The sequence below is a fragment of the Solilutibacter silvestris genome (assembly GCF_050574925.1).
Classification (GTDB): Bacteria; Pseudomonadota; Gammaproteobacteria; order Xanthomonadales; family Xanthomonadaceae; genus Solilutibacter; species Solilutibacter silvestris_A.
Genome location: NZ_JBCMOO010000005.1, coordinates 1 through 57,097, shown reverse-complemented (window position 1 = coordinate 57,097; position 57,097 = coordinate 1). Strand labels below are relative to the sequence as shown.

49 protein-coding genes (1 of these 49 cut by a window edge) are annotated in these 57,097 nt (G+C 63.3%); 13 read left to right on the top strand and 36 right to left on the bottom strand.

What is annotated here, in order from left to right; translation table 11 throughout:
* The 3 genes in view from tatB to ABE093_RS10445 are tightly spaced (each overlapping or abutting the next) and all read left to right on the top strand, a layout consistent with a single transcriptional unit that may run on beyond the window.
* Positions 1-81 carry the final stretch of a Sec-independent protein translocase protein TatB gene (gene tatB / locus ABE093_RS10455; RefSeq protein WP_430760836.1) on the top strand. 228 nt of this gene lie to the left of the window's left edge, so 81 of the gene's 309 nt are visible here — the last part of the coding sequence; its start codon lies beyond the left edge, outside the window; it ends in the stop codon at positions 79-81.
* Positions 78-824, top strand: a complete 747-nt coding sequence (tatC, locus tag ABE093_RS10450) for a twin-arginine translocase subunit TatC (RefSeq protein WP_430760835.1) — start codon at positions 78-80, stop codon at positions 822-824. The genes tatB and tatC overlap by 4 nt, the downstream gene beginning before the upstream one ends.
* Complete coding sequence (locus tag ABE093_RS10445; protein ID WP_430760834.1) at positions 821-1,501, top strand: RDD family protein; 681 nt, start codon at positions 821-823, stop codon at positions 1,499-1,501. The genes tatC and ABE093_RS10445 overlap by 4 nt, the downstream gene beginning before the upstream one ends.
* Positions 1,502-1,504: 3 nt before the next feature.
* On the opposite strand, the gene ABE093_RS10440 is transcribed toward ABE093_RS10445, so the two are convergent.
* Together ABE093_RS10440 and ABE093_RS10435 are read right to left on the bottom strand one after the other, a co-directional pair.
* Positions 1,505-1,873, bottom strand: a complete 369-nt coding sequence (locus ABE093_RS10440; protein WP_430760833.1) for a DUF1428 domain-containing protein — start codon at positions 1,871-1,873, stop codon at positions 1,505-1,507.
* Between the two features lie 35 nt (positions 1,874-1,908).
* Positions 1,909-2,289, bottom strand: coding sequence for a VOC family protein (locus tag ABE093_RS10435; protein ID WP_430760832.1), 381 nt, complete (start codon positions 2,287-2,289; stop codon positions 1,909-1,911).
* Between the two features lie 82 nt (positions 2,290-2,371).
* Here ABE093_RS10435 and ABE093_RS10430 point away from each other — a divergent pair, with 82 nt between their 5' ends.
* Entirely contained in the window at positions 2,372-2,998 is a 627-nt protein-coding gene (locus tag ABE093_RS10430; protein WP_430760831.1) for a TetR/AcrR family transcriptional regulator, read from the top strand.
* 43 nt (positions 2,999-3,041) lie between these two features.
* Here ABE093_RS10430 and ABE093_RS10425 read toward each other — a convergent pair whose 3' ends face one another.
* From ABE093_RS10425 to arfB, 3 genes are all read right to left on the bottom strand, one after another.
* Positions 3,042-4,358, bottom strand: a complete 1,317-nt coding sequence (locus ABE093_RS10425; protein WP_430760830.1) for a DUF3472 domain-containing protein — start codon at positions 4,356-4,358, stop codon at positions 3,042-3,044.
* A gap of 334 nt (positions 4,359-4,692) precedes the next feature.
* Complete coding sequence (locus ABE093_RS10420) at positions 4,693-5,325, bottom strand: lysophospholipid acyltransferase family protein (protein ID WP_430760829.1); 633 nt, start codon at positions 5,323-5,325, stop codon at positions 4,693-4,695.
* Positions 5,326-5,329: 4 nt separating this feature from the next.
* Positions 5,330-5,737 carry an alternative ribosome rescue aminoacyl-tRNA hydrolase ArfB gene (gene arfB / locus ABE093_RS10415; RefSeq protein WP_430760828.1) on the bottom strand — a complete coding sequence of 136 codons (408 nt, stop codon included), beginning with the start codon at positions 5,735-5,737 and terminating at the stop codon, positions 5,330-5,332.
* Positions 5,738-5,883: 146 nt separating this feature from the next.
* Here arfB and ABE093_RS10410 point away from each other — a divergent pair, with 146 nt between their 5' ends.
* A complete protein-coding gene (locus ABE093_RS10410) occupies positions 5,884-6,309 on the top strand; it encodes a hypothetical protein (RefSeq protein ID WP_430760827.1) in 426 nt (141 codons plus the stop codon).
* A gap of 2 nt (positions 6,310-6,311) precedes the next feature.
* Here the strand turns inward: ABE093_RS10410 and ABE093_RS10405 are convergent, their stop codons facing one another.
* Genes ABE093_RS10405 through oleD form a run of 4 tightly spaced genes read right to left on the bottom strand, consistent with a single transcriptional unit; the run spans position 6,312 to position 10,336 of the window.
* Positions 6,312-7,019, bottom strand: coding sequence for a pseudouridine synthase (locus tag ABE093_RS10405; protein ID WP_430760826.1), 708 nt, complete (start codon positions 7,017-7,019; stop codon positions 6,312-6,314).
* Complete coding sequence (gene ubiB, locus ABE093_RS10400; protein ID WP_430760825.1) at positions 6,998-8,668, bottom strand: ubiquinone biosynthesis regulatory protein kinase UbiB; 1,671 nt, start codon at positions 8,666-8,668, stop codon at positions 6,998-7,000. The genes ABE093_RS10405 and ubiB overlap by 22 nt, the downstream gene beginning before the upstream one ends.
* The gene (locus ABE093_RS10395; RefSeq protein WP_430760824.1) at positions 8,665-9,303 is read right to left on the bottom strand and encodes a ubiquinone biosynthesis accessory factor UbiJ; all 639 of its coding nucleotides are present in this window, start codon (positions 9,301-9,303) and stop codon (positions 8,665-8,667) included. Before ABE093_RS10395 ends, ubiB begins: the two co-directional genes overlap by 4 nt.
* Positions 9,304-9,337: 34 nt before the next feature.
* Complete coding sequence (oleD, locus tag ABE093_RS10390; protein ID WP_430760823.1) at positions 9,338-10,336, bottom strand: 2-alkyl-3-oxoalkanoate reductase; 999 nt, start codon at positions 10,334-10,336, stop codon at positions 9,338-9,340.
* 169 nt (positions 10,337-10,505) lie between these two features.
* Here oleD and ABE093_RS10385 point away from each other — a divergent pair, with 169 nt between their 5' ends.
* Positions 10,506-11,618, top strand: a complete 1,113-nt coding sequence (locus ABE093_RS10385; RefSeq protein WP_430760822.1) for a serine hydrolase domain-containing protein — start codon at positions 10,506-10,508, stop codon at positions 11,616-11,618.
* Here ABE093_RS10385 and ABE093_RS10380 read toward each other — a convergent pair.
* Together ABE093_RS10380 and oleC are read right to left on the bottom strand one after the other, a co-directional pair.
* Positions 11,602-13,155, bottom strand: a complete 1,554-nt coding sequence (locus ABE093_RS10380) for a winged helix-turn-helix domain-containing protein (RefSeq protein WP_430760821.1) — start codon at positions 13,153-13,155, stop codon at positions 11,602-11,604. The two genes, ABE093_RS10385 and ABE093_RS10380, sit on opposite strands and share 17 nt — an antisense overlap.
* The gene (gene oleC / locus ABE093_RS10375) at positions 13,152-14,804 is read right to left on the bottom strand and encodes an olefin beta-lactone synthetase (protein WP_430760820.1); all 1,653 of its coding nucleotides are present in this window, start codon (positions 14,802-14,804) and stop codon (positions 13,152-13,154) included. The genes ABE093_RS10380 and oleC overlap by 4 nt, the downstream gene beginning before the upstream one ends.
* A gap of 38 nt (positions 14,805-14,842) precedes the next feature.
* Here oleC and ABE093_RS10370 point away from each other — a divergent pair, with 38 nt between their 5' ends.
* Positions 14,843-15,205 carry a YkgJ family cysteine cluster protein gene (locus ABE093_RS10370; RefSeq protein WP_430760819.1) on the top strand — a complete coding sequence of 121 codons (363 nt, stop codon included), beginning with the start codon at positions 14,843-14,845 and terminating at the stop codon, positions 15,203-15,205.
* Here the strand turns inward: ABE093_RS10370 and ABE093_RS10365 are convergent.
* From ABE093_RS10365 to ABE093_RS10345, 5 genes are all read right to left on the bottom strand, one after another.
* On the bottom strand, positions 15,202-16,044 hold the full coding sequence (locus tag ABE093_RS10365; RefSeq protein ID WP_430760987.1) for an alpha/beta fold hydrolase: 843 nt from the start codon (positions 16,042-16,044) through the stop codon (positions 15,202-15,204). The two genes, ABE093_RS10370 and ABE093_RS10365, sit on opposite strands and share 4 nt — an antisense overlap.
* An 89-nt stretch (positions 16,045-16,133) precedes the next feature.
* Positions 16,134-16,481, bottom strand: a complete 348-nt coding sequence (locus tag ABE093_RS10360) for a zinc ribbon domain-containing protein YjdM (RefSeq protein ID WP_430760818.1) — start codon at positions 16,479-16,481, stop codon at positions 16,134-16,136.
* Positions 16,482-16,488: 7 nt separating this feature from the next.
* Positions 16,489-17,505, bottom strand: a complete 1,017-nt coding sequence (locus ABE093_RS10355) for a 3-oxoacyl-ACP synthase III (RefSeq protein ID WP_430760817.1) — start codon at positions 17,503-17,505, stop codon at positions 16,489-16,491.
* Between the two features lie 91 nt (positions 17,506-17,596).
* Positions 17,597-17,914 (bottom strand): DUF4156 domain-containing protein, encoded by a 318-nt coding sequence (locus tag ABE093_RS10350; RefSeq protein WP_430760816.1) that lies wholly within the window; start codon positions 17,912-17,914, stop codon positions 17,597-17,599.
* A gap of 52 nt (positions 17,915-17,966) precedes the next feature.
* Positions 17,967-18,440, bottom strand: coding sequence for an Lrp/AsnC family transcriptional regulator (locus ABE093_RS10345; protein WP_430760815.1), 474 nt, complete (start codon positions 18,438-18,440; stop codon positions 17,967-17,969).
* A gap of 151 nt (positions 18,441-18,591) precedes the next feature.
* On the opposite strand from ABE093_RS10345, the gene ald reads away from it, so the two are divergent.
* Entirely contained in the window at positions 18,592-19,710 is a 1,119-nt protein-coding gene (gene ald / locus ABE093_RS10340) for an alanine dehydrogenase (RefSeq protein WP_430760814.1), read from the top strand.
* Positions 19,711-19,781: 71 nt separating this feature from the next.
* On the opposite strand, the gene ABE093_RS10335 is transcribed toward ald, so the two are convergent.
* The gene (locus ABE093_RS10335) at positions 19,782-22,628 is read right to left on the bottom strand and encodes a M16 family metallopeptidase (RefSeq protein WP_430760813.1); all 2,847 of its coding nucleotides are present in this window, start codon (positions 22,626-22,628) and stop codon (positions 19,782-19,784) included.
* Between the two features lie 107 nt (positions 22,629-22,735).
* Here ABE093_RS10335 and trmL point away from each other — a divergent pair, with 107 nt between their 5' ends.
* Positions 22,736-23,203: a tRNA (uridine(34)/cytosine(34)/5-carboxymethylaminomethyluridine(34)-2'-O)-methyltransferase TrmL gene (gene trmL, locus ABE093_RS10330; RefSeq protein ID WP_430760986.1), complete on the top strand. Its 468-nt coding sequence runs from the start codon at positions 22,736-22,738 to the stop codon at positions 23,201-23,203.
* A gap of 172 nt (positions 23,204-23,375) precedes the next feature.
* Here trmL and ABE093_RS10325 read toward each other — a convergent pair whose 3' ends face one another.
* The 5 genes from ABE093_RS10325 to ABE093_RS10305 form a co-directional block, all read right to left on the bottom strand.
* Positions 23,376-24,401, bottom strand: coding sequence for an NAD(P)H-dependent glycerol-3-phosphate dehydrogenase (locus ABE093_RS10325; RefSeq protein WP_430760812.1), 1,026 nt, complete (start codon positions 24,399-24,401; stop codon positions 23,376-23,378).
* A gap of 27 nt (positions 24,402-24,428) precedes the next feature.
* Positions 24,429-24,953: a protein-export chaperone SecB gene (gene secB, locus ABE093_RS10320; protein ID WP_430760811.1), complete on the bottom strand. Its 525-nt coding sequence runs from the start codon at positions 24,951-24,953 to the stop codon at positions 24,429-24,431.
* Positions 24,954-25,042: 89 nt separating this feature from the next.
* Entirely contained in the window at positions 25,043-25,435 is a 393-nt protein-coding gene (locus tag ABE093_RS10315) for a rhodanese-like domain-containing protein (protein WP_430760985.1), read from the bottom strand.
* 113 nt (positions 25,436-25,548) lie between these two features.
* Entirely contained in the window at positions 25,549-25,971 is a 423-nt protein-coding gene (locus ABE093_RS10310) for a hypothetical protein (RefSeq protein ID WP_430760810.1), read from the bottom strand.
* A 9-nt stretch (positions 25,972-25,980) separates the two neighbouring features.
* Positions 25,981-26,454 (bottom strand): YiiD C-terminal domain-containing protein, encoded by a 474-nt coding sequence (locus ABE093_RS10305; protein ID WP_430760809.1) that lies wholly within the window; start codon positions 26,452-26,454, stop codon positions 25,981-25,983.
* A gap of 21 nt (positions 26,455-26,475) precedes the next feature.
* On the opposite strand from ABE093_RS10305, the gene ABE093_RS10300 reads away from it, so the two are divergent.
* A complete protein-coding gene (locus ABE093_RS10300) occupies positions 26,476-27,222 on the top strand; it encodes a uroporphyrinogen-III synthase (protein ID WP_430760808.1) in 747 nt (248 codons plus the stop codon).
* Here ABE093_RS10300 and ABE093_RS10295 read toward each other — a convergent pair.
* A complete protein-coding gene (locus ABE093_RS10295; RefSeq protein ID WP_430760807.1) occupies positions 27,219-28,496 on the bottom strand; it encodes a M1 family metallopeptidase in 1,278 nt (425 codons plus the stop codon). The two genes, ABE093_RS10300 and ABE093_RS10295, sit on opposite strands and share 4 nt — an antisense overlap.
* Position 28,497: 1 nt before the next feature.
* Positions 28,498-29,775, bottom strand: coding sequence for an acetyl-CoA C-acetyltransferase (locus tag ABE093_RS10290; protein WP_430760806.1), 1,278 nt, complete (start codon positions 29,773-29,775; stop codon positions 28,498-28,500).
* A gap of 88 nt (positions 29,776-29,863) precedes the next feature.
* Here ABE093_RS10290 and ABE093_RS10285 point away from each other — a divergent pair, with 88 nt between their 5' ends.
* A complete protein-coding gene (locus ABE093_RS10285; RefSeq protein ID WP_430760805.1) occupies positions 29,864-30,733 on the top strand; it encodes a hypothetical protein in 870 nt (289 codons plus the stop codon).
* Here the strand turns inward: ABE093_RS10285 and ABE093_RS10280 are convergent.
* The 4 genes from ABE093_RS10280 to ABE093_RS10265 form a co-directional block, all read right to left on the bottom strand.
* On the bottom strand, positions 30,723-30,923 hold the full coding sequence (locus tag ABE093_RS10280) for a hypothetical protein (protein WP_430760804.1): 201 nt from the start codon (positions 30,921-30,923) through the stop codon (positions 30,723-30,725). The two genes, ABE093_RS10285 and ABE093_RS10280, sit on opposite strands and share 11 nt — an antisense overlap.
* Positions 30,924-31,004: 81 nt before the next feature.
* Positions 31,005-31,511 carry a superoxide dismutase family protein gene (locus tag ABE093_RS10275; RefSeq protein WP_430760803.1) on the bottom strand — a complete coding sequence of 169 codons (507 nt, stop codon included), beginning with the start codon at positions 31,509-31,511 and terminating at the stop codon, positions 31,005-31,007.
* A gap of 95 nt (positions 31,512-31,606) precedes the next feature.
* Positions 31,607-33,001, bottom strand: a complete 1,395-nt coding sequence (gene ntrC / locus ABE093_RS10270) for a nitrogen regulation protein NR(I) (RefSeq protein WP_430760802.1) — start codon at positions 32,999-33,001, stop codon at positions 31,607-31,609.
* Complete coding sequence (locus ABE093_RS10265; RefSeq protein ID WP_430760801.1) at positions 32,988-34,022, bottom strand: two-component system sensor histidine kinase NtrB; 1,035 nt, start codon at positions 34,020-34,022, stop codon at positions 32,988-32,990. Before ABE093_RS10265 ends, ntrC begins: the two co-directional genes overlap by 14 nt.
* Before the next feature lie 107 nt (positions 34,023-34,129).
* Here ABE093_RS10265 and ada point away from each other — a divergent pair, with 107 nt between their 5' ends.
* Positions 34,130-35,221, top strand: a complete 1,092-nt coding sequence (gene ada, locus ABE093_RS10260) for a bifunctional DNA-binding transcriptional regulator/O6-methylguanine-DNA methyltransferase Ada (protein ID WP_430760800.1) — start codon at positions 34,130-34,132, stop codon at positions 35,219-35,221.
* Complete coding sequence (locus tag ABE093_RS10255) at positions 35,218-35,697, top strand: DUF1203 domain-containing protein (protein WP_430760799.1); 480 nt, start codon at positions 35,218-35,220, stop codon at positions 35,695-35,697. Before ada ends, ABE093_RS10255 begins: the two co-directional genes overlap by 4 nt.
* Before the next feature lie 3 nt (positions 35,698-35,700).
* Here ABE093_RS10255 and ABE093_RS10250 read toward each other — a convergent pair whose 3' ends face one another.
* The 8 genes from ABE093_RS10250 to ABE093_RS10215 form a co-directional block, all read right to left on the bottom strand.
* Positions 35,701-36,450 (bottom strand): N-acetylmuramoyl-L-alanine amidase, encoded by a 750-nt coding sequence (locus ABE093_RS10250; RefSeq protein ID WP_430760798.1) that lies wholly within the window; start codon positions 36,448-36,450, stop codon positions 35,701-35,703.
* 7 nt (positions 36,451-36,457) lie between these two features.
* Positions 36,458-36,976, bottom strand: coding sequence for a GNAT family N-acetyltransferase (locus tag ABE093_RS10245; RefSeq protein ID WP_430760797.1), 519 nt, complete (start codon positions 36,974-36,976; stop codon positions 36,458-36,460).
* Entirely contained in the window at positions 36,976-38,394 is a 1,419-nt protein-coding gene (locus tag ABE093_RS10240) for an ammonium transporter (RefSeq protein WP_430760796.1), read from the bottom strand. Before ABE093_RS10240 ends, ABE093_RS10245 begins: the two co-directional genes overlap by 1 nt.
* An 11-nt stretch (positions 38,395-38,405) precedes the next feature.
* The gene (locus ABE093_RS10235) at positions 38,406-38,744 is read right to left on the bottom strand and encodes a P-II family nitrogen regulator (RefSeq protein ID WP_430760795.1); all 339 of its coding nucleotides are present in this window, start codon (positions 38,742-38,744) and stop codon (positions 38,406-38,408) included.
* Positions 38,745-38,760: 16 nt separating this feature from the next.
* Positions 38,761-39,489 (bottom strand): TorF family putative porin, encoded by a 729-nt coding sequence (locus ABE093_RS10230; RefSeq protein WP_430760794.1) that lies wholly within the window; start codon positions 39,487-39,489, stop codon positions 38,761-38,763.
* A 218-nt stretch (positions 39,490-39,707) separates the two neighbouring features.
* The gene (gene glnA / locus ABE093_RS10225; protein ID WP_430760793.1) at positions 39,708-41,117 is read right to left on the bottom strand and encodes a type I glutamate--ammonia ligase; all 1,410 of its coding nucleotides are present in this window, start codon (positions 41,115-41,117) and stop codon (positions 39,708-39,710) included.
* 517 nt (positions 41,118-41,634) lie between these two features.
* Positions 41,635-42,138, bottom strand: coding sequence for a hypothetical protein (locus ABE093_RS10220; protein WP_430760792.1), 504 nt, complete (start codon positions 42,136-42,138; stop codon positions 41,635-41,637).
* Position 42,139: 1 nt separating this feature from the next.
* Positions 42,140-57,028, bottom strand: a complete 14,889-nt coding sequence (locus ABE093_RS10215; protein WP_430760791.1) for a putative Ig domain-containing protein — start codon at positions 57,026-57,028, stop codon at positions 42,140-42,142.
* Positions 57,029-57,097 lie beyond the last annotated feature (69 nt).

Here is a 57,097-nt window from a genome sequence, read left to right as displayed (position 1 = left end):
GTGCAGCGGCTCTCGCAAGCGACCATCGCCGATGAAACAAAACCCGGTGACGGCAGCTCGCATGGCGACCACGCGCAATGACGTTCACCGATGATCCGGATTCGCTGGTCGGCGGACTGATTCCACATCTCCTCGAATTGCGCCTGCGCCTGCTGCGTGCGCTCGCCGGCGTCGGCGTGGTACTGGCGCTGACATTGCCGTTCTCCAACCGCCTTTATGCCTGGCTGGCGCAACCGCTGTTGAGATCGATGCCGCGTGGCGGTCAACTGATCGCCACCGGCGTCCTCACGCCATTCGTCACCCCGATCAAGCTCGCCGTCTGCACCGCATTGCTCGTGGCGATGCCGTGGGTGCTCTACCAGGCCTGGGCCTTCGTCGCGCCCGGCCTGTACCAGCGCGAACGTCGCATCGCCCTGCCGTTGCTGGCCTCGGCAGTGATCCTGTTCTACATCGGCTGCGCCTTCGCCTATTTCGGCGTGCTGCCGGCGGCGTTCTTGTTCCTTGAGCACACCACGCCTGCCGGCGTGGCGCGCATGACCGACATCAACGCCTATCTCGACTTCGTGCTGATGATCTTCTTCGCCTTCGGCCTCAGCTTCGAGTTGCCGGTGGCGCTGGTGATCGCGGTGCTGGTGGGCGTGGTCACGCCGCAGCAACTGCGCGAATGGCGCGGCTACGCCGTCGTCGCGATCTTCATTCTCGCCGCGATCATCACGCCGCCCGACATCGTGTCGCAGTTGATGCTGGCGATCCCGATGTGCCTGCTCTATGAGGCCGGCATCATTGCCGCGCGCCTGCTCAAACCGAACACCGCACCGGCATGAGCCCGCTGCGGCCGGGCAATCCGCACTGGCAACGGCGTTGCGCCGCCTTCCTGATCGATTTCGGCATCCTTGCGACGGCGGCGCTGGCGCTCACGGCCAGCTGGTGGCGTGTCGACCTGCGCGAAGCCGATGCCGCCATCGACAGCTTGCGCTCCACCATGGACGCGACGATGGCACGCGCGCTCGACGCCAACGCCGACCCCGCCAGCTTCTACGCCAGCCTGCTTTCCGATCCGTCGTTGCGCGGCGCGGTGACGGCATTCGCCCACCACGTCACCGGCGCGATTGTCGCCGTGGCATTTGCCTATGCACTGTTGTCGGCCGCATGGAATCTCGGCAGCGAACTGTCGTCGTGGCAGGGGTCCCCGGGCAAACGCCTGCTCGGCCTGCGCGTGGTCGATATTTCGGGAAAGCGCGCCACGTTCGCGCAACTGTTCGTGCGCCAACTCGCGGCGGGACTGTCGTGGTTCACGCTCAACATCGGCCACCTGCTGGCATGGTGGCCGCCCTTCCGCAGCCTGCACGATCGCATCGCCGATACCGACGTGGTGGCAACGCCCGGCGCAGGCCCATTGCCGGCATGGGGACGCGCAACGCTCTCGATCGCGTTGCTGGCAGCCGTCCTGTTGCCGGTCCTGTTCGCGACGTGGCTGGCGATGCGCCTGACCACGCCGTGACCGTCACTCGCTTTTGGCCTGTCGCGTCAGGAACGGCTTGAAGCCGCCCCAGAACATCCGCTTGCCGTCGAAAGGCATGTCTCCCGGCGCCATCGCCGCCAGCACCGGATCGGCCATGATCTTTTCCATCGCCTTGTCGCGCGCCTTGCGCGAGGCGAACGTCACGAGCCCGACCACCACCGTTTCGCCGGGCTCGAGCTTCACCGCCTGCGGAAACGAGGTGACCTTGCCGGGCTGGACGTCATCGGCGGCGTTCTCGGAATAACTCAACGCGCCATGCTTGATCCAGACCGGCGCGCACTTGCGGCTGAACTTCTTGTACTCGTCCAGCTTGTTTTCGGGAACCGGAATCACGAACACATCGACGTACATCGCATGCCCTCCTCATGGGGATACCGTACCGCGGCTCACTTCATCGAATGCAGGCCGAACAGGTTGCCTTCGCTGTCGTAGCACAGCGCGCAATTGCCATATTCGCCGATCGAGAACTTGGGCTTGAAGATCTTGCCACCCGCGGCTTCGACGCGGCCCGATTCGACCCCGCAATCCTCGCATACGAAATAGGCCAGGGTGCCGCCCATGCCCGAGGGCACGCCATCCATCTTCACCAGGGCGCCGCCGCTGCCGGGCAATTCCATCTGCGCGGGGAAGAACATCATTTCCATCTTCATGTCGGGCGGCACCGGATGTTCTTCCAGCTTGGTCGCCAACACCGTTTCGTAGAACTTGCGCGCGCGTGCCATGTCCTGCACGTAGATTTCGGTCCAGCCAATGGGGTTGTGCTGCATTGGGAATCTCCGGGTGCGGTGGGTGGAGCCTAATGTTTATCTCGTAAACATGACGTTACGGCGAGATGTTATTATTGTCAACATGATGAAGCGGCGTTTTTGTCCCATTCCCCGCCCGCAGGGCTACCACCACGGCGATTTGCGCCGTGCCCTGCTGCTGGCCGCGCGCCAGCTGGTGGATCGCGGCGGTTCTTCGGCACTGACCCTGCGCGCTGCGGCACAACAGGCCGGCGTCAGTCCGGCGGCGCCCTATCGCCATTTCGAGGATCGCGATGCCTTGCTGGCCGCGGTGTTGGCCGAAGGGTTCCGCGAACTCGCCGCGACCACCGATGCCGCGCGCATTTCAGCCTCGGCGCCGGTCGACAGTTATCTCGCGGTGGGCAGCGCCTATCTGCAGTTCGCCAGCGAACATCCGCACCTCTATCGCCTGATGTTCGGGCCGGAGTGCAACAAGCTGCAGCATCCCGACCTGCTGGAAGCGGGACAGGAAGCCTTCGGCGTGGTGTTGCGCGCCGCGCACGAATGCACGGCTGCGGGACTCACCGGCTCGCGATCGCCCGAAGACGTGGCGATCGCCGGCTGGTCGGTGGTGCACGGACTGGCGTCGCTGCAGACCGATGGCGTGCTGGAACGCGTCACCCAGCGTCCGCTGCCGGACGTCGCGCAGGCGCTGTTCTCGATTCTGGTGGAAGGCGTCGCCCCGCGCTGATCGCGAGGCTGGCGCGCTGATCGCGCCAGCCTGCTGCGACGCGTTATTGCGTCGGCAGATTCACCAGGTCAACGTTCGGGTGCACGCCATTCGGAATGCGCGAGAACCATTGGCCGGACGCAACCGATGGCGTGAAGAACCCATCGTTGCGCAAATAGAACTGGTTGCCGGCGGAGCCGCCGGCGTAATCCGCGCGCTGGTTGTTCAGGCCTGTCGGATCGACGTCGTACCAGGCCCAGGTGATCTCGTTCCACACACCGTTGGAACTGATCGCCCATTGATTGCCGTAGTTCGCGTAGCGGCCGACGTATCCGAACTCGGGATTGAAGTTCTCGAGGAAGGAATAGGTGGTGTCGAATTGCTTTGATGCGCCGGGGTATTTCCATGTGGCGATGAAATGCCATTTCACGCCGTCGTTCGCCTGACCCACGGCCTGTCCGCTGTCACCACAGCCATTATCGCTTTGCGGGGTACCGAACCAGGCCGAATACAGGGTGTTGCCCTGCCCATCAGGCTGGGCGCGCGTGATGAAGCGGTACGTGTTGCCGGCTTTCCAATTGCAGACCAGGTGGCTCTGGCCACCAGTGCCCTCGCCACCGAAATTGTTGACGATGGTCTTGTTGCCCTTGGCAACCAGCGTCGTGCTGCCACCCGGCGGATCCCATACCGAAAACAGGATCCAGCGCTTGTTGGATGCATTCACCTGCATTCCGGAGTAGCCGACGTCGAATCCGTTCGACATGAAGTATGAACCGATGGCGTCTTGCCCGGCAGGAACGGTGACCTCGTTGTAGAAATACTCCGTGCCCGCCGGCATGAAGTACAACAAGTGAACCGATGGGCCACGCCGCGACCAGTAGAAGTTGCTCGCATCGTTGGCGAAGAGCAGGCCGCCCGCAGTCGCCGAGCCATCGAGTTGAATGCCGGAAATGTCACCGAAATAGCCGCCCGCCTTGGTGAGGCCTTGCAGGTCGATCTTGACGTAGCCCGGCTGGCTGATGGCGAATGTCCCTGCCGGAAACACCGAGTTCCCCGAACCCGTCGGCGTCAGCGCGACGGTATGCGACTGGTTACCGATGGTTACCTTGACCGTGCTGGAGGACGCGCCGAACAAACCGCCGACCAGTGCGACCTGCAGATCGCCGGGCTGTCGCACGTCGACGTAGATGCTGATCGTGGTTGATGACGAATCCCAGTTGTGCAAACCGGTGCCATCGATTGCTTCGTCCGGATTGTTCTTCGTCTGGGTGATGTAGGCGTTGCCGCCCAAGGGAACGACTGTTGTCGCGGCGTGCAGCGGCGCTGCAAACAGGCCACAAACCAGCAACAGCCCGGTGATTCGATATCCGAGTATTCGCATACGCCCTCCTTGATGGAAGCGCATCACTTACCACAGACTTTCGCGTCTGGTTTGCATATGCGTAAAAGTTCTTGCTTTTTGCAGGGCAAAGAAAAGATCCCCGAGGACTGGCATTTCATTTTCGTTTGCGGTTAATCACCCTAAACAGGATTCATTAGCGCTAGTGCTAATTTTTCCGGGATTATTGAAAGAAACCCCAAGGACGCATTTCGTTTCCCGAACGTCAGTTCGCAAGGTTATTGCGTTGCAGTATTTCGCTGCGCACGTCTGCAACAAGGCGACCGCCGTTTTGCAATCGGTGACTTGCCGATTCAAAGCAACTGGAAAGCGACCCTCATTCCGTTCCGTGGTTCTTGCCCTGCCAGGGCCTGTACCACTCGCGGATGCGCGCCATGTCGGCGACGGGATCATCGCTGGTCCAGAACAGCGGACCGATGCCGATCACCTTGTCCGGATAGTGGAAGTATTCGAGCAGGATCGGAATGTCGGCGGCGTGCGCGATCTTCCAGAATCCGCTCTTCCACTCCTTCACTTGCTTGCGCGTCCCTTCCGGCGCGATGCCCAGCCAGAACTGGTCGGCGGCGCGGATCGTTTCCACGGTTTGCTCGACGAAACCGCCCGGCGCCTTGCGATCGATCGCGATCACGCCGAACCGGCGCAGGATCGGCCCCATCGGCCACCAGAACAATTCCTTCTTGCCGAGGATGCGGATGTCGAGGCCGAGCGCCATCTTGGCCGCGAACCCCCACACGCCGTCCCAGTTGGACGAATGCGGCGCGCCGATCAACACCAGCTTCGGCACGTCCGGGAATTCGCCGACCATGCGCCAGCCGCCCAGCTTCAGCAACGTGCGGCCGAACCAGCGCGAGAGCGGACTGTTGCGCACCCGTGGCGCGCGCGGCGGCAGCGGCAGGATCGGTCCGTGGCTGGCCGGTGTCGGCGGATGCGGTGCTGTAGTGTCGGTCATGCGTTCAGTCCCAGTCCTTCCTTGTGCGGCCACGCTTGATTTCGCTGCGTCCACGCTTCGATTCCAGCCGGCGTTCCTTCGATGCCCGCGTCGGTCGCGTCGCCTTGCGCGGCTTGGCGACTTCGCTGCCGTGGGCGATGAAGGCCATCAGGCGTTCGCGCGCATCGTCGCGATTGCGATCCTGGGTGCGGAAGCGCTGGGCATGGATGACGATCACGCCATCGCCCGTGACCCGACGATCGCGCCGGGCCAGCAGGCGGCTGCGGACCTCGTCGTCCAGCGATGGCGAGCTGGCGATGTCGAAGCGCAGCTCGACCGCGGTGGCGACCTTGTTGATGTTCTGCCCGCCCGCGCCCGACGCGCGCACGAAGCGCTCGACCAGCTCGGATTCGGGAATGGCGATCTCGTTCATTGGTGAAGTCTAAATGGGCTCCCCGGCCCTGACTCATTCACATAACACAACGCTGGTTGAGCGGGCGCAACTCCGAGCTTGACGCTGTCCACGCGCGCTTCCGAGCATACTGGCTTGAGATGTCGTCTTGAATCGGGGAACACGCCATGCACCGCACCATCATCGCCTTGACGCTTGCCGCCGCCAGTGTTGCCGCCCACGCCGGCACCGATCCGGCCGCGCAGCGCCAGGCCGGCACCACCGCGTCCGTACCGACGGCTGCCGACACCACGACCGCCATGCGCCAGGCCACCGACGAACTGCAGAAGGCCCAGCCGCAGATGCAGGAAGCGATGCGCCAGATGCCCAGGATGATGAAGCAGATGCAGCCGGCGATGCAGGCCATGGCCAAGGAAATGCCGAAGATGATGAAGGCGATGGCGCCGATGATGCGCACCATGGCCGACACCATGCCGCAGATGATGGCGGCGATGCAGCCGATGATGGAATCGATGGAGCGCGAGATGGAACCGGCGATGCGCGATTTCGGCAAGGAAATGGAGCGCACGGACAAGACGCCGCGCCAACCTTGACCTCACGCAGTCCAGTCGAACAAGTCCAGGGCCTTCGCGAATTCCCCATCGGGCGACGCGGCGATCGAAAGGCGTTCCCCGCTCCACGGATGGGTGAACGACAAACGTTCCGCGTGCAGCAGCATGCGATGGATGCCGAGCATGCGGAAGTTGCGGTTGTGGCGACCATCACCATGGCTGGTATCGCCGATCAGGTGATGCGACAGATGCTTGAGATGGCGACGGATCTGGCGAAAGCGTCCGGTCTCGGGACTGGCGCGCAGCAACGCATAGCGCGAAGTCGGGAATCCCGCTGACGGCAATTCGAGCTCACCGGTTGCGAGCTTGCGGAAGCGCGTGCGCGCCGGCTTTTTCTCCGGCTTGCCGGGACCGCCATCGAGCGGATGGTCGACGATGAAATCGTCTTCCGCCGGCCAGCCGCGACAGATCGCGAGGTAATCCTTCTCCGCATCGCCCGCCATCCACGCCTTGCCCAGCACCGATGCGGTATCGCGATCGAAGGCCAGCAGCAGGCAGCCGCTGGTGGCGCGATCGAGGCGATGGATCAGGAAGATGTCGCGCTCGAACTGCTCGCGCAGGCGATCGGCAAGGAAATCGGTTTCGCCGCGCGCAAGCGCACTGTCGTGCAGCATCAGGCCCGCCGGCTTGGCGATCACGGCGAAACGCGCGTCGATGTGGAGAACCGGGATCAACCGCGACTGCGCGGCCATGCCGCCACCAGTGCCCACAGACCGCCAAGTCCGGCGATCCACGCCGACGCCGGAATGCCAAACAGGCGCGGGCCGCCTGCCGGCTCCAGCGCGTACAGCACCGCCGCGACGATCAAGAGGCCAGTGCCGAGGATCGCCGACACCATGCGTCGTTGCATGCCGTGGAGATCGTTCGAAAGCCGGCGCAGGTCTTCGGATTGCATGTGCAATTCGTGGCGACCTTCCACTTGCTGCTTCAGCCAGGCGTGCGCGAGTTCCGGCATTTCCGGCGCGCGCGTCGCCAGTTCCGGCAATTGCCGGGCGAAATTCTTGAGCAGTCGCCGCGGGCTGTAGCGTTCGCGCAGGATGCGTTCCAGCACCGGTTTCGCCACTGCCCAGATGTCGATGTCGGGGTCGAGCTGGCGACCGACGCCTTCGATGTTCAACAGCGTCTTCTGCAGCAGGATCAGCTGCGGCTGCAGCGTCAATTCGTAGCGCTGGGCGACGCGGAACAGTTTCGCCAGTACTTCGGCGAGCGAGATCTGCGACAACGGACGCGTGAAGTACGGCTCGCACACCGAACGCGCGGCGGCTTCCAGTTCGTCGATGCGCAGGTGGCCGGGCATCCAGCCGGCATCGACGTGCAGTTCGGCGATGCGGCGATAGTCGCGATTGAAGATCGCCATGAAGTTTTCGGCGAGGTAGTACTGATCCTCGCGAGAGAGCTGGCCCATGATGCCGAAGTCGAGCGCGATGAAACGCGGATCGACGCGGCGCGCCGGATCGACATCGACCCAGATGTTGCCGGCGTGGGCATCGGCGTGGAAGAAGTTGTCGCGGAACACCTGCTGGTAGAACACCCGCACGCCCTTGGCGGCGAGCGCCTTGCGATCGATCCCGGCGGCGTCCAGCGCGGCGATGTCGTCGGAAGGAATGCCGGTGACGCGCTCCATCGTCATCGCGCGCGGACCGGTATGGCTCCAGATCGGTTCCGGCACGTAGAGATCGTCGGAATCGATCCAGTTGCGGCGCAGGACCGAGGCGTTCGCGGCTTCGCGCTGCAGGTCGAGTTCGGCGGTGAGCGTGTTCTCGATCTCGGCGACGATTTCGCGCGGGCGGATCTTGTCGGCGCTTGGATGCGTGCGCTCGACCACACCGGCCAATGATTTCAGCAAGGCGATGTCGTCGCGGATTTCCGCGTCGATATCGGGGCGCAACACTTTCACCACCACCTGGCGACCGTCATGCAGCGTCGCGGCGTGCACCTGCGCGATGCTGGCCGATGCCAGCGGCGCGGTATCGAAATCGGCGAACAACACGTCGATCGGCTGGCCCAGCGACTCCTCGACGATCGCGCGCGCGCGCTGGCCGTCGAACGGCTTGACGCGATCCTGCAGCAACGTGAGTTCTTCGGCGATGTCGATCGGAATCAGGTCGCGGCGGGTCGACAGGATCTGTCCGAACTTGACGAAGATCGGCCCGAGTTCCTGCAAGGCGAGGCGCAGGCGTGCACCACGCGGCAGCGCGGCGATCTCCGCCGACGCCCCGGGCACGAAGGGCCGCGCCAGTTTCAGCCAGCGCTCGGCCGAGGTGTCATCGAGCAGGGAATCGAGGCGATAGCGCAGCAATACGCGCCCGATCCGCCATGCGCGCCCGACGCCGAAATTCATCCTGCGCTCCGCAGGCGGGCGACGCGTGCGGCAAGACGCTCGCCGGCATCGCGCAATTTGTCGACATCGTCATGGAAGGCGTCGAGTTCGGCCTGTCCGACCACGTCGCGCGATTCCTCGGTCACGTACTCCGCCGCCGATTTCGCCACGTCCTGCGCGGCGACGCGTGCGCGCTTGAGGGCGAAGGCGACGCCGTTGGCGATCTGGGTGCCGAGCACGTCGCCGAACACCGCGGCGAAGGGACGACCCCAGTCGGGATCGAAACGTTCCGCCATCCGCTGCAGGCGACGCGCGACATCGGCATCGCCTTCGATCCGCATCGATCCCACCGGCGGCCCGGCATCGCGCTGGAACATGGGCAGGCGACCGAGCAATCCCGCCAGCGTGCTGCGCACCGAGAGATCGGCGCGATCGGCGTCCGGCACCGGCCCGACGCGCAGGCGATCCCCTTCCACCTTCAACTGCAGCGCCAGCGCCGGCGATTCCAGCGTCAGCGCGACGGTGCGGCCATCCAGTGCCGGCAATGCGGTGCGGGTGTCCTCGTCGAGCAGCAGCGCGCGATTGAGCGCGGCCTCCAGCGCCTTGCCGGCAGGCACTTTCCAGTTGAACGGCAAATTGAAGGGCGCGTCGCTCATGCCTGCATTGTAGTGGTGACGCGGCAGTCTCGCGTCACGCAGCGTTGCGCCAGTACGCCGCGACCCGCTCCAAGCCTTCATCCATGCTCACGCGAGGCGTATAGCCGAAATCGCGGAGCGCCGGCACCATGCTGTACCAGTGCGGCGTGACCAGCTGTTCGGCGAGGAAGCGCGTCATCGGCGGCTCGCCACGACGGCGCAGCAAGGGCCACAGCGTTTCCATCGTCGCGCCGATGCCGTAGGCCAGCGCGAACGGGATATGGCGATGTACTTCCGGCGCACCCGCTGCGCGCAACAGGTCATTGACGATGCGCTCCATCGCGCGCGGTTCGCCATTGCTGATGAAATAGGCCTTGCCGGCACAGGCCGCGCCGACCTGCAGGTGTTCGAAGGCGTCGAAATGCGCCTGCGCGGCGTTGTCGACATAGGTGGTATCGACGAGGTTGAGACCGTTGCCGACCAGCGCGAGTCGTCCGGCGCGCGCACGTTCGACCAGGCGCGGCAGCAACTGGTTGTCGCCGACGCCCCAGATCAGGCGCGGGCGCAACGCGACCGTGGCCAGGGTCAGGCTGTTCGCCGCCAGCACTTCGCGTTCGGCGATCAGCTTGGTCGCCGCGTACGGCGCTTTCAGATGTTCGCCATAGGGAACGTTGTCCGCCGTTCCCCCTTCGACCGGATGCGTGGCGCGATGGGTCACGCTCGGCGTCGATGTGTAGACCAGGCGCGCGATGCCATGCGCGCGACAGGCCGCGATCACGTTGCGGGTGCCGACCACGTTGGGCTGGAAATAGCTGTCGTAGCTGCCCCAGGCACCCGCCTTGGCGGCGTTGTGGAAGATCGCTTCGCAACCTTCCGCCACGGCGAGCATGGCATCGGGATCGGCGAGATCGCCGCGCACCTGTTCGACCCCGAGCACGTCGAGTTCCGGATAGCGTCCGCGATTGAAGCTGCGCACGCGATGGCCGCGCTCGACCAGCCCACGGCACAGCGCCTGGCCGAGGAAACCGCCGCCACCGGTCACCAATATTTGCATCGCAACTTCTCCAGATCAGGCGTACACGATAGCGGCACGCTTTCGCGATGACCATCCATTGGCCTCCCAAGCCATTGATCCAACAAGGCTTCAGAATTCTTCATTCGTGTTTCAGGCGCTTCATTCGCGGTTGTGTTGCATTTCGGCCTTCTCACAAGGAGTCGCTCCAATGCGCCGATTCGCCCTACTGCCGATCCTGCTGCTGTTCACCTGTTGCGCCGCGAGCGCGGGCTCACATGCTCCGCCACCGAAGCTGGATGACGGCTGGACCGTCGCCGACCCCGCAAAGGCCGGATGGAACACCTCCACGCTCACCGCCATGGAGGAAGCCATCGCTTCGGGTGCGGCGCCGGACACCACCAGCGTGCTGATCGCTCGCGACGGCAAGCTGGTCTACGAGCATTACTTCAATGGCGGTAGCCGCGAGATGCTCAACAACACCCGCTCGTTGACCAAGAGCATCACCGCCTTGCTGGTCGGCGCGGCGATCGACCGCGGCCTGATCGCCGGTTCGCAGGCGAAGGTCTACAGCTTCTTCGCCGACCGCACCTGGCGCAACGACGATCCGCGCAAGCGCGACTTCACCGTCGAAGACCTGCTCACGATGAGCTCGCAATGGGAATGCGACGACGAGAACCAATTTTCGTCCGGCCACGAGGAGCGCATGTATCTCAGCGCCGACTGGACCCAGTTCGTGCTGGATCTGCCGATGCGGGGCTATGCGCCGTGGATGCAGCGCCCCAAGGACAGTCCGCACGGACGCGCGTTCGCCTACTGCACGGCCAATGCGTTCCTGCTTGGCGCCATCGTCGCGCGTGCCGCATCGAAACCGTTGGACGCCTTCGCCCGGGAGGCGCTCGAGGGCCCGCTCGGCATCAGTCAAAGTGCTTGGGGCAAATCATCCGAAGGGGTGGGCATGGGCGGCGGTGGCACGACCTATCGCAGCCGTGACCTAGCCAAGTTCGGGCAATTGCTGCTTGATGAAGGACGCTGGCAAGGCAAGCGGGTGATCGCGCCGGAGTGGGTGCGGGCGATGACGACCGTGCATGCGCAGGCCCGCGACGACGCCGACTATGGCTATCTGATCTGGCGTTTCCGCTTTGAAGTGCACGGCAAGCAACGTGGTGCCTGGGCGATGTCGGGCAATGGCGGCAACTACGTGTTCGTGATCCCGGAAGAAAAACTGGTCGCGGTGATTACGCGCACCCGCTACAACCAGCGCGACATGCATCAGCAATCGCATCGACTTCTGAGCGACTACATCCTCAAGGCAATGCCGTAATCCCGGCTTTCGCAATCAGCCCGCGGGCGCGCACGGCCTCGCGTTCGCGGGCGACGGCTGAATCGATGGATGACACGATCGTGTCGAAGCCCGGGGCAGAACGCAACGATGCGAACAGTGGCGAGACGCGCAGGTAAGCCGCATCGCGATAGCCCTGCTCCACTGCCATGGCAAGCACGGCGAGCGCGGCGGTGCGATCGCCCGCTGCGTCCAGCAACAAGGCCGCATCGAGACCGTCAAAGGGTTCGCCGCCGCTGCGCATGCCAGCGCGCAGTGATTCGGCTTGTGCGCGCAAGGTCGCTACCGGTGGCTTCACTTCCGCCAGGATCCATCCGACCGTACGCGGAAAACTGGCTTGCGGGCGCAATGCGATCGCGCGTGTGATGGCATCTCGGGCCGCCGCGTGATCGCCACGCAGGAGGGCAAGCTCGGCTGCGAGCAGGTGCAGGCTGGCATGTTCGGTGCCGCGGGCCATGGCCTCGTCCAACGCGGCCTGGGATTCCGCATCACGACCGTGTCGCATGAGGAACGCAGGCCACGCGGCGTTGGAGAACACATTGTCCGGATACAGCTGGTAACTGTGCCGGTAACGTGTTTCAGCTTCGGCGGCATAACCAAGCAGGTCCAGGTTGCTGGCGATCTGGATGCCGACAAAACGCACGCGCGCCGGCTCACGCACCCCCAGATTGGCGGCCAAGGCATCGGCCAACCGACCGCGACGCTCGTACAGATAGGCGGCCGAAGCACGGACGCTGTCGGATCGCGGATCCAATTGCAGCGAACGTTCGTAGCTGCGCAAAGCCTCGTCGGTACGACCACGGCAATCGAACGAATACCCCAGCGCCGCATGGGCCGTCGCGTCGCTTGGGGCGCGTGCAATCACCCGCTCGGCCAATGTCTGCGCGAGCTGCACCGAAGCAGCGTCGCCGTTGTACAGGCACACCCGCGCGCTATAGGCACGACTCAGGCCGATCAGCGCCTCGCGATCGTCCGGCGCTTCCTGCAAACGCTGCCGATACAGGGCGATGGCACGCTCATTGTTGTCGCGTTGGCCGATGCCGGCGTAGTAGGCGGCGCGCATCAGCAGCGGTGAACGCCCCGAATCAGTTTCGGGCGTTCGCTTCCATAACGCAGCGCCGGCGAGCGCGCCGACCACCAGCACACCGGCGATGATCCACCGTCCGCGGTGGTGGGACTGTTTCGTCAATACGACCGTCTCGTCCAGCGACCGCGGCGGAACGCAAAGCTGATAGCCCTGGCCACGCACCGAGCGCAAGTAGCGCGGATTGCGGCCATCGTCGCCCAACGATTGACGCAACAGGCGTACGCGCTGGGTGACGGTTTCCTCATTGACCACCGCAGGCGCCCATACGCGCTCGATCAGCTCATCGAAACCGACCACGCGCTGCCCCTGTTCCAACAGGTAGTGCAGCAGGCGGAAGCTCAGGCCGTTGACATCCAGCGCCTGTCCGTTGCGCTCCACGCGCTGTCGCGGCACATCAATGACGAGATCATCGAGGTGGTAGCGGACGGTCACACGCCTTGACCCTTTGGCAAGCGAGCCGCCGCCCAAACCGCAAGTTTTTCGCGACCGATCTTGGCGTTGTGGCGGATATCGACCGGAAAGGCCTGGGGATAGTGCAGGAAGCCATCGACCTTGGCGGTATGCACGCCGCCATCGGCGAGATGGCGCAATTCGCCGGCGATGCGTGGCCACTGGTCGACGGCGACGCCTTGTTTCAGTTCGACGCACAGGATCGGCTGTTGATGGCCGACTTCACCCACGCCGACCAATGCGGTGCGCGCGACATCCGGATGGCTGTTGAACACCGGCTCGATCTGTTCGGTGCACAGCGTGGTGAGTTCGTCGACGACCACCCGCTGCGACTTGCGTCCGCAGAACCACAGGCGTCCCTCGCGATCGAAATAACCGAGGTCGCCCATGCGATGGACGATGCGTTCGCTGCCATCAGCAAGACGTTCGCGGATCTTCGCCAGTCGCGTCTGCGCCTCGCGACCATAGTAACTGTCGGTCGCGCTCGGTCCGGCAACGGTGATCTCGCCGACGATGCCCTGCTGCACCTCGCGCGCATCGCTCCAGTGCGCGATCTCGCCATCGCTGATCGCGATGATGCGCACCTCGTTGGGTGGCACCGGGCGACCGACGCAGGTACCGCTGCCAGCCTCGGTGCGCGCGCGCAGCGTCAGCAACTCGCGGCCTTCGATGACGGCGACCGGCAGGCATTCCGTCGCGCCATAAGGCGTCCAGAATTTCGCGTCGGCCGGCAACAGCTCCAGCAGCCTTGCCACGACATCCGGCGGCACCGGCGCGCCGGCACTGGTGGCGATACGGATGCCGGGCAAGGGCTCGCCATGTTCGGCCAGCACGCGCATCAATGCCGGCGAACCGAACAACTGCGTCACGCCGAAGCGCTGCATCGCCGCGTGCAGCTTGCGCGGATTCGCCCGCGCCGGACGCGTCGGATCCATGTCGGGAATGATCGAGGTGAGTCCGAGCGCGGGATCGAACAGCGCGAACGGCGGGAAGGTCGGCAGGTCGACGCCGCCTGCCTCCATTCCGAAGGCCGAGCGCAGCAATTCGATCTGCGCGCCGAAATGACGGCCGCGATAGACCACGCCCTTCGGGATTCCGGTCGATCCGCTGGTGAACAGGATCGCGGCCATCGCTTCGGGATCGTTTTCGGCAAATGCCTGCGGAGATGCGGCGCCATCGCGTTCCACTTCGGCGAGCGTGGCATCGGCGAGCAGCGCGCGCGATCCGGTGGTGACGGCCACCCGCGCCGATCGCGCCCAACCCAGCAGCTTGCGCGCCAGCAGCGCCAGCGGAATGCCGATGAAGGCCTGCGGCTGCGCTTCGTCCAGGCACTGCCGCAACGCTTTCTTCGAGATCCCCGGATCGACCAGTACCGGGACCGCACCGGAGCGGAACAGCGCGAACATCAGCAGGAAGAATTCCGGGGTCGGCCGCACCATCACCACCGTGCGCGATCCGGCCACGATCCCGCGACGCGCCAGTCCCGATGCGATCGCGCGACTGCGCGCATCGAGTTCGCCATAGGTCAGCGCGATGGCGTAATCGCCGCGCGGGCCGGGGCAGCGCATCGCCACCGCGTCCGGGCGTTCGCGGGCCATGCGTTCGAGCGTAGTGGTGAGGGCTGCGGTCACGGCGTTATTGTCGCCTGTTCCTGCCGCACAATGACGACATGTCGTCCCGCGATTTCGTCCATCCCTGCATGAGTTGCGGCGCCTGCTGCGCGGCGTTCCGCGTCGCCTTCCACTGGAGCGAGGCCGACGACGCGCCCGGCGGCACCGTGCCTGTCGATCTCACCCAATCCCTGCGCAGCCACGAACGCGCGATGCGCGGCACCGACAGCGCCCAGCCGCATTGCATCGCCTTGCGCGGAACGGTCGGCGAAGCCTGCGAATGCTCGATCTACGAATTGCGGCCGAGCCCGTGTCGTGCGGTGCAGGCGTCGTGGGAACACGGCAGCGCCGACCCCCACTGCGATCGCGCACGGACGCGTTACGGATTGCCGCTGCTGACGCCAGCGGACTGGATCGCTTAAAGCGGGTTTGCGTCCAGGAACGTGCGGATCATCGGCACCAGTTGATCGTGCAGGTCCTCCAGCACGTAATGACCGGCATCCCGGTACGGATGCACTTCGGCAGCGGGCAGCGCCGCACGGAACCCGTCGAGGAAGTGGCGATCGAACACGAAGTCGCGCAACCCCCAGGCGATGAAGGCCGGACGATCGGCATATGCCGGCAACTGCGCCGCCACCGCCTGCAGCAGCGACCACGCACGATCGCCTTCGCCAAGTGGAATGTCCTGCATGAAGCGCAGCGTCGAGATCGCGCTGGTCCAGCCGTCGTAGACGCCGGAATATGCCTGTACGACGTCCTGCGGCAGGGTGCGCACCGTGCCGTACAGCGCCGCGCCGCGCGCGAACAGGTTGAAGCGCCGAATCGCCCAACCGCCGATTTTCGAATCGCGCCCCAACGCCAAGCGCTTCGGGAAACGCTTCGCCGCCGGCAGCGGGAAGGCCGCGGTATTGGTGATGACGAGGCGGCGCACCCGCGACGGATCGCGCAGCGCCCAGCCGAAACCGATCATGCCGCCCCAGTCGTGCACGGCCAGCGTCACCGGTCCGTCGATGCCGAGATGCGCAAGCAAGGCATCGAGATCGTCAACGCGCGACTGCAGCGTGTAGTCGTAGCGCGGCGATGCGTTGGCCGCATCGTCCGGCTTGTCGGAAAGGCCCATGCCAACGTGGTCGGGCACGATGCAGCGATAGCGATCGCGCAGTCCCGCCACCAGATGGCGCCAGTAATAGCTCCACGACGGATTGCCGTGCAGCATGACGATCACTTCGCCGTCGCGCGGACCTTCGTCGAGATACGACATCGCGATGCCCGGCCGCGCCTCGAAGCGCTGCGGGACGAAGGGATAATCGGGAAAGGTCTGTTGCACGGCGACCACGGCTGCGACGCGACTCACGCCTTTTTCACGAACTCCGACTTCAGGCGCATTGCGCCGAAGCCGTCGATCTTGCAGTCGATGTTGTGGCCGTCGGCGCCATCGACCAGGCGGATGCTCTTGATGCGGGTGCCGACCTTGAGCGCATTCGACGCGCCCTTGACCTTGAGGTCCTTGACCACGGTGACACTGTCGCCGTCGACCAGCAGGTTGCCGACCGCATCGCGCACTTCGAGCGTCTCTTCAGCGACAGCCTCGCCCTGCTTCCACTCGTGGCCGCATTCGGGGCAGATCAGCATCTCGCCATCGGCGTAGGTGTATGCCGAAGCGCATTGCGGGCACGCCGGCAGGGCGGAATCGCTCATCGCGAACTCACCACTCCACTTCGGCCATGGTGCAGTTCAGGCCGGAACCGATGCCGAGCAGCGCGATGCGATCGCCCTTCTTCAGGCGGCCGAGTTCCTTGAGCTTGCTCAGCACGATCGGCACCGATGCCGGACCGATGTTGCCGTGGTCGTTGAAGATCGTCATGACCTTCTTCGGATCGATGCCGAAGGCCTTGATGAAGGCCTGCGTGTGCGGGCGGCTGACCTGGTGGATCACGAACTGGTCGAGCTCGTCCACGGCCCAGCCCAGCGCGATCTTGGCGGCGCTGAAGGTCTTGTTGGCCAGCTTCATGCCCTCGATCAGCAGCATGCGGGTGTCGGTGACCATGCGGTCGAGGTTGCCGCGGCACAGCTTGTTCCACTCGGTGGCGGAACGGGTCACGCCGCCCTTGTAGCGCGGGGCATCGGGCGCCAGGGCGCTGCGTGCCATCACCATCGCCACCGCCCCGCAGCCCAGGGTCAGCGCGGCGAGTTCGTCGCGGAACTGTTCCTGGGTGATGTCGGGCGCGTTCATGCGCTCGATGGTCTTTTCGTAGACGAGGTTGGCGGTTTCGCCATCCACCACCAATGCGTAGTCGATCTCGTCGCGCTCGATCATGCGAGCGGCGATGTCCATGCCGTTGATGAAGGCGAGGCAGGCGTTGGCGACGTCGAAGGTCTGGCAGTTCTCGGACACGCCGAGGTTGCCGCAGACGATGCTGGCGGTCGACGGTTCCAGGTAGTCGCGGCTGACCGAGGTGTTGACCAGCAGGCCAACCTGGTCGGCGGTGATTCCGGCATCGATCAGCGCCTTGCGCGCGGCCAGCGTCGCGGCGTCGGAGGCCTGCATGTCGGCATCCCACAGACGACGCGAATTCACGCCGGCGATGTCATTGAGGACGTCGGTCTTGATGCCCAGGCGATCCAGCACCGGCTGGAGGCGGGTATTGATCTCGTCGGACGTCAGCGTGTGCGGCGCATCGATGTGGGCAAGACCAGCGATGGCGACATTCTTGAACAGCATGGGGGCGGAACCTGAACAGGACCAAGCCGAATAGAATACCGCGTTTTCAGGCCTTTCCGGACGAATGGCCCCGGCCGTTCAGCCCCCGGCTTCAGCGCGCGCAGCGCCAGGCTTCGAAACTCTGGTGGCCATCGGCGCTGGGGGCTTCCCGCGGGCTGACGGTATTGGCCCCGATCTTGGCGGCCTCCTGGCGGGCCAGGGTCTCCAGCTCATCCTTCACCCGCAACTGGTTGCGCTTGACCATGGCGAAGCCGCTGGTTGCCGAAACCTCCACCCGACCGGCCGGGGTACAACCGGTCGGTGGCGTGGCCACGACCCGGACGCGCTCGGCTTCCGGCGTCATCGGGGCGAGGGAGCAGCCGGCCAGCACGAGGGCGGCGGCGATCGAGGTCAGGGCGTATCGAAGCATGGCCCGAGTCTAGCCCACGGGCGGTGACACCAACCCAACCGAGGCGTAACGCCTACAGCGGCAATGCCGTGGTCTTCTTCACCGTGCGCAGGGTCAGGGTCGATTGCACGCGCACCACGCCGGGCAGCTGGGTGAGGATTTCGGTGTGGATGCGCTCGAAATCGGCGGAATCCGCATACGCCACCCGCACCATGTAGTCGGCGGTGCCGGCGAGCAGGCAGCATTCGGTGACCTCCGGATGCCGGTGGATCGCCGCCTCGAAGGCGTCCAGCGCGGCGCGCCCCTGCTGGTCCAGCGTGACCAGCACGAAGGCGGTGCCCGGCAGGCCCGCCGCCTTCTCGTCCAGCAACATGACGTAACGCGCGATCAGGCCCGACTCCTCGAGCAGCTTCACCCGGCGCAGGCAGGCCGAGGGCGACAGGTTGATCTTCTGGGCGAGCTCGAGATTGGTCAGCCGCCCGTCGTCCTGGAGCAGGCGGAGGATGGCGCGGTCGCGGTCGTCGATGGCAGGTTCGATTATTCGCATCTCGTGCGATCAATTTTCGAATTGTTGGCGAACAATGCGACAAACCCATCGAGCAATCAACAATTTTCGCGCCAAAATGCGCAATCACGCGCCCATACTGCTCCACCTCACCCGTCGGCGCGCCGACACCTCACCCATGGAGCACACAGTCATGCGTATCGGCGTCCCCAAGGAAATCAAAGTCCACGAATACCGCGTCGGCCTCATCCCGTCGTCCGTGCACGAGCTGGTGCACCACGGCCATGAAGTGCTGGTGGAAAAAGGCGCGGGCCTTGGCGCCGGCCTGACCGACGCCGACTACATCGCCGCCGGCGGCAAGATCGTCGACACCGCCGACGAAATCTTCGCCAACGCCGACATGGTGGTGAAGGTGAAGGAACCGCAGGCCGTCGAGCGCAAGAAGCTGCGCCCGGGCCAGATCCTTTTCACCTACCTGCATCTCGCTCCCGACGAACCGCAGACCAAGGACCTGATCGATTCGGGCGCGGTCTGCATCGCCTATGAAACCGTCACTGCAAACAACGGCTCGCTGCCGCTGCTGACGCCGATGTCGGAAGTCGCAGGTCGCCTCGCCCCGCAGGTCGGCGCGCATTCGCTGGAGAAGGCCCAGGGCGGCCGCGGCGTGCTGCTCGGCGGCGTGCCGGGCGTGCCGGCCGCGGAAGTCGTGATCCTGGGCGGCGGCGTGTCGGGCACGCATGCCGCAACCATCGCCGTCGGCATGGGTGCCAAGGTCACCGTGGTCGATCGCTCGGCCGATGCGCTCAAGCGCCTGGCCGCGCAGTTCGGCACCTCGATTTCCACCGTGTTTTCGACCCGCGCCGCGATCGAGGAACTGGTGCGCCGCGCCGACCTGCTGATCGGCACCGTGCTGGTCCCGGGCGCCGCCGCGCCGAAGCTGGTGACGAAAGAAATGGTCAAGACCATGAAGCCGGGCGCGGTCATCGTCGACGTCGCCATCGACCAGGGCGGCTGCGTGGAAACCTCGCACGCCACCACCCACGCCGATCCGACCTATGTCGTCGACGGCGTCGTGCACTACTGCGTGGCGAACATGCCGGGCGCAGTCGCGCGTACGTCGACCTTCGCGCTCAACAGCGTCACGCTGCCCTTCACCCTGGCGCTGGCCAACAACGGCTGGAAGAAGGCGCTGGTGCAGGACGTCCACCTGCGCAACGGCCTGAACGTGTGCGAAGGCAAGGTCACCTGCGAACCGGTGGCCGAAGCGCATCACCTGCCCTACGTGCCGGCGGAGCAGTTGATCGGCGCCTGAGCCAACGCAAACTCCAGGCATGAAAAAGGGACGGATCGCAGGATCCGTCCCTTTTTGTTTGACGCGACTGCTTACTTCTTGTCGGCGACCGGCTTGCCGTTGGCGTCGACCACCGTGACCTCGCCGAGATTCAGCGCGCGCACCGGCGCCTCGATCTTCTTGAGGTCGCCGACCACCACCCAGGTCAACGCGTCCGGATTGATCGCCTTGATCGCGTCGGCCGCCTGCGCCGGCGTCAGGTTGGCGATCTGCTCGTTGCGCACCTGGATCCAGTTGTCGGGACGACCGTAGCGCACGATTCCGGTCATGGTGCCGAGCACCGCACCTGCGGTTTCGTACGCACCCGGCTGGCCGCGCAGTTCGTTGTTGACCACCTTGGTCACTTCATCCTGCGTCGCCGGCTTCTTGCCGCTGGTGTAGTCGCTGATCTCGCGACGCGTTTCGGCGATCGACTCCGCGGTCTTGTCGATCTGCACCGGCGCCAGCGCCAGCCACGGCCGCTGTCCCTGCGCATCCACCGCGGTGGTGAACGCACCGTAGGACCAGTGCTTGTCCTCGCGCAGGTTCATGTTGAGGCGCGAAGAGAACACGCCACCGAGGATGTCGTTGGCCATCGACAGCTTCACCGCGCCTGGATCGCGGGTGGAAGGCACGAGTTCCGCCGCCATGATGTTGGCCTGCACCGCGCCCGGCTGGTCGATCAGGAACACGCGCGGCTTCGTCGGCAGCGCCACCTGAGGCACGCTCTTCGCCTTCACTGCCGCGCCTTCGCCCTTCCAGTCGCCGAGGTGGCGATTGAGCACCGGCAGCAGCTTGTCCATGGTGGTGTCACCGACCACGACCAGCGTGGCGTTTTCCGGACGCAACCAGGCGCGGCGATAGGCGTCGAGATCGTCGCGCGAAATCGTCGTCACTGACGCTTCGGTACCGGAACCGGTCAACGGCATCGCATAGGGATGGCCCTCTCCGTACAGCAGCGGCGGCAGCACGCGCATCGCCGCGCTGTTCGGGCGCGCCTTCTCCTGGCGGATGCCGGCGATGCGCATCGCCTTGACGCGATCGATGTCGGCCGGATTGAAGGCCGGCTTGCGCAGCATGTCGGAGAACAGCCCGACCGAAGCGTCGAGCTTGCTGGTCAGCGCCGACAGGGTGGCGGCGGAACCGTCGATGCCCGCGCTGGAACCCAATTCCGCGCCCAGCGCCTCGGCATCCGACTTGAAGGTCAATGCATCGCGACCGCCAGCGCCTTCGCGCAGCATGCCCATCGCGAACGATGCGGTGCCGAGCTTGCCGCCGAAGTCGCTGGAATAGCCGCCATCGAACAGATAGTTCATCTGCACAACGGGAATTTCGTGGCGCTCGGCGAGGATCACCGTGGTGCCGTTGTCGAGCTTGCCGCGCTGCATCGACGGGAAGCTCAGCGTCGGGTAGTGGTCGACCTTGGGCACGCCGGCCTTGCGATCGACGTCGCTGGCAATGGTCTTGTACTTGGGATCGACCTTCGGCATCACGAACGGCGCCGGCTTCACGCTCGGATCTTCCGCCAGCGGCTTGCGCTCGCCCGGCTCGATCACGAAGACATGGCTCGGCTTCTTCAGCCACGCGTTGCCGGCCTTGGTGACATCGGCGGCAGTCGCCGCCTGGACATTGGCGATGCTGTCGCGGAAGCAGCCGGGATTGCCGGTGTAGATCGTGCACGATGCCAACGCGTCGGCCTTGCCGCCGAAGCCGCCGATGCGTTCGATGCCGCGAATGAAACCGGCTTCGAACGTGGTGCGCGCGCGCGACAGTTCGTCGGCGGTCGGACCTTCACGCAACAGCTTCTGCAATTCCTCGTCGATCACCGCTTCGACCTTCTTGGGATCGACGCCCTGCTTGACCATCGCGGTGACGCTGAAATTGCCGCCGAGCTGCGAGGCATTGTTCGACACGCCCACCGAATCGACCAGCTTGTCCTGGTAGACGAGGCGACGATCGAGGCGCGAGCTGGCGCTGCCGCCGAGCACCTGCGCGAACAGGTCGAGCATGTCGGAATCGCGCGTCCCCACCTGCGCGACGTTCCATGCCCGCATCATCCGCACCTGCGGCACCTTGTCCTGCAGCACGGTACGGCCGCTTTCCTTCAGCGGCGCGGGATTGGCCTTCACCGCCATCATGGTCGGCGTCGCCGGGATGTCGCCGAAGTAACGCGCGACCTTCTGCTTGGCGGTGGCGAGATCGATGTCGCCGGCCAGCACCAGCACGGCATTGTTCGGGCCGTACCAGGTGCGGAACCAGTCCTTGACGTCGTTGAGGCTGGCCGCGTTGAGATCGCTCATCGAGCCGATCACGGTGTGATGGTAGGGATGCCCCTTCGGGTACATCGTCTTGGTCATCACCTGCCACATCTGGCCATAGGGCTGGTTTTCGTTCTGGCGCTTTTCGTTCTGCACCACGCCACGCTGCTCGTCGAGCACGCCCTGGTCGATCGCGCCGAGCAGGTGGCCCATGCGATCGGATTCCATCCACAACGCCATGTCGAGCGCGGTGGTCGGCACGTTTTCGAAATAGTTGGTGCGATCGGTATTGGTGGTGCCGTTCTGCCCGGTCGCGCCGGCCTGTTCGAACGGCGGGAAGTAGTCGCCCGGATGGTTTTCAGAACCGTTGAACATCAGGTGTTCGAACAGATGCGCGAAGCCGCTGCGACCCGCCGGCTCGTTGAGGCTGCCGACGTGGTACCAGATGTTGACCGCCACGATCGGTGCCTTGTGATCCTCATGCACGATCACCCGCAAGCCATTCGGCAAGGTGAACTGCTGGTAGGGAATGTCCACCGCGGGCGCATTGCCCTTGGCGAAAACGGTGGTCGGCACGATGGCGCCGCAGGCACTGGCAGCGATGGCAAGCGCGAGCGCGGCGTGGCGGGTCTTCAAACGCATGGGTTCTCCCCCTGGACACGGAACCTCGAAGCGTACTGGTTCGCGCTGGCCGATACACTGGCCGAAGGTCATTGCCCCGACATCACGGCTGAATCGCTGAACACACCATCGTGCTGCACGTCATCCTTCACCAACCTGAAATCCCTCCCAACACCGGCAACGTGATCCGCCTGTGCGCCAACACCGGTGCGCGCCTGCATCTGGTCGAGCCGCTGGGTTTCTCGATCGACGATCGCCAGTTGAAGCGCGCCGGTCTCGACTACCACGAGTACGCCGAGATGCGCGTGCATCCGTCGCTGGACGCCGCGCTGGCGGCGATCGGCCCGACCCGGGTCTTCGCATTGAGCACCCGGGGCCGGACCCGCCACGACCAGGTCGACTGGCGCGTGGACGACACCCTGCTGTTCGGCAGCGAAACTGCCGGATTGCCCGCGGACGTTATGAATACGATTTCAGACGAACGGCGTATCCGCCTGCCGATGCGGCCGGAAAACCGCAGTCTGAACCTGTCGAATGCGGTCGCAATCACGGTTTTCGAGGCCTGGCGGCAGCTCGGTTTCCCTGGCGGAGCGTGACCCGGCTCCCCAATTTATGAACTGGCCGGTTTACATTCAGGCAAGCCTGCAATTTCACCGTCATACTTCGCCACGCAGCACGGATGACTCCCCTCATCAGCTGCACCGACGCGTCTCACCCCCTCCCCGGGACGCGTCCCAAGGCCCGGACCCTGTCCGGGCCTTGCCTTTTTCAGGCCCGTGAAAACAACGTGGCCGGATACTCGGGCTTCTGGTCGCGCGACAGCAGGCGATGCAGGCCTTCGGCCGGCGAGTAATCCCCGTGCAGGACATCGCGCACGCTGCGACTGATCGGCAGGTCGATGCCGTGGCGATCGGCCAGGCGCATCACTTCATTGGCGGTTTGGATCGATTCGACCACCTGGCCAATCGCACGCACCGCATCCTCGATCGACTGACCGCGTCCCAGCGCCAAACCCAGACGGCGGTTGCGCGACAGATCGCCGGTGCAGGTCAGCACCAGGTCGCCGAGGCCGGCGAGGCCCATCAGCGTTTCCGGCTGCGCGCCCATCGCCGCGGACAGGCGCAGCATCTCGTTGAGGCCGCGGGTGATCAGGCCGGCACGCGCATTGAGGCCAAGCTCCATGCCATCGGCGACGCCGGTGGCCACTGCCAGCACGTTCTTCATCGCGCCGCCAAGCTCGGCGCCGACCATGTCCTGGCCGGTATAGGCGCGGAAATCGGGGCCATGCAGGATGTCTGCGACCGCCTGGCCGAAGGCCGGCGTATCCGAATGCACGGTCAATGCCGTCGGCAGGCCGAGCGCGACTTCCTTGGCGAACGAAGGTCCGGTGACGACGGCCAGCGGCACGTCATCGCCAAGCATTTCCGCCGCGACTTCGTGGAGGAATCGTCCGGAGCCGGGCTCGAAGCCCTTGGTCGCCCACGCAAGGCCGGTGCCGGGACGACGATGCGGCGCGATCGCCGCGACCGTCTCGGCAAATGCATGCGAGGGAACGACGACCAGCAACAGATCCGCCGCGGCGACTGCCGCGGCCAGATCGGTTGTCGCACGCAGGTTGCCCGGCAATGCGATGCCGGGCAGGTAGCGCGGATTTTCATGGCGCTGGTCGATCGCCTCGACCACTGCCGCATCGCGCCCCCACAGCAAGGTGTCCTTGCCGTGGCGCGCGATCAATGCAGCGAGCGCGGTGCCCCAGGAGCCCGCGCCCAGCACGACCACCGAAGTGGTTTCCATTGCCGTCACCGGCTCAGGAGGCCTGAATCAGGCGTTCCCAGCCGTCTCCGTGCCCGATTCCAGCGCACCCTGTTCCTGCTGGGTCGCGCGCTGGCGCAGGCCTTCGGCGTACAGCGCGTCGAAATTGATCGGCTGCAGGTAGAACGGCGGGAAACCGCCGCCATTGATCAGCTCGCTGATCGCCTGGCGCGCGTAGGGATAGAGGATGTTCGGGCAATGCGCGCCGAGCATGGCGTCGAGGCCGGCGGCATCGAAGCCGGCGAGGCCGAACACGCCAGCCTGCTGCACTTCGGCGAGGTAGGCGGTCTTGCCGTTCACGGTGCAGGTCAGGGTCACGCCCAGCACCACTTCGTAGGCGTTCTCGCCCACCTGGCCAGCGCGCTGGTTGAGGTTCATCTGCAGGTCGGGCTGACCCTGTTCGGTGAACACGGCCGGGGCATTCGGAGCCTCGAAGGAGACGTCGCGGGTATAGATCTTTTCGACGCTGAAGGTCGCGCCCTGCTCATCGGCAGCGGCCGGCGCAGCGGCGCCGTTGGTCGTCTCGTCGGACATGGAATGCTCCAGTAGCGGTTTCGTTTGGGAATCGTCGATTATCGCACGAAGGCGCGACTATCCTTCCGTGGGGACGGTCGTCACACCAATCAACGGCCCTTGACCAGCGGCAAATCGGCCCCGATCCAGCCGCCGATGCCGCCATCCAGCACATAGACCTTCTCGAAGCCGGCCTTGGCCAGCCGTCCGGCGGCGCCGCCGGCGGTCTGCCCGGTCTTGCAGACCAGGACCACCGGCAGGGCTTTCGCCCCGGCAAGCTGCTTGTTCTCGGGATCGAACTGGCTCATCTGCACGTTGCGCGAACCGGCGATGTGCCCGGCCTGGAAATCGTTGATCGGGCGCAGATCGATCACCAGCGCGTTGTCGTGGTTCATCAAGCCGGTGAGCTGGGCCGGCTTCAGCGTCTTCCAGCCCTGCATCAGCCGCATCACTTCGGTGACGATCAACGCCAGGGTCAGGCCGACGAGGCCCAGCGACAGCATCAGGTGGCGGCCGGCGAATGCGATCAGGTCTTGCAGGGTCACGAGAAATCCGAAGGTTGCGCGAGCGGACGGCGATTGTCGCCCAGCGCGGGCTTCCGCGCCATGCAGCTCGATTATTGGCCGTTCCAGAAATCGGGCAGGCCCGACGTCACCCACCACGTCTTGCCGGCGGCGTCGTAGTGCCAGATCTCGCGATAGGTCATCGTGCGCGCCGCCATCGTGTTGCGATTGGCGAGGCCGATCTCGACGGTGCGGACGGCTTCGTCGACGTCGCCACCGCTGCTGTCCATCACCTGGTAGGAGGTGATCTGCAACTGCTTGTAGCGTTCCAGGTCGAAATCGCTGAGCGGATGGGTATTCCGCCACGCCGGGTCCTGCAGCATCCATGCGCCGCGGATGTCGCCCCAGCGCAATGCCGCCGAATAGGCGTATTGGGCCTTCTCCAGCGCGTTCGCCTTGCCGCGACTGCCGGCATTGGCACAGGCGGCAACAAGCAGTCCGAGCAACAACAGCAGGATGCGGGCATGGCGTTTCATGGCGCCATCCTACTCCGGCCCGGTTTGATCGGGCACGACCGCGACGTAGCGCGATTCCATGCTGGTCGCGACGCGGCCATCGCTACGCCGCACCTCGGCCCGGACCTGAAAGGACACCCGGCGCTTGTCGGCAAGCTCCCGCAGGACGGCATCGGCGATGAGCGATTCCGCGAACTGCGCGCGGGCATCGAGATCGTCGTACAGCGGCGCGCGGTATTTCACCTGGGAATCGGCAACGTAGACCTCGGCCTGGATGCCGCGACGTTCCAGCCATGCCGTGACCAGTCCCCAGCCGGCCAGCGTCATCAATGACACCAGGCTGCCACCGAACGCACAGCCCTTGTCGTTGATGTTGGCGGCGAGCGGCGCATGCAGATTGCAGCGATCGTCATCGAGTTCGGTCAGCCGCGGCTGCAAGGCCGCGACCGGCGGCATGGCGTGCAACAGGCCTTCGATGCGGGCGATAAGTTCAGTGTCGGACATGGGGTGTGCGATTCTTGGCGGATGGCTTTGCTGCGCGAGCGCGAATGGTATGCGATCTCCCTGCGCCCGCAGGGACAGCACCGACGATTGCGTGATGCGGTGACGCGCGCAGGCGGCCATCTGCTGGCGCTGTCGCCGCTGCGGATCGTTGCGCTCGACGGTGCGGATGCGCGTTCGCGATTGCGGGATGCGCTCGCGGCGTCGCGATGCGTCTTCACCAGCCCAAACGCCGTGACCTGCGCCGCGCGACTGCAGGCGTTGACGACGTCACGCACCATCGCCGTTGGCGCCGGGACAGCCGCGGCACTGCGGCGACATGGCATCGCCAATGCCATCGCGCCCGATCGCATGGACAGCGAAGGCGTGCTCGACCTCGCGGAGTTGCAGGCTGTCGCCGGCCAGCGCATCGGACTGGTCAGTGGCGAGGGCGGACGCGGACTCATCGAACGCAGCCTGCGCGAACGTGGCGCCGATGTCGTACGCGCGAATGTCTACCGGCGCGATGTGGCGAAATTTTCGCCAACAGCATTGAAGCGGTTCGATGCCCTGCCTGCAGCAACGGCATTGTTCGTCACCAGCGCGGAAGCATTGGATGCCGCGCTCGGGCAGCTGGATGGCGAGCGTCGTGCGAAATTGCTGGCGTTCCCCACTGTTGTTGCCAGCGAACGCCTGCGCGAGGCCTGCGTGCGCTCGGGGTTCGGCAGGATCGTCGTCGCCGCATCGGCGCAACCGACGGATCTGGTGCAGGCCGCGACTACCCTGGTCTAGCTCCTGCCGTAGGCCCACTGGTTGAACAAGGCAGAAAGATCGCGACCGCTCGCGCGCTCCATCGCCTGTTGCAGGTCACGCGTCTGCACCGATGCATTGAAGTGACTGCGGGTGTAATCGCGGATCGCGGCCCAGAAGACAGCCTCGCCCAATTCCCCGCGCAGGACGTGGAGGAAATACGCACCTTTCTGGTAGACCACCGCGCGATCGTCGCCACTCGGTTTGTTCCAGTCGGGGAAGACCAGCGGCTTGTCCGCGCCTTTCGCGCGCAGGGCATCGATGCGCTCGCGCCAGCCCTTCACCGCTTCGGCATAGGCGGCTTCGCCATCGTGGTGCTGCAGGTAGACCGCCGCCATGAAGGTGGCCATGCCTTCGTTCAACCAGAATTCGTTCCAGTCGCGGCAGGTCACCGCATTGCCCCACCACTGGTGCGCGGCTTCGTGCGCGACCAGGCCGACCGAGCGCTCGCCACTCGCGGCTTTCTCGACGTATCCGCCCGACAGCAATGACAGGCCCGCCATCTCCTGGCCGATGGTGTCGGTGACGACGGCCTGCCCGTAACGGCGGTACGAGTATGGAACGCCGGCTTTTTCCGCAAAGAAAGACAGCATGTCGGCGGTCGCGGCAAACGTGGTGCGCGCCTGTTGGGTGTGTGCGGCGTCGGCGAGCAGATCGAGCCTGGTGCCTGGCTGCGGCAATTCCACGCGCTGGAATTCCCCCGCAACGAAGCCATAGGTGTAACTCGGCATCGGTGTCGCCAGATGCCAGCGATGGAGGTCGTGTTCGCGATCAATGTGCTTTGTCGGCTGTTCGTCGCCCGTCGCCAGCGCCGACCAGGTCTTCGGCAGCACCAATGCAAGATCGAGCGTCGCGCGTTCGGACGGCACATCCACCGCGACCATCCACTGGCTGGTCGAGAAGATCGTGTAGACCTGCCGCTGCTCCGGGTGGAATTCCAGGCCGTATTTCGGTGCGCCGTGGTAGCGAAGTTCCAGGGACAACGCGCGTCGCGCCGGTTGCTCGCTGCCAAGGTCGACGATCAATTTCCTGCCATCGCGACGGAACTGCAGATCGCGCCCATGCAAACGGACGCGCTCGATTTCCAGAACACCGGCGTCGAAGGCGATCTCGCGCCCCTTCGCCATCAGGTCGAGATCGATCCGCTCCTCGCCGCGGATGCTTTGCGTCGTCAGATCCGGTTCGAGCCGGACCGTGTATTGACGGACATCGAACGGGACGAACGCGAGTCCCGCCGCCAGCGCAGCCGCGAACACCTCAGCGCTCGAGGATCGCCACCACGCCCATGCCGCCCGCCGTGCAGATGCTGATCAGGCAACGACCACCGCCGCGCTGCTCCAGTTCCTTCGCGGCAGTCGCGACGATGCGCGCGCCGGTCGCGGCGAACGGATGACCCGCCGCCAGCGACGAGCCGTTCGGATTGATCTTGGCCGGATCGATCGAGCCCATCGCACCGGACAGTCCAAGCCGGTTGCGGCAGTAGTCGTCGCTCTCCCACGCCTTCAGCGTGCACAGCACCTGCGCGGCGAAGGCTTCGTGGATCTCGTAGATGTCGAAGTCCTGCAACGTCAGGCCGTTGCGCGCCAGCATCTGCGGGACGGCAATCGTCGGCGCCATCAGCAAGCCCTCGCCACCGACGAAATCGACCGCCGCGACCTGCGCATCGCGCAGGTAGGCCATCGGTTGCAGGCCATGCGCGCGGGCCCAGTCGTCGCTGGCGAGCAGGCAGGCCGCCGCGCCATCGGTGAGCGGCGTGGAATTGCCGGCGGTCAGCGTGCCGCGGCCGGAGGTCTTGTCGAACGCCGGCTTCAGCGTCGCCAGTTTCTCGATGGTCGAGTCCGGACGCAGGATGTTGTCGCGCTTCACCCCGCGGAATTCGACCACAAGATCGTCGAAAAAGCCACGATCGTAGGCCGCCGCCAGCTTGTGGTGCGATGCCACCGCCAACGCATCCTGCGCTTCGCGGCTGATCTGCCATTCCTTGGCCATGTCCTCGCAGTGCTGGCCCATGCTCTTGCCGGTGCGCGGCTCGGCGACGCCCGGGAAATCCGGCTTCAGCCAGCGCGGCGAGAAGCCCTTGAATGCGCGCAACTTGTCCATCGTGGTTTTGGCGGCATTCGCGCGCAGGATGGCATTGCGCAAGGCCTTGCCGTAGACGATCGGCACATCGGACGTGGTATCGCTGCCGCCGCCGATGCCGGCTTCGATCTGGCCTGCGGCGATCTTGTTGCCGATGGTGACGATCGAATCCAGCGAGGTGCCGCAGGCGCGCTGCAGGGTGATGCCCGGTGTCAGCGGCGACAAGCCCGACGACAGCGCCGCCTCGCGCCCGAGGTTCCAGTCGGAGGAATGCTTGATCACCGCGCCCATCGCGACTTCGCCCAGCACCTCGCCCTGCAGGTGGAATTTCTCGACCACGGCGCCCAGCGCGCGGATCGACAGGTCGAGATTGCCGACGCCGGCATAGGCGGTGTTCTGGCGGCAGAAGGGAATGCGTGCGCCGCCGAGCACGGCGACCGGTTTCGCGAAAGGCATGGCAAAGCTTCCGTGGCAGGCCGTGCCTGCGATACTGACAGTCTAGTCGCGCCTTCGGCGCTTGCAAACTCTACCGTATGGAGACCGGATGGCAGTGTCCGAATCGCATCTTCCCGGCGTGATCGCACTGGAACTGTCGCCAGAGAGCACGCCACCGCGTGCCGCGATCGACAGCGACCAGGCCGGACAGCTGCTCGACCACCTCTCCCGCGACCTCGCCCTGCTGGTGCCCGGGCTGGAAAAACTCGACCTCACCCTCGCCGGCGCCCACTTCGATGTCGCCGAGGCCCTGCGTCCGGGCTGGCCGCTGCATCGCCGCCTTGACGAGCTGCGCGCACGCGCGCCGGGACAGGCAACGCGCAAGGACGCACAGCTGATCGCGTTCGGCGCCGACGCCAACGGCGACATTCCGCAACCGCTGCAAAGCGATCCGGCGCTGGCCGGCGCTTCATTTCGCGTGCTGCCGTTTTTGATCAGTGGCGATGAAGCGGCGATCGCCGCCGCCGGCGACGTCCTCGAAACCGAATTGCTCGATCGCGGCATGGCCAGCGCGGCCACCGCGTTGCTGGCGCAGGAAGCGTTCGCGACGCGCATCGAACACATGCGCTATCTCACCTTGCACGACCTGTTGGCGATGACATCGATGCAGTACGGCCACATGGGGCTGGATCCGCTGTGGCCGATCCTCGAGGCCGCGTTGCTGGCGCCGGGAGAAGATGCCGAGATCGATGCACCACCGGAGCCGCTGCTGCGACTGCGCGGCGGAGAAGTTTCGATCACGCTGTTTCCGCCGCAGGAATGGAGCCGTCGCTATGCCGCGAACGAACCGGACTGCGATCGCATGCAGCGGCAGATGAGTCGCTTCGAAGCACGGCAGCGCCAGTTCGCCGCCGTGCTGGAAGCGCACGGTATTCCCGTCGTCTACGACTATCTGCTGGGCACCGCGCTCAACGCGTGATCACTTCGGCGGCGGTGTCGGTGCAGGCGTTGACGCGGGTGCCGGTTCCGATGCAGGCGGAGGCGTCGTGGTCGAACTTGGCGTCGTGCTCGGGGGCATGGAACTGTCGGTCGAACCCGAACTTGCACAACCGCCCAACAACGCAACCAGGGAAAGCACTGCTGGAATCGCGATCACTCGCATCATTCATACCTCGACTGTGGGGGAGACCACAGCTTGCACGCGCGCATGAAACATTCCATTAAGTGCCATTCATCGCGTTGCGCAATCACTACTTCATGATCACTCCGCAAGCGACACGCTTGCCTGCATTACCCGCGGGTTGCGAGGTGTAATCGTCGGGATCGGCATGCACCACCAGTGCGCGACCCATCACGTCGCTTGCCTGTCCACTGCCGAGTGTCACGCCGGCGAAATGCGCATCCACCATCGCGACGCCATTGGCATCGGCATGGATGTTCATCTGATCGCCAAGATGGTGTGGTGATGCACCGATCCTGCCGTGCGGTTGCCCACCCGGATTGAAGTGGCCGCCGGCGCTGCTGGCATCGGCGGCGCTGCAATCGCCTTTGTCGTGGATGTGGAAGCCGTGGTCGCTGTTGGGCGCGAGGCCGCTGATCCGGCCGCTGACATGCACGCCATCGGTCATCGCGCCAACCTGCAATGTACCGGCGACCTGGCTGCCGGAACGCGCTTCGAGACTGGCATGTGCGTCGGTTGCGGAGGCTGCCGGCGCGCCGGCATTGGTGCTGGCGCAACCGCCCAGCACTGCAATCATCGAAAGAATCGCGACAGTACGCATCGTTCGCTCTTGGTTCGCATGGGGTCGCAACAGCATGCGCTCGTCGCGATCAATGTTCCATTGCGCACCATTCATTTGCGACGGGTGCGCGACGACCCCAGCTTGCGTGTCACCGTGTTGCGCCCCAGCCCAAGCCGGTCGGCGGCGTGACCGCGATGGCCATCGGTCGCATCGAGCGCGGCCTGCAACAGCACCGTGTCGAAACGCTCGCGCGCCCTGGCGTGGAGATCGTCGACATCCATCGCCAGCTGCGACCGCGCCCAATCGGCGAGCGCGCGTTCCCAGTCGGCGCCGGCGGCCTGCGTTCGCAACGTGGTCAATTGCAGGTCGTCGACGCCGATGCGTGCATCCGGCGCCATCGCCGCCAATCGCCAGCACAGGTTTTCCAGTTCGCGGACATTGCCGGGCCAGTCGTGCGCCTGCAGTTTTTGCAGCGCGGCGCGCGTGAAACGCTTGGGCGCCACGTCCAGCCGTTGCGCCGCCCGCTGCAGGAACCCTTCGGCCAGACGCGGGATGTCGTCGCGGCGTTCACGCAACGGCGGGATGGCAAGACGCACCACGTCGAGGCGATGCAGCAGGTCGGCGCGGAAACGGCCCTGCACGACCAATTGCTCCAGCGGCTGGTGGGTCGCCGCGATGATGCGCACATCGACGCGGATCAGTTCGCGCCCGCCGACGCGGAAGAATTCTCCTTCAGCCAGCACGCGCAGCAAGCGCGTCTGCAGCGGTGCCGGCATGTCGCCGATTTCGTCGAGGAACAACGTGCCGCCATCGGCCTGTTCGAAACGTCCGACATGGCGCCGCGCCGCGCCGGTGAAGGCGCCGGCTTCATGGCCGAACAATTCCGACTCAAGCAGTTCGGCGGGAATCGCCGCGGTGTTGAGCGCCACGAACGGACGCGCCGCACGCGGCGATTCGAGATGGATCGCGCGCGCCACCAGTTCCTTGCCGGTGCCGGTTTCACCGGTGATCAACACGTTCAGCGGCGCCTGGGCGACACGCCCGATGCTGCGGAACAAGGCCTGCATCGCCGGGGTGTCGCCGATCAGCAAAGGCGCTTGCGGCGATTCGGGCACGACTTCGGCATCGACCGTCGGCGTGTCGAGCACGCGCGCCGCCAGCATGACGGCATCGTCAAGATCGAAGGGCTTGGAGAGGAATTCGTAGGCGCCGCCACGGAACGCACCCGCGGTGGACGAGACATCGGTATGCGCCGACATCACCACCACCGGCAATTCCGCATGCAGGCCCTTGATGCGTTCGAGCAGCTTCAAGCCATCGTCGCCCGGCATGCGCACGTCGGTGAACAGCAATGCCGGGGGCGATGCTGCCTGTTGCAGCGCCGACCACGCCGACGCGCCATCGGCGAATTCGCGCACCTGATGCCCGGCATCGCGCAACGCGGTGGCCAGCACGAAGCGCACCGAGGCGTCGTCGTCCACCACCCAGAGTTCAGGCTGCTGCATCGCTGCCTTCCTCCTGCACCGGCAACAACAGGGTGAATACGGTATGGCCCGGGCGCGAGCGATAACTCAAGGTGCCGCGATGTTCGCGCGCCACCTGCTGCGCCAGCGCCAGTCCGAGCCCGCTGCCATCGGCGCGACCGCTGACCAGCGGCAGGAACACCTGCTCCGCCAGTTCCGGCGGTACGCCGGGACCGTCGTCAACGATGTCGAAACGCAGGGCCAGCGGCACCTGTTCCGCGCCGATGCGCGCGCCATGTTCGGCACGCGTGCGCAGGGTGATGTTGGTGGCGCCTGCTTCGATCGCGTTGCGCACCAGATTCCACGCCGCCTGGCTCAGGCGATCGGCGTCGCCGAGCAATTCCGGCAGGCTGGGGTCGTAATCGCGCCCGATGCGCACCGCCCACCCGGCATCGCTTTCGGCGAGCCGCAACACCCGCTCCAACACCGCGTGCACGTTCACCGGCGCGTGCGGTTCCTGTGGACGGGGCGACATCAGGCGTTCCAGCAATGCGGTCAGGCGCTCCACCTCCGACTGGATCAGCTGGCTGAGCTCCAGTGTCGACTCGCCGCCACGGCGCGCGATCAGCTGCGCCGCGCCCTTGATCCCGGCCAGTGGATTGCGCAATTCATGCGCGAGTCCCTTCAACGCCGCGGCGACCGCCGCCGGCAAGGCTTCGCCATCGTGATGCGCGAACTCGTCGACCGGATGGACTTCCAGCAACCAGCCATCGTCGCGTGACGACAGCCAGAGATCGGCGAAGCGCGGCTCGCCGACGGCCGGCACCTGCATCGGGACCCGGCGCAGGCGTCGTGACGGCGCATCGTCGCCGGCATCGGCCAACGCGGTGGCCAGGGCATCTCCGCTCACCTCCAACGCCGCCAGCGGCAGGCCCAGCGGTCGCCGCAGGCCGACGCCGAGCCAGCGCGCGAACGCCGGGTTGCAGCCAACGATCCGGCCTTCGCCATCGGTCCAGGCCAGGGGCGTGGTCAGCAGGTCGGCGGTGGGCTGGGATTCGGTCATCGCAGCGAGTGTGCATCATTTTGGTGCAAACAGCGCATGTTCCCCGCTCGGATTCGACCGCAAGACCCGGGAGGCGCCACACTGATGGCGGACGCAGACTGCGCACCATGGACATGACCCCCGCAATGCATCGAGACGCCCTTGCCGCCGCCACGCTGAGCGATCCGCGCTGGCCCGACGTGCAAGCCCACAACAGTGCCGCCGACGGTCGCTTCTGGTTCGGCGTCGCCACCACCGGCGTGTTCTGCCGCCCCGGCTGCGGCGCCCGCACGCCACGACCGGAGAACGTGCGCTTCTTCGAGAGCATCGAAGCAGCGAAGCTCGCGGGCTTCCGCGCCTGCAAGCGCTGCCGGCCCGAAGGGCTGTCGGATGCGCAGGCCAATCGCGTGCTGGTCGAAGCCGCCTGCCAGCGCATCGACGGCGCCGAACGCGAACCGACCCTGGCCGAACTCGCCGCCGACGCCGGCATGAGTCCCTTCCATTTCCAGCGCATGTTCAAGGCCGTGCTCGGCATCAGCCCCAAGCAATACGCCAAGGCGCGCCGCCTGCAACGGGCGCGCGAACGCCTCGATGCCGGCAGCGACGTCACCACGGCCATGCACGATGCCGGCTTCGGTTCGGCATCGCGCTTCCACGCCGACGCCCTCGGCGGCCTTGGCATGGCCGCCCACGCCCGCCGCGACAACGCGCGCGGCGAGCGCATCCGCTACGCGCTCGGCGACACTTCGCTGGGACGCGTGCTGATCGCCGAAACCGATCGCGGCCTGTGCACCATCCTCTTTGGCGAGGACGACGACGCCCTGATCGCCGACCTGCATGCGCGCTTCGCTCGCGCCGAATGCATTTCCGACGACACCGCGCTGGCGCAGCATTTCGCCGACGTGATCCGACTGGTCGACGATCCCGCGCATGGCCTCGACCTGCCGCTCGACATCCGCGGTACCGCCTTCCAACAGAAGGTATGGTCGGAATTGCGACGCATTCCCGCCGGCAAGACCGTCAGCTATTCCGAACTGGCGACACAGATCGGCGCACCGGATGCCGCACGCGCGATCGCCGGCGCCTGTGCGGCGAATCCGCTGGCCGTCGCCATTCCCTGCCATCGCGTGGTACGTGCCGACGGCGCGCTCTCGGGCTATCGCTGGGGCGTGCAGCGCAAGAAGAAACTCCTGCAACGCGAAGGGGCGATCGAACGATGAGTACGATGGGCTATCGCATCCGCGGCCTCGATCCCGCGCCCTTCCAGTCGCTGTACGGTCTCGATGACGACGCGCTCGCGGCACGCCATGTCGTCCGCTGTCGCGTCGATGGTCCGGGATTTCCCGAACGCGTCGAACTGCGCGACATGCAACCCGGCGAAACCGCGCTGCTGGTCAACCATGAACACCTGGCCGTCGACACGCCCTATCGTTCGCGCCACGCCATCTATGTCCGCGAAGGCGCGACGCAGGCTGCGGAATTCCGTAACGAGATTCCCGATGTGCTGCTGCGCCGGCGGATGCTGTCGCTGCGCGCCTTCAAAGGCGACGGGATGATGCTCGATGCCGACGTGTGCAGCGGCGATGCCATCGAAGCCTTGATCGAACGCATGCTCGCACGCGAGGACGTCGCCTTCCTGCACGCACATTCGGCCAGCCACGGCTGCTACCTCGCCGTGGTCGAACGCGACGACTGAGCCTCAGCTACCCGACCGGGTCAGCGCGTAGAGGATCTTGAGGTCGTCGGGCTGGAATTCCGGCGCCAGATCCTTGCCGTCATCGCGGGCGCGGTAGTGCATGCGGAACGCGCGCAACGCGGCGGCGCGATCGCGGATGTCGTAACCGACCACGCGCATCGCCATCCAGCCATCGAAGCCGGTCGGCGGATCCACCAGTTCACCCTGCGGCCATTGCCCGTAACCGGCATCGGCCAGGCGCTTCCACGGAAACAGCGGGCCCGGATCGATCTTGCGCGTCGGCGCCAAGTCCTGGTGGCCGATGACATTGCCCTTGGGGATATGCAGCCGTGTGGTGAGATCGCCGAGCAACGTCAACAACGCCTGTACCTGCGCTTCGGTGAACGCTTCGCTGCCGTTGTTGTCGATCTCGATGCCGATCGATGCGCTGTTGAGTTCGGTCATGGTGCCCCAGCGTCCGGCGCCGGCCTGCCAGGCGCGCAAGCCATCGGGCACCAACTGGTAGATGTGGCCGTCCTTGCCCAGCAGATAGTGCGCGCTGACCGGATGCGCGGCCTTTGCATCGCTCAGCGTCTGCAGGCTTTCGTCCACCGATCCTTGTTCGGTGTAGTGGACGACGATCAGCTGCGCCTTGCGGTCATCGACATTCGGCGACTTCACGAAGGTGGCGATGGGATTGCGCGGCGGCTGGGTGGCGCAAGCAGTGAGGCCCAGCGCGAGCGAGGCGATCAGCAGTGTCGGAATCTTGCTCATGGCTGGATCATGCCACGGTCGGGTCCTCGAGTCGCAATTGCCAGTAGCCGACGTCGATCCAGCGCCCGAGCTTCCAGCCGACTTCGCGGAACGCGCCGATCGCCTCGAAGCCGAGGCCTTCGTGCAAGGCGACGCTCGCCGCATTCGGCAACGACACACCACCGATCACGATGTGAATGCCACATTCGCGCAGGCGTTCGATCAATTCCGCATACAGATATCTGCCGAGTCCGCGACCACAGGCGGCATCGGCGAGATAGATCGAACTCTCGACCGTGCGCGCATAGGCCGCGCGCGCCTTCCACTGGCCGCCGTAGGCGTAACCGATCACCACGCCTTGCTCTTCCAGCACCAGCCATGGCAGGCCGAGATCGCGCACCTGCGCCATCCGCCGCGTCATTTCATCCGTGTCCACCTCGTCGAGCTCGAAGGTGACGATGGTGTCGCGCACGTGCACGTTGTAGATCGCAGCGATGGCGGCGGCATCCGCCGCCACCGCATCGCGAATCAGGACATCGCCGGTCATCACAAGTCGTAAGCCGATTCGCCGTGCGAGGTGATGTCGAGCCCTTCGCGCTCGTCTTCTTCGCTAACGCGCAGCCCCACCAGCTTGTCGGCGATCTTGAACGCGACGAAGGCGACGACCGCCGTCCAGGCGATCGTGATTCCCACCGCCTTGGCCTGGATCAGCAGTTGCGCGCCGATACCGGGAAAACCGGTGGTCATCTTCACCCAGTCCTGCACCGATCCCGGACCGCCGAGGCTCGGCGAATTGAAGACGCCCGTCAGCAGCGCACCGCAGATGCCGCCCAGCGCATGCACGCCGAAGACATCGAGCGCGTCGTCGGCCTTGATCAGCCGCTTCAGGCCGGTCACGCCCCACAGGCAGATCACACCCGCCAGCAGCCCGATCGCGAACGCCCCGGGAATGCCGACGTTGCCGGCGGCCGGCGTGATCGCGACCAGTCCAGCCACCGCGCCCGAGGCCGCGCCGAGCATCGAAGGCTTGCCCTTGTGGATCCATTCCGCGAAGGTCCACGACAACACCGCGCAAGCGGTAGCGAGATAGGTGTTGATGAAGGCAAGTCCGGCGGTGCCGTTCGCCTCGAGCGCCGAGCCGGCGTTGAATCCGAACCAGCCGAACCACAGCAGCGAAGCGCCGATCATCGTCATCGTCAGGCTGTGCGGCTTGATCGCCTCGCGACCATAGCCCAGGCGCTTGCCGAGCACGAACGCCCCCACCAGTCCGGCGATGCCGGCGTTGATGTGTACCACCGTGCCGCCGGCGAAATCGAGCGCGCCCGTCTGCCAGATGAAACCCGCGGTCGAATTGACGGCATCGACCTTGCCTGCGTCGCTGTAGGCATCCGGACCGGCCCAGAACCACACCATGTGCGCGACCGGCAGATAGCTGAAGGTGAACCAGATCACCGTGAAAATCAGCACGGCCGAGAACTTCACGCGCTCGACGATCGAACCGAGGATCAGGCAGACGGTGATCGCCGCGAAGGTGGCCTGGAACGCGACGAAGACCAGTTCGTACATTGGCGTGTTCTTGGAGAACGTCGCCGCCATCGAGAACGAACCGTCCGCCGGATTGAAGGTGCCGTTGAGGAACAGTCGCGACAAGCCGCCGATGAAGGCATTGCCCTCGGTGAACACCAGGCTGTAGCCGTAGATGCACCACAGCACCGTGACCAGCGAGAACACCATGAACACCTGCATCAGCACCGACAGCATGTTCTTGGTGCGCACCAGCCCGCCGTAGAACAGACCCAGCGCCGGCACGCTCATCAGCAACACCAGCGCGGTCGACATCAGCATCCACGCGGTGTCACCCTTGTTGGGCGTCGGCGCGGCGGCGGCGGTTTGCGCCAGCGCGATGCCCGGCACCAGCAATGTCGCCACGGCCAGCGCGCGCGCGTATCGAAAGATCTCTTTCATGTCCTTCCCCTTCACAATGCGTCGTCGTCGAGTTCGCCGGTGCGGATTCGCACCGTGCGCTCGAGGGATTGCACGAACACCTTGCCGTCGCCGATCTTGCCGGTGCGCGCAGCCTTGACCAGCGCTTCCAGCGCCGCCTCGACCTGCGATTCCGGCACCGCGCATTCGATCTTCAGCTTGGGCAGGAAATCGACGGCGTATTCGGCGCCGCGATACAACTCGGTGTGGCCTTTTTGTCGCCCGAAGCCTTTCACTTCGGTCACGGTGATCCCCGACACGCCGATTTCGGAAAGCGCTTCACGCACTTCGTCGAGCTTGAACGGCCGGATGATTGCGGTCATCAGTTTCATCTCGCAACTCCTCTGGTCAAAAAGACTTGGACAACGTCAACAGCGCGGTGTCGCCGGCGATATCGCGGCCATGCGCGTTGGTGTAAAGGGTTTTGTCGGCATCGGTTCCGGCATAGGCGACGGCGATCGAGTAGCCGCTCTTCCACGCCCGGGTCACGCCCAGCTTCCAGTCGCTGTATCCGTAATCGCGGTGATGGCGAATCGCCTGCTTGCCGGCGTGGGCGTTGAACGTCCAGCCCGGGGTGAACTCCCAGTTCAACGCGCCTTCGATGTAATCGCTGCCCCTGGAGTCGGCGAAACCGAACAGGTTGCTGGTCGAACGCGAATACTTCAGCGTCGCGATGCCGATGTTCGCGGCCGCATAGAGCTCGGTGGTATTCGGATTGACGAACCCCGCCGGATAGCTGCCGGGATAGCCATAGAACTGCACGCCGGCGTCGACGCCGATCTTGTCGTTGAACTTGTGGCGATACCCGCCGTAGACATCGATCTCGAGGCTGTTGGAGACCGGTGCCTGACTGGTGGACTGATCGGACAGCCAATTGACATTGCCGCCCCAAAGGCCGGCATACAGCCCGTTATTTGCGGCGTATTCGATATTCCCCTGCAACTGCGGCTTGCGGTCGCTTTGGGAGATGCCGCGGAACACATCGTCGCTGGTCAATGCCAACGATCCGCTGGTGGTGCCCGCCTCTGCGTCCGTGGTGCACAACGTTGCGAGCAGGATTGCAAGTGATGCGCGCATGCCCGCTTGCGTGCGGGCGGATGGCCTGGATGTGGAACGAAATGCGTTGCGATACGTCATGACACAGGCTCCTAGATGATGGACCTTCCCCAAGTCGACGGTTTTTCGTTCTCTATCCATTGGCGTGTGATGCGGTCTGGTGGTTCACCTCCCTTGTTCGTGAGTGGGCGCCACCGCTCGATGCGCGGTGGCTGCCCGGGTTGCCGTTGTTGCCGGAATCAGATCGTGTAGTACATCTGGTATTCGAGCGGATGCGTCGCCGCGCGGAAGCTGGTGACTTCCTTCATCTTCAGCGCGATGTAGGAATCGATGAAGTCGTCGGTGAAGACGCCGCCGGCCTTCAGGAACTCGCGGTCGGTATCAAGGGCTTCCAGCGCCTGGTCCAGCGAATGGCAGACGGTCGGGATGTTCTTCTCTTCTTCCGGCGGCAGGTCGTACAGGTCCTTGTCGCTGGGCGAACCCGGATCGATCTTGTTCTTGATGCCGTCGAGGCCGGCCATCATCAGCGCGGCGAAGGTGAGGTAGCCGGTGTTCATCGGATCGGGGAAACGGATCTCGATGCGACGCGCCTTCGGGTTGGCGACGTACGGGATGCGGCACGAGGCCGAACGGTTCGACGCCGAATACGCCAGCATCACCGGCGCTTCGAAGCCCGGCACCAGGCGCTTGTACGAGTTGGTGGTCGAGTTGGCGAACGCGTTGATCGCGCGCGCATGCTTGAAGATGCCGCCGATGTACCACAGCGCCATCTGCGACAGGCCGCCGTAGCCGTCGCCGGTGAACAGGTTCTGGCCGCCCTTGGCCAGCGACTGGTGCACGTGCATGCCGCTGCCGTTGTCGCCGACGATCGGCTTGGGCATGAAGGTCACGGTCTTGCCGTAGCGGTGCGCGACGTTCTTGAGGATGTACTTCATCGTCAGGAGGTCGTCGGCCTTCTTGGTCAGCGTGTCGAAACGCGTGCCGATTTCGCACTGGCCGGCGTTGGCCACTTCATGGTGGTGCACTTCGACTTCGATGCCGGCCTGCTGCAACGTCTTGCACATCTCGGCGCGGATGTCGTGCAGCGAATCCAGCGGCGCCACCGGGAAGTAGCCGCCCTTCACCATCGGGCGATAACCGTGGTTGCGGCCGTCGTAGTCGCGCGCGGAGTTCCAGTGCGCTTCTTCCGAATCGATCTGGTAGAAGACGTGGCCCATGTCGTTGCCGAAACGCACGGAATCGAAGATGAAGAATTCCGGCTCCGGACCGAAGAACGCCGTATCGGCGATGCCGCTGGCCTTGAGATAGGCCTCGGCGCGCTTGGCGACGCCGCGCGGATCGCGGCTGTAGGCCTGCATCGTGGTCGGATCGAGGATGTCGCAGGTCAGGATCAGGGTTGGATCGGCGGTGAACGGATCGATCAACGCAGTCGACGGATCCGGCAGCAGGACCATGTCGGAGTTCTGGATGCCGCGCCAGCCGCTGATCGAACTGCCGTCGAACATCTTGCCGTCCTCGAACAGCGAGGCATCGACCACGCTGGCCGGAAAGGTGACGTGGTGCTGCACGCCGCGCATGTCGGCAAAGCGCAGGTCGACCCACTCGACCTTGTGATCCTTGATGAGTTTTTCGACGTGTTCGAGCGACATGGCGGTGTTCCCGGGATGAAGTTGATAGCCAAGCTATCGCAAGGAACGTGCCAAGGCGCGACAATCACAACCAATTGATTTTATTTGATTAATAAGTTGGAGTTTTTATAACTTGCACTTATATGGACATAAATATCACTATTTTGGTGCATTTTATTCAGCGCCATATCCCGACAAGAACCCGTAGTGCACGCGTGATAGCGCGCGACACCTGACGGCGCTACGCGTCGCCAGGAAGACTCTTGGTGTTGATGTTGCCCTTCCGGGGGACAGCCGGAAAGTGAGATCAGCGGCCCTGTGCGGAGCCAGTAGGCGAGCCCGGCGCGGGGTGTTACATAACGCAACTTATGCGGGCGCCAGCCGAACAGTGGCATGGGCGCGCAGGCCGAAGCGAAGTGCATCGATCACGTAGCGCAGGCCGTGGGGCGACCACGACACTGCGCATAATCACAACGTTATGTTTGCACCGCGGCAACCGCGAAGTGGTTGCTGGCCGCAAGCATGAAACGGCAGCATGTCAATTGGTAGTCTCCCAATATTTGGCGCCATCTTTCGCAAAATAATTGGCCAGAAAATCCAGCATATTCGGCCCCACGCCATACCACTCCTCTTTTGGGTCAAGTGGCAGTGCCACTAAGACGCCTCTGTCAGCGGCAAGAGCATTCACATCACGTACAACCAAGTCCTGGTCACCAAAAAATTCAGCCACTACAATCTCGTCCGCTGCAAAGGCATTTGGCCGAGATTCTCTCTGCTCAATCGTTCGCGCAAAGCTTTCGGCTGGCGAAAGCACTCGCATGCCCCACTGCCCATAATCCACGTCTTGAAATAAGCATGCGGCACCAAAGCTTTTCCACATAGCTACAAGATCAGCAGGCAATTTCAGGCCTTCCCATGCCCGTGTAATTTCCTCATCCGTTGCCGGAGGAGTAAACGTGCAAGTGAGGCTAAACGGATTTCCGGCCACGACACGTGGCGGAACCCACTCCATACCCTTCTCAATTAGATTCTGAAAATTCACTTTAGTATCCGCTCCACCAAGGATTGAACTGCTTCTGGTGTACGTCTCTTAACACGGGAACAAGATTATTGAAGTCATTCGTGCCTCCGTATTCGCGGGGCGTGATGTGATGAATATCATACTTGGCCCATCCTCCCTCAGGAGTGGTGAACCCTTTGTCGTACCACTCCTTAATGAAGGCACCGCGTTCCGTTGCACCCCACGGAGCGCGCAGTTCCTTATCCACGATCTTTAGTCCAGCACCAGGATTCGGGATGGCAACCCCTGTTCTAGGGTCGATGACACTCGGATATCTCAGACCCTGCCGGTTAGTCTCAATTTTACGGAAGCTTATTGACCCGCGTTGAGCTTCACGACCGCCAACACTTGACCTGAGCCGTGAAAGCATCCCTTCGACACCTGGGAGCTTCCTAAGAACACCAGATGCACCCGTCAAAATAATCGCGCCTGCTACGAATACACCGGTTGCAGCCGATTTCGCATCAGTTTCGCTATATCCGGGGTCATCCACATATTTTTGAGCCACGGCGCCGACAACTTGTTCCTGCTTTTCTTCAACCCATCGTCCAATTGGCGACTGAGCGATTCCTTGACGCGCAGCAAACATCCAAGGCCCAGAAGCAACGTCAATCGCGACCAGCCCATACTTCAGAATTGGGTTGGCTTCAACTGCACGTCCGATAGTTGTGGCGACCTCGCCAACCTTCTTTGCACCAGTGTCAGCCTCCGCAAAACCGAGCACTGGGTTTTGCTCTCTTCGATCCTGAGCCGCATAGATGTCATCGGTAATTGCCGGAGCAGGGCTCGGCTGAACGGGGTCGAAGAAGTTCGAAAAATCGACTGTTACTTGCGGCACCCCTCCGGCAAACCCATGCGCGTTTTGCAACGCGACCATGTTTGCATCGATAACACTTTGACTTAGAGGATTTCCATTTTCATCCCCCATGAGCGCCAGGCGATCACGAGTGAGATTCATGAAATCATCTTTGCTGTATGTCCCAAAATCAGCCGATCCATACGCAAGGGCCCGATCGGTGACACTTCGCAAGTCATCCAGAGACACATCGCTTCTTGACGTCTTCATGATTCCCAAGACCGTCATTCCGCCAGCATCGCCGAACTTGTCTTTGGCGTCCCGATAAATCGCTACTTGGTCGGGAGTAAGCCCATCAAGCATGCGGTTTTCCGCTTGCCTAGCTTGGATTCCGCCAACTATTGCGTTCCCCAGTGCATTGCCGAAGGCATCCAGCGCGATCTGCCCCCAGTCCTGCTTGCCCATCCCCATCAGGCGCTGCGCCGAGGCATTCGCTGCCCCATTGATGAAGCCACCCTCCAAGTCACCCCAGAAGCCCTGCGACTTGCCGCCCTGCAACACGCTCAACTTGCCACCCAACTCTGCCGAGACATACGCTCCGACCGCTGCAGCCGCCACCCCCTTCCAGCTGAACCCGGTGTGGTTGCCCATCACCGCATTGGCCGCCACCGTAGCGCCGTAGCTGCCGACGCCCTGCACAACTCGACCCAAGGTCGTGAACTGTTGCGCACTCGAGTTGTACAGGGCACTACTGCCCTGCATGGCACTCCCCAATCCCGCTGTTAGACCCCCTGCTACTGCCGCTACCGCAACGTTCTTCCAGCTGAACTCCGAGACGCCCATCGCGCTGCCAACGGCCTGGCTGGCAATACTGCCCGCGGCACCACCCACTGCACCCGCGACGACCGCCGTTGTCGTTCCATACGTACCCGCCAATGCCGCAGTACCGACCGCCATGGTCGAACCACTGCTTGCAGCGGCAGCTCCCATCCAGCCCGCTGCGACGCCTGCCGTGTAAATCGTCACCACAACTGCCACCACAATGATCAGGATCGTCGCTAGTGCGTTGCAATGCTTCTTCTTCGGCGGTGTGATGTAAGGCAGGTTCGGCGCCGTGTTACCAATCGCATCGTTCGGGCTAAACGGTTCGAAAGCGGTGGCGTCATTGGCGCTGACATGGACCGACGGCACCTTCAGCCGCGTCCCCGGCGTCAACGCTTCCGACGGGCTCAACCCGTTCGCTTCCGCCAGCACGTACCAGTAGTTGGCCGATCCGTACATCCTCTGCGAGACCGACTGCAGGGTATCTCCCTGCATCACTTCGATCTCGCCCGATCCTGCATCGCTCGATACGTATCCCGTCAGCTGCGGCAGCACCTCGCTCCCGCCGTTCGCCTTGCCCGTGGCAATGTGTTGCCCGTTGGCATAAGCATAGGTCTCGGTGTAATTGCGCTCGTCAGCGCTCTGGTTGAACGTGCCACCCAGGCTCACCGTGCCCTGGATGCGTCGCAGCAGATCGCCCTCGCCGTCATAGGCGAAGTAGCGCACCCGGTCGTCCAACTGGTCGCGCTTGTCGAACTTCGGCGTCTGCTCGCGGATCACCGTCCGCTGGCCCCAACCGTCGTATTCCGAGGTGGTGAACGTCGCCCGGAAGTTCGGGTTGGTACTCACCCCGTCCACGCGAGTTTCCAGATAGCTGTTGCGCCCCTGGTAGCTCTCGCGGTAATACATGCTGTAGCCGATCGGATCGCTGGTCTGAGCTCCGCTGTCGGCCTCGTGACGATAGGCGGTATAGACGTAACCGCCCAGGCGACCGGCGACGTCATAACCATAGGCGCCGAAGTCCACCTTGGCCAGCCGCGCAAGCCCTTCGCCGATCGCTTCCTCGTTGTAGCCGGTGCCGTCCAGTGAGCGCCCGAAAGAGTCTTGTTGTAGCTGGCGGCCATCGAGGTCATAGGTGGTCGCATCGAGATGCTTCAGACCGCTGGCATCGTAGGTGCGGTGGCGGATCACCCGGCCTGCGTCGTCGTACGTCCATCCCTCGCCGATTGCGCCGACCGCATCGCCCACCGCATAGGTCTGCGACTGCGCGATCTTTTGGCTCCGCAGGTCATAGGTGAAATCTTGAGCGCGTTGCACGCCGTTTTCCAGGAACCGCTGACGCACGAGGTTGCCAGCTGCGTCGTAGTCATAGGCCTGGCTGTCCGAGGCGGCCTTCAACACGATCTGCCCATTGACCAAATCGCCATTGGCAACGCTGACCTGGTTGTTCGCATCATAGGCATACCATGCCGTGGTCATCCCTGCCGTGCCCGAAGCGACGCCGACGGTTTGATCGGGATACTTCCACGAGAACCCGCTCAGCCATACCGGATGCTCGTTATGCGCAGGTGCCCAATACTGGTTGCTGCTGTAGGCGGTCGCGCCGATTTCCACGTAAGCCGCGTCTGCGGGTGCGGTTGCGGTGATGGTCGAGGTACCGCCCGTGCTCGGCGCCTTGATTTCCGAGCCAAGGACGCGGCTGATCAGCTGACCCTGCGCGTTGTAGAACTTCAGTAGGACTTGCGCGCTTTCGTTGCCGTTGGTCGTCCTGAACGTGACGTTGCATTGCGCCGTAATGCTGACACCTGGCTTGACGACACCCCAATCATTGTTGGTGACATCAAAACGCTTGCCACCACGCAGCATGGCGACATAGTTGCCAAAACTGTTCTCCTCGATGGTGAATCCGGTGCTCTTGTTCCACCCGATATCACCATTGTACATGCCGGCGTTTTCCGGTTCGGGCGCATAGATTTCATAAACTTCCAGCGGCAGGCGCACTGCTGTCTGGGCGCCACTGGCAGTCTTAAGCATCAGCAGGATACTGGAATATTGATCTGAATCGCCGGGCGTTCCGGAGAATGTCCGCGTCGCGGCGTCATACGTGACCCAGGCCGGTAGGGTTGTGGTATCCAACATGACCGACTCACCGTTATCGGTCATCGCCCAATCGGCAGGCAACGTATAGCTCCATGCCTCACCGACGCGCACCCGCATGTTGGGAAGCGTGGTGTTCAACCTGGGATTGGGATAGATCCCGCGATCGACACGAATCGCGAACGTGGATGCCACGCCTCCGCGATAGACACGCACTTCGTACACGCCGGCCTCACTGGGGCACCCTTGGATGGCACCGGTGACCGGGTCATAAGAGAACCCGTAGCTCGACAACGCGTTCGCCGGATCCGTGGAGACGGGTTGATAGCCGTTGTAGTATTGCGGGTCCCAATTGTCTCCCGTTGTATACCAACCATACTTCGCAGATTGCCCATTACTCTTCTGGGCGATCGCCATGTAATACGACCCGGTTCCGGGCAGCGCCGTTGCGGGGATCGTCAGATCGAAATGTTCTCCTACCTGGGCTTGCGCATCGCCGATCGCCCCACCGGCTTCGGCGGTGGGCGTGCCTGACTGGGAGAAGTTAATGCTGCAGAAGCTATAGCGACCGCTGGCATCTACCAACGCAAGCTTGGCATACCCATAATTCGATGGAGGGCTGCCAGAGAACGTCCTCGTCGCAGTGTCGTACTGTATGCCAGAAGTCAGGCTTAGCGCGATTACCTCAACATTGTCGCCCACGACCATCCAAGACGGCAGCGTGTAGGCTATCGGATGTCCCGCCGCAAAATTGATCGTCAATTCCTGCGCGAGATGCGGTGGAATTCCGGTATCCAGACGGGCCAGCCCGGGCCCTTGGATATCGTTCGGGTCTCGATAGCCATCCCCATACGCCGTGGTCGCCAACAATGCAGTGACATCGATGCCGTCGCCGACCATCTGGTGCATTTGCGCGCCGGTAGGCAGCACGGAAATCTGGATCAACTTGGTGGCCGACTGACCATTGGCATCCGTCGCCTTCACCTCGACAATGAAGTGCCCGGTGACATTGGGCGCGGTGCCGGAGAACTTCAGGGTCTGACTGTCAAAATTCAGCCATGCCGGAAGTCCGAGAGTCCCGATGCGAGTCAGTTGTGGGTCGGTACTGTAATAGTAATCGTATTGTCGTGGGGTATATGACACCAACGCGCGTGATGCGGTGTACGTCATCGCAACCCCGTCGCGACCGGCGAACAAATCCGTCGGGAGCGTGAGTTCAAACGCCTGACCCGCCTCCACCTGCTGCAGCGGCACGGTTTTCACCGCCGAAACCTTATCCTGGGCCTTGTAGTCCAGCAGGAGTCCGATTTCGCGCGACTGCCCTCCCTGTCCGTTATAGATCCAGAAAACCAGGGGGACCTGGTTATCCGCAAAACCGTACATTCCAGACGACGTGGTCGGCGGCGTTCCCGACAAGGTCTTGGTCGCCGCGTCGTAGGTCAGCCAGTACGGCAGGGAACGATCGAAATAGATCTGCCAATTTCCCGTCGAGACGTCATCGTCGACATCGCTGATCATGTCCGGCGTGAACTGCATGCTCCACGGCTGGCCGGACACGAGTTGCACCGCGGCTGGTCCATTCCAGCGCGGCGGTCGATTGACATGGAAGTCGGCTTCCACCGTTGCGCTATGCCCGTTCGTTCCAGCCAGGGTCAGCTTGAGGCGGACTGTGCCCACCACATCGGGCAGCTTCGTACTATCGACAAGGATTTGATGCCGGACGCCCCCATACTCGACGACATCGTGCACCTGCAACCACGCCGGAAGCTGTGACCCGTCCGCCATCTCGATTGACAGGGTCGTCGGCAGGCGTTCGTCGTACCAGAAGAAACTGTTGGCATAGACCGAATTTCCATAATCTCCAGGATTCGTGGATGCCTTGAGCCAGACATCGCCTGGCGGCCAATCTGCAACATCGATCGCGTCATCGCAGAGGGCGATCGTTGCCGTTTTGCTTGTGACCGCGCCATTCCAGTCGATGGCCTTGACTTTGACGGAGATACTCTCCCGTTGCCCCATAGAGTCAGATGGCGGCATGCCTTCCAGCGTATGCGTGAGCTTGTTGTAGGTGAGCCAACTGGCGCTGGTCGTGACGTCGAATGCCAGCGGATCGCCATCGGGGTCCGTCACGAAATTGGCGGGCAATGTATATGCATAAGCTTGTCCGTAGATGGCCGGAGGAAGAACCGAATCGCTCCAGTCATTCGCAGCGGGCACACCAAAATTAACGATCGGAGCATTGTTCGATGTGTCAGTTGCCGCGGCACCAAACCTGCCGTAACCATCCGAATACTGGACACGGACGCGGTTCCCTGCGGCGTCATAGCTGTAGCGAACGTCGAGCAATCGTTTTTGCTTGTCCATGTCTTCCTGGACGACATGGGTGAGCCGGTTGAGGAAGTCGTACTCCATCCGGGTTTCCAGATGGATTCGCTGCCCGCTGCCATCCATGGTGTTGCTGGTTTCGCGGATGCGGTTGCCGACCTCGTCATACACGTACTGGTAATAACTCCCGTTCCCGTCGCTGAGGAAAGTCAGGCGTCCTTGAGTGTCATAGTCTCTGTATCGATTGGCGGCATACGAGGTATACGTCGTGACCGGCACATAAACCTTCTTCTTCGACCCGCCGAAGAGTTTTTTCAAGAACCCACCACTGCGCCGGGTCTGGACCTGCATGCTGGTCGACGCGATGGTCTGCGTCCAATCGTTGGACTCGCGCTGCAAACGCCCTTTCCAATCGTATTGGTAGTCGTAGCGAACACCACTCAAGTCGTGATGTTCGACCAGTTGTCCGAATTCGTTGTAGTTCCAGGTCTGCTCATCGAGATAAACAGTCTGTCCGTTCGAATCGACGGTGGTGCGCCGGCCATTCTGGATGTCCGGATTCGGCGGATCGATGACCAGCGATTGTTCGCGCGTATTGCCATCGGGATCAATCGCGACAATGACGACTTCGGCCGCGCCGTCGATCGCGGGAACAGTACCGCTCAAGATGCGTGTCGTTGGATCGAAGCTGAGCCAGCCGCCCGCGGCCGGAGTCAGCCCGATTTCTGCATTGATTTCCTCAAGCGACTCTTCCCGGGTGTCGGGGTCCATCGTTGCCTGGGTATAGCGGATGTAAGCCTTGTAGGTCAGGGTCTTTCCGAGCGGATGCGTAAACGCATCCGCGGGAATGGTGTAGCTAAATGCAGTGCCGGGTTCCGGTCTTTGCACGTTGAAGGCGTGTGCGATTGCGGGCGAGGCCGCGTTCCGGGTGTCGTAATCCTGCTGGGTGACCCCCGAGACCACGAGGTATCCCGTCGCCGCGACCTGGGAGGCATCCGTTGTCGCCGTGAAGGTCACGCGATATTGGACGTTGGCCGCCGGGGTTCCCGACAGGGTGCGGGTGACCGCATCCCACTGCAGATCCGTACTGGGCTTGGACCCGCCCCTGCCGTCGTCAACCTCGATCGTCGCTGCAATCGAAATCGTGCGCCCCTGCGGCGCCGAGAAGGCGTCCGCCGGAAGAATGTACGTGTACGTCTGCCCCGCAATGGCGTCCTGCTGCTCAATGATGCCGCCGTCATAGCGTGGGGCACCCGCGGTCAACAGCCCCGGGTCGGACAGCGCGTTCGTCTCGCGAATCTTGTTGCCCAGCGTGTCATAGGCGTAGCTCATCACCACGCCTGCTGCCGTCTGGCTACGAATGACCAGGCCACGACTGTCGTAGTCGTATTGCTGGATACCACCCAACGCATCCTGGACCCGGATCCGGTTGCCCAGCTCGTTCAAGGTGTACCCGGCCTGCATGTTCTCCACGCGCAGCTGCCCGACACCTGCCGCAAAATCCCCCTGCTCGACCAATTGATCGTTCAGATTGTATTTGCTGATGCTGATGTGCCCGTTCGCGTCCTGCTTGTAGAGCGTGCGACCGAAAAGGTCATAGGCGAAGCGCGTCGAATAGCCCCGTCCGTCCTTGGTTTCGACAACATTTCCAGCAGAATCCACGATGTTGCGACGCAGATTTCCGTTCGGGTCCTTCTGCGCGATCTCACGACCCTGCAGGTCGTGGTAAACCGTTCGCTCCGGACGATCGAAGACCTCGGTGCCATCCTGATGCAGGATGCGGACGTAAGGCTGGATCTCTTTCTCCAGCTGATTGAGTTCGTTATAGCGATAGTCGGTGCGCGCCCCGCGCGAATCCTCCACGAACAGGGTATTGCCCCAACGATCCGTATGGGACAACGTGATCTTCGGCGCCACCCAAACTTCGGAAGAGCTTTCCTCCTGCCCTACGACTGCGATCAAACCGCCCTTGCGGTCGTAGACGTAGGAATTCTTGTCGTCCCCAACGAGGTTTCCCATTGAGTCGTACGTGAAGTTCTGCGTAAATCCCTTTTCGTTGGTTTCGACGAGATTTCCGTCGCGATCATAGTTGTAATAGATCGCAAAATCCCAATCGGCCAACCCCGGATCGGTCCGCGTGTCGCGGAGGGCGATTTCGCCAAAGGCGTTGTAGCGCACCTGGCTTCCGCTATCGACTTCGTGCTGAAACACTCCATCGGCGAGCCATTCACGAGCAGTTTCCGTCCTCACCTGACGACCGCAAGCGTCATATGCGCTCGTCATGACGACCATGACTGGCGCGGCTGTGGCGTTATGCAACGCGAACCGGGTCGTGAGAACATTTCCTGCGGCGTCGAAGCTCTTGTTGATGATGTTTCCAGCTGCATCACGTGACCACAACTGGCGACCGAGCGCGTCATAGCCGAACGACTGTGTCTGGTCGGAAGACGATGCGACCGGCGTACTCTCGCCTTGCTGGAGGCCGTTCGCATAGCGGTGCACCTGGATGGTGTCGCCGAAGCTGTCGTACAGCATCTCGGTAACCGGAGATGCGGCCTCATACAGCTGAGCGCTCGCCAGATCAATCGATTGGTCCGAGGCCAGAAGCTGCTCGGCATTGCTGCGTAGAACCTGACGCTCGGGTTCAATCACATCCACGACTCGTCCTAGCGCATCGTAGTGCGTTTGCGTGTGGCCATTGACCGTATCGAGCGCAATAACCCGACCTTCGGCATCATAACCGGTTGTGGTCACGATCTGGCCTGCGGCAAACGTGCCATCCGCAGGATTGCGAATGTGTCTGGATTGCGTCTCGGAAATCCTGCGGTTCAACGCATCGTAGGTGTACGTCGACACACGGTCGAAACCGTTGGCTTCGTCGCCTGCCGGCGGAAGATCCGGGCGCTGATCGGGATTGAAACGATATGCGTCGGCCATTGTCGCATTACCGGGCGAATTCGCCCTGCTCGCGAACTCCGGCCTGACTTGGTAACCCAACGAGTTGGGATCGAAATCATTGAAGACATGCAGCGTCTTCGCGTATTCCACCCTCCGCGTCAGGTTGCCGTAGGCATCGTACTCGGACGTCGTGGCATAGCCTTCCGGATCGATTGATAGCGTCTCCCGGCCATTCGCATCCCGGTAATAGACGGTCCTGGCATATCGATCCGGAATATCGATCCCGCTGCTATATCCCCCCTCTCCGCCACCACCGCCATTATTGCTGGCAACGCCCGCCTGGAACACGGCGGTCTCAACAAGATCGCCGTACGTGTTGTACGTGCTTTCTGTCGATTTGTCGGTGTTGCCGTTGCCCGTATAGACGACCCGTCCTTCGCAATCGTATTCCGTGAGAATCGATCGCGCATTCCACCATTGCGCACTGTCTACAGCACCCTGCAGCTGCTGAAGCGAAGCCTCGGAGGCATCCATCGGAAGCGCGATCAGCTGCGTGAAACGCCTGAGCACAACGCGCTCTCCAAACGCATTGTATTCGTATCTCGAGACGCCACCTTCCGCGTCGATATCTGCCGCCAGGCGGCCAAGATTGTCGTACGTCTTGAATGAATAGTGTCCACGCATATCGCACTGCGCCACAGCGCGACCGAGCGTGTCGTAGGTGACGCGAATGGTCGGACGACTTCCCGTCGGGACGATCTGTCCGGTGACCGGATCCTGCTCTCCGGGATCTGCATAGATTGTCGCAGTCTGATGCCCGCGATTGTCGTACTCGTAGTCGGTTTGGCGTGCCGAATATCCGAAATCTTCGATTCGGGAGACGAGGTTCCCCAATGCGTCGTATGCATACCGCGATTCGATCGCACGCGTGACCGAGATGGTCGTCCCGTCGGACTGTGCGGTGGAAATCCGAATCTCTGGCGTGATCTCGGAAGTCTTCCGTCCCGCGGCATCGTAGCCATAGGTCCAGACATCGCCATTTTTGTTAGTCCTGGCGATGACCTGGCCAACCCCGTCGTATTGAGTCGACTCCTGATGCCCAAGCGCATCCGTCGTGGAAATCAATCGACCAGCATCGTCATAAGCATATTGCGTCGCCCGTGACCCGGCGCCGGATAGTGCCTGCTGGATTTGGGCAGCATCGTTCGCAGTGCTACCTACCGTAAGATCGTACGCGCGCGTCGCTGTGACGCGTCCGCTGCTGTCATAGACGGTCTCAGCCACATCGCCCATGGCATCGATCGCATAGATTTCACGGCCAGCCGCGTCATAAACGCTGCGTGTTTGCCTGGATTCTCCGTTGTTTATCTCGACGAAGGCAGTATCGAAGTCGGTTCTGGAATAATCCTGTTCGAACGTCGATTCTTCCGTCTCGATATAGATTTTGTAATCGATGGTCTTGGCGTACTTGATGTCGCGAATTACGTTACCGCTGGCGTCACGCACGAATTGCTCGATCCGGGCTTGTGCATTGCCATATTCGTTTTCAGGAGAGCCTTCGCCACCAAAATTCTGATTCGGGTCCTGCACGACCGGCTTTGGCGACTGCCGTGTCAGCACGAACTCCAATCGACCGGCAGTATCGTAGATATTTGTTGTTGCCCGGTCTTGCGGATCAAGCAGATACGGCGGGAAGGTCGGTGCGTCCGTGTCAAACGAAACCCAACCCGTGTCTGGATAGGCATATTCGATGGTTTCGACCACCCGGCTGGCCGCGTCATAACGGATTCGCGTGCCCGTGCCGTCGTTTCGGAGCATCAGCTCCTTGCGTCCGGCGCCATCGTAATAGTTGGACGATTGGATCCCGGACTCATCGGAAAGCAGTCCCTGCGTGAGCAGTTCGCCACTCTGGTCGTCGTAAACGCTATGGAATTCCGAAGCTGCAACCATACCGGCCTTGAATCGATCACGCAGTACGACATCAGACAAATCGATGGCAACCGTATATGCCACCGTTCCGATGGCGCGCCCGGCCGCATCGTAATTGGATTCGGTAACGCCACCTGCGGCATCCACGGTAAACCGCACGCGGCCCACAGCGTCATAGACCAGGCTCGTGACTTCGTCGTGCGCATCATCGGCCACTGCCGTCGGCGCCAGATTGCCGACCTGGAGGTCTGCACGCACGGCATTGATATCAATCACAGTCGCGTAGTGACGCGTCTGGGCCAGGCGATTCGCGGCATCGTAGGTGTATTCGCAAACTGCGCCGTCGCCATCCACCGTGTAGCGGACACGGCCGTCCTCGTCATAAACACGGTAGGACTGCACATCGCGCGCATCGTCGGCCACGAGCGTCCCATCGACCTGCATGCGATTTGTATATTGGCGCGTCGCGATGAGTTGGCCCTTGACGTCATACGTCATCCGGGTCACGCCATTGTCGCCATCAATCGTCTGGATCAGGCGGTTGGCTTCGTCATAGGCGTAGGCCGTGACGCGACCTGCCGCGTCCGTGCGACTGGTGACATTGTCGTTTTCGTCGTAGACATAGGTGGTCGTCAATGCCAACCCGTTCGGATCCACCGTTTCCGAGATCCGGCGTCCGAGACCATCGTAGGCATAGGCCACGGCATGCACCGCAGTCGTCCCTGCACCTTCGGTGACCGTTAATTGACGGCCCAGGCCATCCCAGGTGTAATCGGTCTTGAGCGCCAGGCCGAGCGGATCAACCGTGGTCTCGATGAGTTGACCTGCAAGGTCATACGTCATCGCAGTGACAACACCGCTCGGATCCGTGACCTGGATTTGACGCCCCTGACCATCGTATGCATAGGCCGTGGTTAGCGCGAGTCCATTCGGATCGACGACGCGCGTCAATACACGACCCGCAGCATCGTAATTCAACTCAACGACGCGACCGGTTGCGTCGATGGTTCGATGCAACAGCCCCCGCGCATCGTATTCGTTTGAAGTTGTTGCGCCTGCCGCATCCATGGTACCGGCCAGATGGCCATCATGGTCGTAGGTGTACGTCGTTGTTTCGTTCAAGCCATTGGTAACGGAGATTGTCTGCCCCAAAGCATCGTGAATCGTTTTGACCGTGACCCCTTCCGGGCTGGTCACCGCGATGCTTTTTTCAATGTCGTTGTAAATGAATGTCGTTTCGTTATTCGCCGCGTCGAGCTGGTTGGTCACGCGTCCATAGGCGTCATAAACCAGACGCGCCTGCTCCAAGCGGCCAGAGACCGTACTCGAGCTTGTGACTTGGCGACCAAGTCGGTCGTAGGTGAAATCGGCAACCGTACCCCGAGCATCCGTCATTGATATGCGATTGAATGCATCCCAAGTCTGGGTCGACGTGCGGATCTGCGCATCAATACCTGTCGACGACTCCGTCGTGCTGATCAGTCGACCCAAGCTGTCGTAAGCCAGGACGGTGGTTTCCGACTGCGTTTGCGCGAGGTCGCGGAATTCCGTCTTGCTTCGCAAGGCGCCGAAGCTGTTGTAGTAGTAGTTCGTCAGGTAGCCATTTGCATCCAGGCGGCTGGCAAGAAGACCGCGGGTGTCATAGGTGAATTGCTGATGGTTATCGCTCGTCGGTGCGTATTGCAGCGTATTGATTGCCAGCAGCACACTTGCACGGTCTCCAGGCATCGTGATCGTGATGCGCCCACTGTAGGCAATGCTGTCCTGGACTTGCCCGAATGCGTTATAACGCGTCTCGGTCACTTCACCCGCGCCGTTGGGGACGCCATTGGTATCGGCCACACCGCGAACCCGGAACGTCTGGCGACCGGCGGCGTCATAGACATACCATGTCTTGTTGCCGTTGGCGTCACTGCTTTCGATTCTGCGCCCCAACACGTCGTAACGATGCGTCACGCCATATTGGTTGTAGATGGCATTGAGCTGCGCCTCGGTCATGCCCGGCAACAAATGGATCGAGCCTTCGCCTCCCAACTCACCAATCAGGTTTCCAAACACGTCGTAGCGCTGGTTGTTCTCGCGAACCTCACTCGCCCCGGCTGCGGTATCGGTTCGAACCAAACGCCCCATAACGTCATAGCTATAGGTCGTGACCGTGCCTTCGGCATTCGTCTGGGTCACGAGTTGGCCCATGGCGTCGTAGGCCATGCGATTCGTCCGCACTGCCCCCGAAGCAACCATGCCATGCAACGTCGCCAGCGACTCGTCGCCGGTCAGACCCGTTAACCGCAGAGCATATGCACGCGTCTCGCGCGCATGCCCGGTCTCATCGATCGACGATTCGGTCAGGTAGCCTTCTGCATCCAGCGTCGCGATGACATTGCCGCGACCGTCGTAAAACATCCGGGTCCGCACGTCAGCAGCGACATTCCCCGCTGGCCGCAATTGATCCAATGTTCCGTCGCCGCGAAGCGCCTGATCCGTCGCAGTGGCATAACGCACCGATCCGATCTGGCGCCCGCCACGATCATAGGAAAATTCGGTCAGATAGCCCGCAGGATCAAGCGATGCAATCTGCCGCCCGGCGGCATCGTAAAACATCCTTGAAATCCGGAATGCGCCCGATTCGGACGCAGTTCCACGCGAATCGATTGCGCCCGACGACGCCAAACGTCCGGCGCCGTCGTACCAGCTGAAAGACCAGAGCGCGGTAAATGCTTGGAGCGTTTGGGTTAGGCGTCCCGATGCATCGTATCCATATTCCGTGTATCGATCATCATCCGTTCCCACTGGCTGGATTTGGGTGAAATCGCTCACGCTTACCTGTCCGTCGATCAACCATCCTGTCGTATCCACCCGGGTGGCATAGGCTACCGACGTAAAAACTTGCCCCTTGTAGTTATAGCGATACTCCACTACCGAACCGGTGGCATCGACGTCCGCCTGCAAGTTTCCGCCACCATCGTAAAAGTGATACGTCCGTGCACCGGACGCGTCCTCGGTTGCTCGCAGTTGCCCTTCGGCGTCGTAGAACCAATGCGAGGTATGTACCTCGCTGGTCGAGGCCGCCGATTCGGTCGCAGTGATGACTTGCCCCGCTTGGTCGTAGACCTGGGTCTGGATCAGCCCATTCGCTTGCGTCACCACCAATCGGTGGTTGGCATCGTCGTACAAACGCGTCGTCGTGTGATTGAGCGCATCAGTCGTTGAGGTCAGACGCCCCATCCCGTCATAGACGAAGGACGTACCTTCCAGCTGGTCGCGATTGGCGCCACGCACTTCAATTTGCTGGCACAGCAATCCCTGGGCATCGTAGCTGTAGCGCACGATCTCGAGTCCGGCATCGACCACGCCGACGCCGTTGGCATCGACCGTGGCATAGGCCCGACGCTCTGCCAATGCACCGCGCACGTCGTAGCTGAAGTCGACACGGGTGATCTGCCCCATGTCCTGCCCGGATACCCAGCTGGCGAGCTGAGATTCGGTCAGCGCCTGCGTCGGCATGAGCCCCGTGAGATCGTACCCGCCTCCCAGGTACGTCAGGGTCAATGACAGTTGTTGCACACCCGATGCGCCGACAGTGGCGTAACGGTATTCAGTGACGTCGCCAGCGGCATCCACAGCGAAACGCAGACGATTGCTGGCATCGTAAACGTAGCGCTTGGTCTCGGCGACCGTCGTTACCGTATTGCCATTGTCGTCGAGCTGCGGATAGCGCGTTTCAGATACGACTTGGCCAGCAGCGTTGTATTCGCGATCAACGCGCTCCTTGCCTTGAATCACCTGCAGCAGATCGCCATTGGCGTCGTAGCTGTAGGTGGTTATCCCCCCCATCGCATCCGTCACCTGGCTCAGGTGCCCCACGGCATCGTAGGCGTAATGAGTGACCGCGATTTGCCCTCCATCGGCCGGCGCCTGCACCACCCGCAACTGGCCGGCCGCATCGTAGGCATAGGTCCAGCCTCGTCCCGCCGAGTCAACCACCTGCGTGGAGGTGTAGCTCACGCCGCCATCGGTCAGCGTGCCGTCGTAGTTGAACGTCAGCGTCTGCCCGGCGCCATCGGCATCGTTGGT

What these genes read in the sequence shown, in the direction of transcription:
- ABE093_RS10360 (WP_430760818.1), bottom strand. Translation starts at nt 16,481, where the DNA reads ATGAGCGATTCCGCCCTGCCGGCGTGCCCGCAATGCGCTTCGGCATAC.
- ABE093_RS10435 (WP_430760832.1), bottom strand. Translation starts at nt 2,289, where the DNA reads ATGCAGCACAACCCCATTGGCTGGACCGAAATCTACGTGCAGGACATG.
- ABE093_RS10305 (WP_430760809.1), bottom strand. Translation starts at nt 26,454, where the DNA reads ATGTCCGACACTGAACTTATCGCCCGCATCGAAGGCCTGTTGCACGCC.
- ABE093_RS10440 (WP_430760833.1), bottom strand. Translation starts at nt 1,873, where the DNA reads ATGTACGTCGATGTGTTCGTGATTCCGGTTCCCGAAAACAAGCTGGAC.
- oleD (WP_430760823.1), bottom strand. Translation starts at nt 10,336, where the DNA reads ATGCAAATATTGGTGACCGGTGGCGGCGGTTTCCTCGGCCAGGCGCTG.
- ABE093_RS10370 (WP_430760819.1), top strand. Translation starts at nt 14,843, where the DNA reads ATGTCGTCCCGCGATTTCGTCCATCCCTGCATGAGTTGCGGCGCCTGC.
- ABE093_RS10235 (WP_430760795.1), bottom strand. Translation starts at nt 38,744, where the DNA reads ATGAAACTGATGACCGCAATCATCCGGCCGTTCAAGCTCGACGAAGTG.
- ABE093_RS10355 (WP_430760817.1), bottom strand. Translation starts at nt 17,505, where the DNA reads ATGCTGTTCAAGAATGTCGCCATCGCTGGTCTTGCCCACATCGATGCG.
- ABE093_RS10345 (WP_430760815.1), bottom strand. Translation starts at nt 18,440, where the DNA reads ATGCGAATAATCGAACCTGCCATCGACGACCGCGACCGCGCCATCCTC.
- ABE093_RS10385 (WP_430760822.1), top strand. Translation starts at nt 10,506, where the DNA reads ATGCGCCGATTCGCCCTACTGCCGATCCTGCTGCTGTTCACCTGTTGC.
- ada (WP_430760800.1), top strand. Translation starts at nt 34,130, where the DNA reads ATGGACATGACCCCCGCAATGCATCGAGACGCCCTTGCCGCCGCCACG.
- ABE093_RS10445 (WP_430760834.1), top strand. Translation starts at nt 821, where the DNA reads ATGAGCCCGCTGCGGCCGGGCAATCCGCACTGGCAACGGCGTTGCGCC.
- glnA (WP_430760793.1), bottom strand. Translation starts at nt 41,117, where the DNA reads ATGTCGCTCGAACACGTCGAAAAACTCATCAAGGATCACAAGGTCGAG.
- ABE093_RS10240 (WP_430760796.1), bottom strand. Translation starts at nt 38,394, where the DNA reads ATGAAAGAGATCTTTCGATACGCGCGCGCGCTGGCCGTGGCGACATTG.
- ABE093_RS10310 (WP_430760810.1), bottom strand. Translation starts at nt 25,971, where the DNA reads ATGAAACGCCATGCCCGCATCCTGCTGTTGTTGCTCGGACTGCTTGTT.
- ABE093_RS10430 (WP_430760831.1), top strand. Translation starts at nt 2,372, where the DNA reads ATGATGAAGCGGCGTTTTTGTCCCATTCCCCGCCCGCAGGGCTACCAC.
- ABE093_RS10420 (WP_430760829.1), bottom strand. Translation starts at nt 5,325, where the DNA reads ATGACCGACACTACAGCACCGCATCCGCCGACACCGGCCAGCCACGGA.
- ABE093_RS10280 (WP_430760804.1), bottom strand. Translation starts at nt 30,923, where the DNA reads ATGAATGATGCGAGTGATCGCGATTCCAGCAGTGCTTTCCCTGGTTGC.
- ABE093_RS10425 (WP_430760830.1), bottom strand. Translation starts at nt 4,358, where the DNA reads ATGCGAATACTCGGATATCGAATCACCGGGCTGTTGCTGGTTTGTGGC.
- ABE093_RS10265 (WP_430760801.1), bottom strand. Translation starts at nt 34,022, where the DNA reads ATGACCGAATCCCAGCCCACCGCCGACCTGCTGACCACGCCCCTGGCC.
- ABE093_RS10410 (WP_430760827.1), top strand. Translation starts at nt 5,884, where the DNA reads ATGCACCGCACCATCATCGCCTTGACGCTTGCCGCCGCCAGTGTTGCC.
- ABE093_RS10290 (WP_430760806.1), bottom strand. Translation starts at nt 29,775, where the DNA reads ATGCCTTTCGCGAAACCGGTCGCCGTGCTCGGCGGCGCACGCATTCCC.
- ABE093_RS10395 (WP_430760824.1), bottom strand. Translation starts at nt 9,303, where the DNA reads ATGAGCGACGCGCCCTTCAATTTGCCGTTCAACTGGAAAGTGCCTGCC.
- ABE093_RS10300 (WP_430760808.1), top strand. Translation starts at nt 26,476, where the DNA reads ATGGCTTTGCTGCGCGAGCGCGAATGGTATGCGATCTCCCTGCGCCCG.
- ABE093_RS10325 (WP_430760812.1), bottom strand. Translation starts at nt 24,401, where the DNA reads ATGGAAACCACTTCGGTGGTCGTGCTGGGCGCGGGCTCCTGGGGCACC.
- ABE093_RS10285 (WP_430760805.1), top strand. Translation starts at nt 29,864, where the DNA reads ATGGCAGTGTCCGAATCGCATCTTCCCGGCGTGATCGCACTGGAACTG.
- tatC (WP_430760835.1), top strand. Translation starts at nt 78, where the DNA reads ATGACGTTCACCGATGATCCGGATTCGCTGGTCGGCGGACTGATTCCA.
- ntrC (WP_430760802.1), bottom strand. Translation starts at nt 33,001, where the DNA reads ATGCAGCAGCCTGAACTCTGGGTGGTGGACGACGACGCCTCGGTGCGC.
- ABE093_RS10230 (WP_430760794.1), bottom strand. Translation starts at nt 39,489, where the DNA reads ATGCGCGCATCACTTGCAATCCTGCTCGCAACGTTGTGCACCACGGAC.
- ABE093_RS10405 (WP_430760826.1), bottom strand. Translation starts at nt 7,019, where the DNA reads ATGGCCGCGCAGTCGCGGTTGATCCCGGTTCTCCACATCGACGCGCGT.
- ABE093_RS10365 (WP_430760987.1), bottom strand. Translation starts at nt 16,044, where the DNA reads ATGTCGTATCTCGACGAAGGTCCGCGCGACGGCGAAGTGATCGTCATG.
- ABE093_RS10245 (WP_430760797.1), bottom strand. Translation starts at nt 36,976, where the DNA reads ATGACCGGCGATGTCCTGATTCGCGATGCGGTGGCGGCGGATGCCGCC.
- ubiB (WP_430760825.1), bottom strand. Translation starts at nt 8,668, where the DNA reads ATGAATTTCGGCGTCGGGCGCGCATGGCGGATCGGGCGCGTATTGCTG.
- ABE093_RS10250 (WP_430760798.1), bottom strand. Translation starts at nt 36,450, where the DNA reads ATGAGCAAGATTCCGACACTGCTGATCGCCTCGCTCGCGCTGGGCCTC.
- ABE093_RS10350 (WP_430760816.1), bottom strand. Translation starts at nt 17,914, where the DNA reads ATGCTTCGATACGCCCTGACCTCGATCGCCGCCGCCCTCGTGCTGGCC.
- ABE093_RS10315 (WP_430760985.1), bottom strand. Translation starts at nt 25,435, where the DNA reads ATGCTGTCGCTGGGCCTCGTCGGCCTGACCCTGGCGTTGATCGTCACC.
- arfB (WP_430760828.1), bottom strand. Translation starts at nt 5,737, where the DNA reads ATGAACGAGATCGCCATTCCCGAATCCGAGCTGGTCGAGCGCTTCGTG.
- ABE093_RS10335 (WP_430760813.1), bottom strand. Translation starts at nt 22,628, where the DNA reads ATGCGTTTGAAGACCCGCCACGCCGCGCTCGCGCTTGCCATCGCTGCC.
- ald (WP_430760814.1), top strand. Translation starts at nt 18,592, where the DNA reads ATGCGTATCGGCGTCCCCAAGGAAATCAAAGTCCACGAATACCGCGTC.
- ABE093_RS10255 (WP_430760799.1), top strand. Translation starts at nt 35,218, where the DNA reads ATGAGTACGATGGGCTATCGCATCCGCGGCCTCGATCCCGCGCCCTTC.
- ABE093_RS10275 (WP_430760803.1), bottom strand. Translation starts at nt 31,511, where the DNA reads ATGATTGCAGTGCTGGGCGGTTGCGCCAGCACCAATGCCGGCGCGCCG.
- secB (WP_430760811.1), bottom strand. Translation starts at nt 24,953, where the DNA reads ATGTCCGACGAGACGACCAACGGCGCCGCTGCGCCGGCCGCTGCCGAT.